This window comes from Anaeroplasma bactoclasticum, assembly GCF_003550015.1.
GTDB classification, from domain to species: domain Bacteria; phylum Bacillota_I; class Bacilli_A; order Acholeplasmatales; family Anaeroplasmataceae; genus Anaeroplasma; species Anaeroplasma bactoclasticum.
Genome location: NZ_QXEV01000013.1, coordinates 1 through 51,414, shown reverse-complemented (window position 1 = coordinate 51,414; position 51,414 = coordinate 1). Strand labels below are relative to the sequence as shown.

At 30.1% G+C, this 51,414-nt stretch carries 51 protein-coding genes, 1 pseudogene and 1 other annotated feature; of the genes and pseudogenes, 47 read left to right on the top strand and 5 right to left on the bottom strand.

Features of this window, described 5'->3' with window-relative positions:
- Window positions 1-295: 295 nt before the first annotated feature.
- The 13 genes from EI71_RS06310 (at window position 296) to EI71_RS06250 (ending at window position 16,631) form a co-directional block, all read left to right on the top strand.
- Window positions 296-448: a hypothetical protein gene (locus tag EI71_RS06310; protein ID WP_162849832.1), complete on the top strand. Its 153-nt coding sequence runs from the start codon at window positions 296-298 to the stop codon at window positions 446-448.
- Window positions 445-1,167, top strand: a complete 723-nt coding sequence (locus EI71_RS06305; RefSeq protein ID WP_119016409.1) for a hypothetical protein — start codon at window positions 445-447, stop codon at window positions 1,165-1,167. The genes EI71_RS06310 and EI71_RS06305 overlap by 4 nt, the downstream gene beginning before the upstream one ends.
- Before the next feature lie 365 nt (window positions 1,168-1,532).
- Window positions 1,533-2,876, top strand: a complete 1,344-nt coding sequence (locus EI71_RS06300) for an IS200/IS605 family accessory protein TnpB-related protein (RefSeq protein WP_162849831.1) — start codon at window positions 1,533-1,535, stop codon at window positions 2,874-2,876.
- A 275-nt stretch (window positions 2,877-3,151) separates the two neighbouring features.
- Window positions 3,152-4,186 carry a hypothetical protein gene (locus tag EI71_RS06295; RefSeq protein WP_119016407.1) on the top strand — a complete coding sequence of 345 codons (1,035 nt, stop codon included), beginning with the start codon at window positions 3,152-3,154 and terminating at the stop codon, window positions 4,184-4,186.
- Window positions 4,187-4,211: 25 nt separating this feature from the next.
- Window positions 4,212-5,243: a hypothetical protein gene (locus EI71_RS06290; RefSeq protein WP_119016406.1), complete on the top strand. Its 1,032-nt coding sequence runs from the start codon at window positions 4,212-4,214 to the stop codon at window positions 5,241-5,243.
- Between the two features lie 163 nt (window positions 5,244-5,406).
- The gene (locus EI71_RS06285) at window positions 5,407-5,733 is read left to right on the top strand and encodes a helix-turn-helix domain-containing protein (RefSeq protein WP_162849830.1); all 327 of its coding nucleotides are present in this window, start codon (window positions 5,407-5,409) and stop codon (window positions 5,731-5,733) included.
- On the top strand, window positions 5,730-7,034 hold the full coding sequence (locus tag EI71_RS06280; protein ID WP_119016404.1) for a type II toxin-antitoxin system HipA family toxin: 1,305 nt from the start codon (window positions 5,730-5,732) through the stop codon (window positions 7,032-7,034). The genes EI71_RS06285 and EI71_RS06280 overlap by 4 nt, the downstream gene beginning before the upstream one ends.
- Window positions 7,035-7,638: 604 nt before the next feature.
- Window positions 7,639-8,466, top strand: a complete 828-nt coding sequence (locus tag EI71_RS06275; RefSeq protein ID WP_119016403.1) for a Cof-type HAD-IIB family hydrolase — start codon at window positions 7,639-7,641, stop codon at window positions 8,464-8,466.
- 101 nt (window positions 8,467-8,567) lie between these two features.
- Window positions 8,568-9,086 (top strand): GNAT family N-acetyltransferase, encoded by a 519-nt coding sequence (locus tag EI71_RS06270; protein ID WP_119016402.1) that lies wholly within the window; start codon window positions 8,568-8,570, stop codon window positions 9,084-9,086.
- Between the two features lie 228 nt (window positions 9,087-9,314).
- Complete coding sequence (locus EI71_RS06265; protein WP_119016401.1) at window positions 9,315-14,252, top strand: autotransporter outer membrane beta-barrel domain-containing protein; 4,938 nt, start codon at window positions 9,315-9,317, stop codon at window positions 14,250-14,252.
- A 278-nt stretch (window positions 14,253-14,530) separates the two neighbouring features.
- Complete coding sequence (locus tag EI71_RS06260; RefSeq protein ID WP_119016400.1) at window positions 14,531-14,860, top strand: hypothetical protein; 330 nt, start codon at window positions 14,531-14,533, stop codon at window positions 14,858-14,860.
- A 45-nt stretch (window positions 14,861-14,905) separates the two neighbouring features.
- On the top strand, window positions 14,906-16,069 hold the full coding sequence (locus EI71_RS06255) for an iron-containing alcohol dehydrogenase (RefSeq protein ID WP_119016399.1): 1,164 nt from the start codon (window positions 14,906-14,908) through the stop codon (window positions 16,067-16,069).
- Window positions 16,053-16,631: an HAD-IA family hydrolase gene (locus EI71_RS06250; protein WP_119016398.1), complete on the top strand. Its 579-nt coding sequence runs from the start codon at window positions 16,053-16,055 to the stop codon at window positions 16,629-16,631. Before EI71_RS06255 ends, EI71_RS06250 begins: the two co-directional genes overlap by 17 nt.
- Window positions 16,632-16,668: 37 nt before the next feature.
- Here EI71_RS06250 and EI71_RS06245 read toward each other — a convergent pair whose 3' ends face one another.
- Complete coding sequence (locus EI71_RS06245) at window positions 16,669-17,568, bottom strand: nucleotidyltransferase family protein (RefSeq protein ID WP_119016397.1); 900 nt, start codon at window positions 17,566-17,568, stop codon at window positions 16,669-16,671.
- Between the two features lie 195 nt (window positions 17,569-17,763).
- Here EI71_RS06245 and EI71_RS06240 point away from each other — a divergent pair, with 195 nt between their 5' ends.
- Both EI71_RS06240 and EI71_RS06235 read left to right on the top strand, forming a co-directional pair.
- Complete coding sequence (locus EI71_RS06240; RefSeq protein WP_162849829.1) at window positions 17,764-19,260, top strand: polysaccharide biosynthesis tyrosine autokinase; 1,497 nt, start codon at window positions 17,764-17,766, stop codon at window positions 19,258-19,260.
- 39 nt (window positions 19,261-19,299) lie between these two features.
- Entirely contained in the window at window positions 19,300-19,962 is a 663-nt protein-coding gene (locus tag EI71_RS06235; protein ID WP_119016395.1) for a tyrosine-protein phosphatase, read from the top strand.
- 30 nt (window positions 19,963-19,992) lie between these two features.
- Here the strand turns inward: EI71_RS06235 and EI71_RS06230 are convergent, their stop codons facing one another.
- Window positions 19,993-21,045 carry a trypsin-like peptidase domain-containing protein gene (locus EI71_RS06230; protein ID WP_162849828.1) on the bottom strand — a complete coding sequence of 351 codons (1,053 nt, stop codon included), beginning with the start codon at window positions 21,043-21,045 and terminating at the stop codon, window positions 19,993-19,995.
- A 175-nt stretch (window positions 21,046-21,220) separates the two neighbouring features.
- Here EI71_RS06230 and EI71_RS06225 point away from each other — a divergent pair, with 175 nt between their 5' ends.
- From EI71_RS06225 to EI71_RS10480, 13 genes are all read left to right on the top strand, one after another.
- Entirely contained in the window at window positions 21,221-22,417 is a 1,197-nt protein-coding gene (locus tag EI71_RS06225; protein ID WP_119016393.1) for an ATP phosphoribosyltransferase regulatory subunit, read from the top strand.
- The gene (gene hisG, locus EI71_RS06220) at window positions 22,411-23,037 is read left to right on the top strand and encodes an ATP phosphoribosyltransferase (RefSeq protein WP_245951359.1); all 627 of its coding nucleotides are present in this window, start codon (window positions 22,411-22,413) and stop codon (window positions 23,035-23,037) included. Before EI71_RS06225 ends, hisG begins: the two co-directional genes overlap by 7 nt.
- A gap of 5 nt (window positions 23,038-23,042) precedes the next feature.
- Window positions 23,043-24,329, top strand: a complete 1,287-nt coding sequence (gene hisD, locus EI71_RS06215; protein ID WP_119016391.1) for a histidinol dehydrogenase — start codon at window positions 23,043-23,045, stop codon at window positions 24,327-24,329.
- 4 nt (window positions 24,330-24,333) lie between these two features.
- The gene (gene hisC, locus EI71_RS06210) at window positions 24,334-25,350 is read left to right on the top strand and encodes a histidinol-phosphate transaminase (RefSeq protein ID WP_119016390.1); all 1,017 of its coding nucleotides are present in this window, start codon (window positions 24,334-24,336) and stop codon (window positions 25,348-25,350) included.
- Window positions 25,350-25,934: an imidazoleglycerol-phosphate dehydratase HisB gene (gene hisB / locus EI71_RS06205; RefSeq protein ID WP_119016389.1), complete on the top strand. Its 585-nt coding sequence runs from the start codon at window positions 25,350-25,352 to the stop codon at window positions 25,932-25,934. The genes hisC and hisB overlap by 1 nt, the downstream gene beginning before the upstream one ends.
- Window positions 25,934-26,548, top strand: coding sequence for an imidazole glycerol phosphate synthase subunit HisH (gene hisH, locus EI71_RS06200; protein ID WP_162849827.1), 615 nt, complete (start codon window positions 25,934-25,936; stop codon window positions 26,546-26,548). Before hisB ends, hisH begins: the two co-directional genes overlap by 1 nt.
- Window positions 26,545-27,258, top strand: a complete 714-nt coding sequence (gene hisA / locus EI71_RS06195; RefSeq protein WP_119016387.1) for a 1-(5-phosphoribosyl)-5-[(5-phosphoribosylamino)methylideneamino]imidazole-4-carboxamide isomerase — start codon at window positions 26,545-26,547, stop codon at window positions 27,256-27,258. The genes hisH and hisA overlap by 4 nt, the downstream gene beginning before the upstream one ends.
- 2 nt (window positions 27,259-27,260) lie before the next feature.
- Complete coding sequence (gene hisF / locus EI71_RS06190; protein WP_162849826.1) at window positions 27,261-28,016, top strand: imidazole glycerol phosphate synthase subunit HisF; 756 nt, start codon at window positions 27,261-27,263, stop codon at window positions 28,014-28,016.
- Window positions 28,013-28,660: a bifunctional phosphoribosyl-AMP cyclohydrolase/phosphoribosyl-ATP diphosphatase HisIE gene (hisIE, locus tag EI71_RS06185; RefSeq protein WP_119016385.1), complete on the top strand. Its 648-nt coding sequence runs from the start codon at window positions 28,013-28,015 to the stop codon at window positions 28,658-28,660. Before hisF ends, hisIE begins: the two co-directional genes overlap by 4 nt.
- A 29-nt stretch (window positions 28,661-28,689) precedes the next feature.
- Window positions 28,690-28,995 (top strand): hypothetical protein, encoded by a 306-nt coding sequence (locus tag EI71_RS06180; protein WP_119016384.1) that lies wholly within the window; start codon window positions 28,690-28,692, stop codon window positions 28,993-28,995.
- Between the two features lie 127 nt (window positions 28,996-29,122).
- Window positions 29,123-29,944, top strand: a complete 822-nt coding sequence (locus EI71_RS06175) for a hypothetical protein (RefSeq protein WP_119016383.1) — start codon at window positions 29,123-29,125, stop codon at window positions 29,942-29,944.
- Between the two features lie 169 nt (window positions 29,945-30,113).
- Window positions 30,114-31,796 carry an Ig-like domain-containing protein gene (locus EI71_RS06170; protein WP_119016382.1) on the top strand — a complete coding sequence of 561 codons (1,683 nt, stop codon included), beginning with the start codon at window positions 30,114-30,116 and terminating at the stop codon, window positions 31,794-31,796.
- Window positions 31,797-31,810: 14 nt separating this feature from the next.
- Window positions 31,811-31,936: a hypothetical protein gene (locus tag EI71_RS10480; protein WP_281268648.1), complete on the top strand. Its 126-nt coding sequence runs from the start codon at window positions 31,811-31,813 to the stop codon at window positions 31,934-31,936.
- 56 nt (window positions 31,937-31,992) lie between these two features.
- On the opposite strand, the gene EI71_RS06165 is transcribed toward EI71_RS10480, so the two are convergent.
- Complete coding sequence (locus EI71_RS06165; RefSeq protein ID WP_119016381.1) at window positions 31,993-32,730, bottom strand: InlB B-repeat-containing protein; 738 nt, start codon at window positions 32,728-32,730, stop codon at window positions 31,993-31,995.
- A gap of 143 nt (window positions 32,731-32,873) precedes the next feature.
- Here EI71_RS06165 and EI71_RS06160 point away from each other — a divergent pair, with 143 nt between their 5' ends.
- The 18 genes and pseudogenes from EI71_RS06160 to EI71_RS06075 all read left to right on the top strand — a co-directional run bounded on the left by EI71_RS06160 (window position 32,874) and on the right by EI71_RS06075 (window position 49,572).
- The gene (locus EI71_RS06160) at window positions 32,874-34,340 is read left to right on the top strand and encodes a leucine-rich repeat domain-containing protein (protein ID WP_119016380.1); all 1,467 of its coding nucleotides are present in this window, start codon (window positions 32,874-32,876) and stop codon (window positions 34,338-34,340) included.
- A gap of 292 nt (window positions 34,341-34,632) precedes the next feature.
- Window positions 34,633-35,112, top strand: a complete 480-nt coding sequence (locus EI71_RS06155) for a nucleotidyltransferase domain-containing protein (RefSeq protein ID WP_119016379.1) — start codon at window positions 34,633-34,635, stop codon at window positions 35,110-35,112.
- A gap of 52 nt (window positions 35,113-35,164) precedes the next feature.
- Window positions 35,165-35,428 (top strand): annotated as a pseudogene (locus tag EI71_RS10565) (HepT-like ribonuclease domain-containing protein); the annotation flags it as partial.
- A 191-nt stretch (window positions 35,429-35,619) separates the two neighbouring features.
- On the top strand, window positions 35,620-37,056 hold the full coding sequence (locus EI71_RS06145; protein WP_119016377.1) for a leucine-rich repeat domain-containing protein: 1,437 nt from the start codon (window positions 35,620-35,622) through the stop codon (window positions 37,054-37,056).
- A gap of 15 nt (window positions 37,057-37,071) precedes the next feature.
- Complete coding sequence (locus EI71_RS06140; protein ID WP_162849825.1) at window positions 37,072-37,938, top strand: HAD family hydrolase; 867 nt, start codon at window positions 37,072-37,074, stop codon at window positions 37,936-37,938.
- Entirely contained in the window at window positions 37,935-38,363 is a 429-nt protein-coding gene (ybeY, locus tag EI71_RS06135) for an rRNA maturation RNase YbeY (protein ID WP_162849824.1), read from the top strand. Before EI71_RS06140 ends, ybeY begins: the two co-directional genes overlap by 4 nt.
- A complete protein-coding gene (gene cdd / locus EI71_RS06130) occupies window positions 38,360-38,767 on the top strand; it encodes a cytidine deaminase (RefSeq protein WP_162849823.1) in 408 nt (135 codons plus the stop codon). Before ybeY ends, cdd begins: the two co-directional genes overlap by 4 nt.
- Window positions 38,764-39,678, top strand: coding sequence for a GTPase Era (era, locus tag EI71_RS06125; protein WP_119016373.1), 915 nt, complete (start codon window positions 38,764-38,766; stop codon window positions 39,676-39,678). The genes cdd and era overlap by 4 nt, the downstream gene beginning before the upstream one ends.
- Window positions 39,678-40,358, top strand: coding sequence for a DNA repair protein RecO (gene recO / locus EI71_RS06120; protein ID WP_119016372.1), 681 nt, complete (start codon window positions 39,678-39,680; stop codon window positions 40,356-40,358). The genes era and recO overlap by 1 nt, the downstream gene beginning before the upstream one ends.
- Window positions 40,359-40,391: 33 nt before the next feature.
- Window positions 40,392-41,270: an ABC transporter ATP-binding protein gene (locus EI71_RS06115; RefSeq protein ID WP_162849822.1), complete on the top strand. Its 879-nt coding sequence runs from the start codon at window positions 40,392-40,394 to the stop codon at window positions 41,268-41,270.
- Window positions 41,267-42,292: a hypothetical protein gene (locus EI71_RS06110; RefSeq protein ID WP_162849821.1), complete on the top strand. Its 1,026-nt coding sequence runs from the start codon at window positions 41,267-41,269 to the stop codon at window positions 42,290-42,292. Before EI71_RS06115 ends, EI71_RS06110 begins: the two co-directional genes overlap by 4 nt.
- 25 nt (window positions 42,293-42,317) lie before the next feature.
- Window positions 42,318-42,530: a binding site (T-box leader), on the top strand.
- 27 nt (window positions 42,531-42,557) lie between these two features.
- Window positions 42,558-43,121 (top strand): GNAT family N-acetyltransferase, encoded by a 564-nt coding sequence (locus EI71_RS06105; protein WP_162849820.1) that lies wholly within the window; start codon window positions 42,558-42,560, stop codon window positions 43,119-43,121.
- Window positions 43,093-45,708, top strand: a complete 2,616-nt coding sequence (locus EI71_RS06100; RefSeq protein WP_119016368.1) for a valine--tRNA ligase — start codon at window positions 43,093-43,095, stop codon at window positions 45,706-45,708. The genes EI71_RS06105 and EI71_RS06100 overlap by 29 nt, the downstream gene beginning before the upstream one ends.
- A complete protein-coding gene (locus EI71_RS06095) occupies window positions 45,701-46,963 on the top strand; it encodes a bifunctional folylpolyglutamate synthase/dihydrofolate synthase (RefSeq protein ID WP_119016367.1) in 1,263 nt (420 codons plus the stop codon). Before EI71_RS06100 ends, EI71_RS06095 begins: the two co-directional genes overlap by 8 nt.
- A 173-nt stretch (window positions 46,964-47,136) precedes the next feature.
- Entirely contained in the window at window positions 47,137-47,805 is a 669-nt protein-coding gene (locus tag EI71_RS06090; protein WP_119016366.1) for a JAB domain-containing protein, read from the top strand.
- Window positions 47,806-47,847: 42 nt separating this feature from the next.
- Window positions 47,848-48,852 carry a DUF368 domain-containing protein gene (locus EI71_RS06085; RefSeq protein WP_119016365.1) on the top strand — a complete coding sequence of 335 codons (1,005 nt, stop codon included), beginning with the start codon at window positions 47,848-47,850 and terminating at the stop codon, window positions 48,850-48,852.
- Between the two features lie 97 nt (window positions 48,853-48,949).
- On the top strand, window positions 48,950-49,213 hold the full coding sequence (locus EI71_RS06080) for a hypothetical protein (protein WP_119016364.1): 264 nt from the start codon (window positions 48,950-48,952) through the stop codon (window positions 49,211-49,213).
- Between the two features lie 47 nt (window positions 49,214-49,260).
- Window positions 49,261-49,572 carry a hypothetical protein gene (locus EI71_RS06075; RefSeq protein WP_119016363.1) on the top strand — a complete coding sequence of 104 codons (312 nt, stop codon included), beginning with the start codon at window positions 49,261-49,263 and terminating at the stop codon, window positions 49,570-49,572.
- A gap of 29 nt (window positions 49,573-49,601) precedes the next feature.
- Here EI71_RS06075 and EI71_RS06070 read toward each other — a convergent pair whose 3' ends face one another.
- Window positions 49,602-49,946 carry a YneF family protein gene (locus EI71_RS06070; protein ID WP_211321059.1) on the bottom strand — a complete coding sequence of 115 codons (345 nt, stop codon included), beginning with the start codon at window positions 49,944-49,946 and terminating at the stop codon, window positions 49,602-49,604.
- 152 nt (window positions 49,947-50,098) lie between these two features.
- On the opposite strand from EI71_RS06070, the gene EI71_RS06065 reads away from it, so the two are divergent.
- Complete coding sequence (locus tag EI71_RS06065; RefSeq protein ID WP_119016362.1) at window positions 50,099-50,269, top strand: DUF362 domain-containing protein; 171 nt, start codon at window positions 50,099-50,101, stop codon at window positions 50,267-50,269.
- 64 nt (window positions 50,270-50,333) lie between these two features.
- Here EI71_RS06065 and EI71_RS06060 read toward each other — a convergent pair whose 3' ends face one another.
- Entirely contained in the window at window positions 50,334-51,110 is a 777-nt protein-coding gene (locus tag EI71_RS06060; RefSeq protein WP_119016361.1) for a hypothetical protein, read from the bottom strand.
- Between the last annotated feature and the right edge of the window lie 304 nt (window positions 51,111-51,414).

Here is a 51,414-nt window from a genome sequence, read left to right as displayed (position 1 = left end):
CTTTTGTAATATCCTTTATATAATTAACAATTTCATCTTTTAAAATATCGTTTAAAGTGCTATAATTTTTCATGGAAAAAGTCCTCTGGTATTTAGTTATTTTTGCCAATTTAATTATACCATTTTTGAGGTCTTTTTTCACTTATATAAGACACAAAACCCAGGTATTTCTACCTGGATATTTTTTTATCATTTTTACCCTTTATTAAAAAATGGGGAAACACAAAGTAATAAAGAATATAAAGCATTACTAGCTGTAAGACAAAAGGATAGTGTAAAAGAGGATAAGGAGCATATGAAGCTCATTTGGTTTACAGGAGAATTAAATTCAATGGAAGAAGCTAAAGCCATTATGGAAGAAAACTATCCTTCCTGGTGCAAGAATTTTAATTTTACTGCAATACCACTAAATAGCCATAAGGAATTCTTAGAGGTTATTAAAAAATGAAAAATAGGCATATATTATATATTGCATTCATAATAGAAGCATTATTAATGCTTGGTATAATTCTTTTAATATCCTTAAGAATTAAAGATGGTCTATATGTAGATAGATCATATAATGATCCTATAGAAATAACATTCACAACACTTAAAATATCCTCTGTAGTTTTATATTTCATCTTTGGATTATATTTCTATATAAGAAATAATAAAAATAAAATAATAGCCAAAAATGGACTTATTATTATCTATTTTTTTACTATTATTATTGCAGATATATTCTTTTCTATATTAAAAATATCCTTAGGTGGTATTATTACATTTTTAATAGCTTATTCTTTAATAATGATATTTTTATATAAGCATTATATAGAAATAATTATAAGAGTAGTATTATTTGCAGTAGGAACTATTTTATTATTCATATTAAATAAATTTACATTCCAATCCTTTATAACTATAACTTTAGCAGAAGTATTAATAGTAAATATGGTTATTTCTTGGATTAGATATAGTAAAGATAAAAATATATCTAATCTATTCTTATCACTAGCAGTAACACTAGCATTTATCTCAGATACATTCATTGGAATAAGAAGTACTATAAAAGAGCCTAAAGTAATTAATGATATATCATCATTTATTATTTGGCCAACCTACATGATGGCAAATTTTATGTTATTATGCTTTATACATAATAAAAAGAATATAAATAGTAATTAATATATTTAAGCAACCCAGGGAGGGGTTGCTTTTTATTATGTCTAAAAATAAAAAAAATTTAATTTGGCCATCTTATATTCATTTTAATCCAAACTTGCGGTTTATTTTAATCCAAACTTGCGGTTGGTGAAAGAATATATTGATAAATTATTTGATACAATAGGGCCGCACACTCGTTAATTAATTTACGAGTTAGGCTCTTATTCGTTGTATTGGTTTTGAGAAAAAGAACCTAAAAAAGTTAAATAATACTACATAAATTTTCCTATTTTTCCCAAGCCGGATTTAGCCTATAATATGGTATAATAGTGGTGGAGAATTATTATGGTTTTTAAAGCTTAATCGCACTAAAAATGGAGGGTATTATGGCAGTTGTTAGCTACAATGTTGAAGTTATAAATAATACAAATAAATTAAGACATATAGTAGCTAATACATTATCTTTATATAATTCTGCATTAAATTATGTATGTGATGTAGTGCTCATGCATTATGATGAAATAAAAGAATTAAATAATTTAGAAAGAAGAATGTATTTAGAACATTTAATACATAACACAAAGAATAATATTGCAAAATATGATTTTGATTCAATGTATTATAAGCTTCCATGTTATTTATTAAGAGATATAGAATCAAAAGCTATTGGACATATTGTTTCATATAAATCTAATTTAGATAATTATAAAAAAGAAAGATATAATAAAATATCAAATGGGAAGAAATTTAAAAAAAGAGAACCAAGCTTATCTAAATGTAATATGCTACCATCATTTTATAAAGATAATATGTATAAAGTAATATCTGATAATAAAATAGCATTAAAGATATATGAAGATAATACTTGGAAATATGAAGAATTTAAATTAAAGAAAAATGATTTAAAATATATAAATAAAATAAATGGAAAAAGATATAATCCTGAAATAAAGATTATAGGAAAAAAGATATATATAAAATTCTCATTTGAAATTGAAGATGTAAAGCTTCAAGATAAAGAATTAAATAAAAGAATAATATGTGGAGTAGACTTAGGTGTAAATAATGATGCCACAATAAGTATAATGAATTATGAAGGCACTATTTTAGGAAGACATTTTATTAATACTAATAACAAAGACCTAATGAATCATTTACTTAATAAGAAAAGAAAAATACAAAGGAATAGTGGCAATTATAAATATTTAAGGAATCTACATATTAATAATAAAATAAATTCAATTAATGAAAATATAGTTAATCATACTGTAAATCAAATTATAAAAATATGCTTATCATATGGAGTAGATGTAATAGTATTTGAGAATTTAAGACATAAATTCAAAAGAGCAAAAAGATCTTTTAGAGCAAGATTACATCGTTGGAGAAAGATAGCAATATATAATAAAGCATATGAAATGGCACATAGAAATGGAATAAGAGTATCAACAGTTAATCCAAATGGGACAAGCAGATATGCATATGATGGATCTGGAGAGGTAGAAAGAGATAATGATAATTATTCTATATGCAAATTTGTAAGCGGAAAGATATATAATTGTGATTTAAGTGCATCATATAATATCGCAGCAAGATATTATATAAGAGAGACATTAAAACCCTTGGATGAAAGTTCAAGGTCAAAGCTAGAGACAAAAGCTTCTTTAGCTTTGAGTGGAACAAAATTAACATATAATACATTTAAAGTATTATTAAATGTTATTAACTAATAGTCTAATATGTTAGGTAGATATAATGTGTCTTCTAGACAGGATTTAGGCAACTTTATCAGCATTATATCTATGCCGCTAAAGTCTCTTTAGCGTTATTAGAAGTTAGAATCTTATGATTTTAATCATGAGAGGTTCAAGTGAGAAAACGTGCTTTAAGGAGTGTTAAATTATGGAAGAGAACTCTGTTATTATTTATATAAATTAATAATTGACAATTGAATACTTAGGTATTATTATAAATTTGCATTTAAAAATGCAAGAGGGAGAATATTATGAAAAAGAAATTTATTGGTTTATTTGGTATTGTAGTAACAGGTATCGCTTTAGCATCTTGCTCTAGTCAAGATAGTATTTTAAGTACATCTATGGATTTTGATTTGCCGTTAAGAGATACTTGGGATTCTAATGCGAAATTATTAACAGAAGAAGAAAAAGCACAAATTTATGAAAATTATAAATCCTATACAGTAGATTCAAATAAAGTAAAAGATTATATGGATAATTATTCTTCTATTGTAATGGTTGGTAAGAGACGTTTTACTACTAAAGAAGAGTCTTTAGAGTACTTGAGTAAATTCATTTTAGATTATAAGAATAATACTTATTGGTATTATGAGAAAGAAATTAAAACAGTAAATGAAGAGAAGAACATTAGTGAAATTGAAACAAAGCTTGTTTTAAAGGATAATAAATATATTGCAAAAACATGTCTTAATTTAAACAATTATAGATACTGGGAATGTAAAGAAGATGATTTTGGTTATACAAAGGAAAATACCTATAAGGTAAATGGTAAGGCGGAATTTTATACTACCCTTTCTAAAAGCTTCACTGAAGATATTCTACTTGCTAAAGTAACGAATTTAAATCAAAGCTTTTATTATTATTCCGAAGGAAATAGATTTATAAACTATGAAAGTGCAGATGTATATACCTTAAATAATTATACTTATTGTATTTCAAATGGAAATTCCAATATGGACATTCTAATTACTGATAATGAATATATATATGATTATACTAAATATGAAAACAGTGATTATAATTATGATACAAAGGAATACGATAAGAATACAAATGAGTATTTTAGTGAATATTATTTAGTGAAGGATAATCTATTAGATGATTCATTAAATCTATCTGATATCAAAGAATATGCATATGATTATACTGAGTATTATAAACAAAAAATGCTACCATTTCTAAATACAGCAACTAGCTCAACAGCTTTTATTTCAAGTGGTGTTGTAAATTCTATTCCAAGGGAAGTATATGAATCTAATTTTACAGTTACAAAAGTAGAATAATTTAAAAATATGAGGAGAGAGAAAAATGAAAAAGAAATTATTATTAACTTTAAGTGTAGCTTCAGTTGCTACAATTGCACTTGCATCCTGTGGTGATGCAAAATCAAATTTAAATACAAATAAGGATTTTACTATTACAGCACCAGAAGCAGATTCTGATGCAAAACTATTGAAGGCTGAAGAAAAACAGGAATACTTTGATAATATTTGTGTAGATCAAGCAACATCTGATGAAGAATTAAAGGATTATAAAGAAAATTATAATTCTTTAGTTATGTTATCACAGTATAATAATGTATTTACTTCAGATACAAATAATGGGGAATATTATGTATATTCTAAAACTGTTTATGATTATAATTCTAATATTGGTTGGCATTATGAAAAAGCAGTTATTAAATATAATGATGATAATGGAAAACCATTAAATTTTGTTAATGAAATAGAAACAAAATTTGTTTTGAAGGATAACTACTATATAGTAAAAACTGATTTTAAGCTAGATAGATTAATTGTACATAATTCTAATATAGATGCCGGTGATTGGTCTAGTTATGCTTTAGCAAATAAATGTGTATCAGGTTCTGCAAAGCTTTATACAAAGGTTAATCCACAGGAATCTAATGCATATCTAGATTCAAAAGAAAACCTATCTTCTTTTACTAGCTTAGTAAAAGATGGCTATCGGGTTAATAACTACCTAAATAGTTCATGTGAGGTCTATGTTAAAGATAATTATATATATGATATAGTTAATTCTGGAAGTTCAAAATATCAGTATAAGAGTATTCGAGTTAAAAAGCCATTATTTGCTGCATATTATTTGATTAGTGAATCAAAATCACAAAAGCGTGAACAATTCTATGAATTATATTTATCTAAAGATAGCATTTTAGATGATTCTATGTACTTAGATGGATATACAGAATATGAAGTAGAACAAGAATTTTCTTATGATGAGCCTCTTCCATTCTATTCAAACCATGAAGCTTTATTTGCTGATTCAGAGGTAAATGATCCTAATAATATATATGATAAATATTTTACAGTTGAATAAGCTATATTCAAATACTAAGGCGATTCCATCGCCTTTTTATTTTATCCCGTATTTTCCATATAAAATGTAAAATATTGCATATTATAGTTATAGTATTTACATTATAAGCAAGATATTGCATATTATATTAAAATGATGTAAAATATATACGAAGGTGATAGCTATGAGAATAGATGGTTTATATAATATGGATCTAGTTTTACAAGAAATCGGAAAAAGAATAAGAGAATATAGAATAGGACTTTCCATTACACAAAATGAATTTGCAAAAAAGGTAGGAGTTTCATTAAGGACAATTAGTAATATTGAAAATGGCTCTGATAGTAGTTTTTCTAATATAATAAGAATTTTGGATGGACTAAATCTAATTACGAATCTTAATGTATTAATTCCTGAAAAGGAAAATATAATTCTTCGTGAGCCTATTGAGCGAAAAAGGTATAAAAAATCAAATAAAGAATCTGAATGGGTATGGGGGGAAGATAAATGATAAAAGCAATTGTTAAAATGTGGAATACAAAAATAGGTGAAGTAATAGAGCTAGATGATGGATATTGTAAATTTATTTATGATGAAAAATTTTTAAAATCCAATATTCAAATATCACCTATATTCATGCCATTATCTGAAAATGAATATATTTTTAGAGATTTATCATATAAAACTTTTTTGGGCTTGCCAGGTATGCTAGCAGATTCCCTTCCTGATAAATTTGGAACATCCATCTTAGCGGATTGGTTAGCTACCCAAGGTAAAACAATTGATGATTTTGGACCTGTTGAAAGATTATTATATATTGGACAAAGAGGATTAGGGGCACTTGAATATTATCCATCCTATATAAGTAAAGAAACAAGTACAAATATATATCTAGATAAAATTGTTGATTTGTGTAATGAAGTATTAAATTCTAAAAACCATCTTGGAACAAAAGAATTGGATTTAAGAAATTTAATAAAGGTTGGAACATCTGCAGGTGGCGCAAGAGCAAAGGCGATTGTTGCATATAATAGGAGTATAGATAAATTTAAATCTGGTCAAATAGATGCTGGAACCGGGTACGATTATTATATTATAAAGTTTGATGGAATTACTAAGAATAAGGATAAGGATAGAATAGATTCTATTTATTCAACTAGAATAGAATATGCATACTATTTAATGGCTATAAATGCTGGAATTAATATGTCTAATTCAGAACTATTAATTCGAGATAATAAGTATCATTTCATGACAAAAAGATTTGATAGATATATCGATGAAAACGGAAGTATGAAAAAAATCCATATGCAATCTCTTTGCGCAATTAATCATTTACCATTTGATAAAACAAGAATATTTGGATATGAACAAACTGTTCAAGTTATGAAGAAAATGAATATTGGCGCCCAAGACATTGAACAGTTTTTTAGGAGAATGGTGTTTAATGTAATGGCAAGAAATCAGGATGATCACGTTAAAAATATTTCATTTTTAATGAATAAAAATGGAAAATGGACACTTTCTCCTGCATATGATATTACCTATATGTATGATCCTTTAGGCAAATGGACAAATGAGCATCAAATGTTAGTTAATGGTAAAAGCTCTAATATCACTTTAGAGGATATTATTTCTGCAGGTAAAAATATGAATATTAGTGAGCTAAAAATAAAAAGAATAATTGAAGAGGTAAGAAGTGCAGTAAAACAGTTTGAAAAGTATGCTTATGAAGCATTTTTACCGAAGGATATCATTGAAGAAATAGAAAATAACTTTGTATTACTAAATGAAAATAAATCTACAAAATAGAATTTTGAAAACATTAGTTTTATCATACATTTTCGTAAATTTACGAAAATATTTCTGATTGATAGTTAGGTATCTCTCAATATGTAACAAATTTTATGAACATGTATATGTATTCCATAATTTGTCAAACAGTAATTTAGTTATTATCTATTAATTCTATTAATATTAAATAGTTATATTTAGTTGTTAAGTGTCTATTTTATATTAAATTTTCGAACATATGTCTAAAATAATAGTGTTTTTTAATAAAAAAATTCGAATTTGAAAAAGTGTTTCAATCATATTGAAATGTGTTTATATAAAGCGTATATTAATTCTAGGTGGCCTAGCTGCTCTAGGGTCATCTCAAATCCTATAAGGCTTATGCCTTAACCAAAAGAAGAAACTATTGATACTACATGTTAGTATTCCATAGCTTTTTCCATCCTTTCTATATAAAGCCTAGGAAGCCCCCTAGGCTTTTTAATTCATATAAATTCTATTTATAGAATGTATTATGCTTATAAATTTCATTTATATAGTAAAAATGTTATATTATATATAACTTTCTTTTTTAGATTACTTTTGTTATACTTATAAGGAAACAAAACAAGGGGCTGATTTTATGAGTAAATATTTAGTATTATCGGATTTAGATGATACCTTATTAACATGGGATAAAAAAATAACAGAAGAGACAAAAGTATTCTTAAATGAATTTACAAATAAGGGAAATGTATTTGCGATTTGTACAGGGCGCCCCTATACAGGCGCATTAGCTATTTTTAAAGATTTAGGATTAAATATGCCTATGGTTACAGATAACGGCTGTGCGATTTATAATCTAGATGGTAAAGATAAATTCTTTGAAATACCACTAAATATTTTTAAATCCTTTTTAGAAGAAACTAGGGGTATGGATGCATATATGTATATGACTACAGGTACAAAAAGAGTGTATGCGCATAATTTAAATTTAGTTCCTAATTGGATTGTTCATAATGAGTATAATGATTTAACTATTGTTGATGGAAATCCTTGTGAGGTTGTAATGGATGCACCATTAATTTGTAATTTATGGGTAAAAGCGGAATGCTTTAATGAATTTGAAAAAATTATTAATAAATATCAAGAACATATCTTTTATAGAAATTGGGGTAAGTATTTCCAGGATGATTTAAATATAGATGTTTATTCTATTGAAATTCATTCTAAAAAAGCATCTAAAGGCAATGCCTTAAGATATTTAAAGGAATATTATAAAATTGATAACGATAAAACTTTAGCCTTTGGAGATCAATTAAATGATATTTCTATGATAGAAGAAGCTCATTATGGGGTTGCAATGATCAATGCTGTAGGTGAGCTTAAAAGCGTAACAGAATACATGACAGATTATGATTTTAATAATAATGGAGTAATTGAATTCATAAAAAAGCATAATTTATATTAAATCATAATAAAATATACGAAATTTTTAAAAATAATACTTTAATTTTTCGGAAAATTTTAGTAAAATATATAATGCAAACGTTTTTATAAGGCGGTGGAGTTATGATTAAACATATTAAGCTTAACCAAGATAATTTAGCTTTTGCTATCGAAGTTCAAAGGGAAATTTTCCCATATGATGATGCTACTAAAAAGTATACAGAAATGGTTAATGGGGAAAATGATAATAACTATTTTTTAGTATATAATGGGGATGAATGTATCGGTGTATCTGGACTAGCTCATTATGGAGCAGATGTTGAAGATGGCTTCTTAGGTTGGTTTGGTATATTACCTAAATATAGAAGATTAGGATTAGGTTCTGAAGCATTAAGATTATTAGATGAAACAGCTAGAGACTTAGGCTATAGAAGAATGAGAGTAATCTTCAATACAGAAACAGGCTTCCCTGGCGCTAAAACATTCTTAAAAGTAAATGGCTATACAGCTGAATCCTACCAATGCCCTAGAGACAGAGTTTCATTATCTGGTAATTATGCTATATTATCTAGATCTTTATATAATGAACCATGTGAACCATGGAATAATAGAAATTTACATTTAACTGAAGAAGAAAAATAATAAATGGTCAAATTGACCATTTTTTTTTATAAACATATATACATTAAGAAACAAAAACTATGATATTATATAAATTTAAACATTTTATTGACTATTGTTCTTTTATTTATTATAATTACACCGTTGTTGCATTATTGGGAGTCAATGCAGTTTAGGTGGCACAACTACATTTTTGTTTTTCAAGGGTGTAGCAACACTGCTAAATAAAATTGGAGAGAGGAGAACAATATGATTAAAAAGATTTTTTTTAGCGCAACTAGTGTTTTCTTTGCGTTTTTTTTATTTGTATTTTTAGGCATGGTTGTATATGCCGATGGTGCAAGTGAAGATAGTGAAGAACTAGTTATTGAAGATGGTAAATATTACCAAGATTATACTTCATCAATATATTATGATGAGGGAAAAACAATTGATCAGTATTTAAGAACTGGTTATGCAAAAAATGTAGAGTATAAGACTTTAATGGCAAACTTTGTTAGAGAAAGCTTTATGACCATTAATGGCGATGATGACATTGTAAAAATTATTCCAAAGGAATTATTTTATAATGAATGTTCAGAATTATATATTGGAGATGAATATGGTTTTTATATTTGTTCACAATACTATAATGATGAAAATACTTTAACTAATGATGTTACTGTTTTTAGAACAAGTACTAAATTAGCAAACTTTAGTACTACAGGTACAGTTTATAATGGCTTAGAGCAAGAAATTGAAATTGTATTTAGTAAAAGCTATTATACATTAACTGATTTGGCATTCGAAACAATTACACATACCTGCATGGATTACTATTATTTTACAAATTTAAGTACAGATTGGCCTACTTTCCTTATGCCAGGACAAGCAAAAGGTTGTTTTTATGCGATTAACAAATCTACTGATAATACTGTAGTAGTTCCACGCGTACAATCCTTTTTTACATCTAAAGATTTTGAAGAACAAATACTAACAGTTGGAGGAACTTTAGCTCCAGTTATTGGTGAGAATTTTACTGACGGTTCTGGTTTTCAGTATTATGATACTAATATTATATTTAATAATATCACATTCAATTCTGTTTTAATTGCCTTAGATTCTCTAAATGCATATGATAATGAATATAATGTTACAAAGGATACTAACGTTTGCTTTACTGGAGTAACATACGATTTATATTGTGCAAATATGTATTTTGATGATGAAGCATTTGGAAAAATATATATGCGAATTGTAGCTGACAATTCTATAGGAAATATTCCTTATGTTGGTATAGCATACAGTGTTATTATGGGCGCGTATGATTTATGTACAGGAGCTATAGATGCACTTAAACTAGATATTACTAATCAAGAGAATGCATTAGTTTACGAAGGCGGAACAAATGACCAAATGCGTTTCCGCGATGAACTTGTTAGAAATATTGCTATTATGACAAGTGAAAATCATTCTTTAAGTACAGATTTATGCGGTAATTATGCGAAAGCAAATTACTTATTAGATAATGTATATAATAATGAGGGAAAATTAAACCCATTTATCGCTTTATCATTGTATGATATTCAATCCGTTTCTGTCAATGGAGAAGAGCTGGCTCTTACAACTCATTATGATTTTAAAGTATTAAATACTTTAGACGAAGGAGCTGTAATTGAGCCAACTGCTATAAAGGATCATGAGTCAACCACAATTACTGTTTCTAAGGGCCAGGCAAAGAATATGACATTCACACCTAGTCATACTGGATATTATGATTTTACTTTAGATGAAAATGAAGTTGATTTAAAAATCAAAGGTGTTGAAAAGACAGCAAATGGATATTATTTAACAAAAGGAACTAAATATAATGTTGTTTTACCTGCAAGCTTAAGCCGCTCAGGTTATATGGAAATAAAGCCTTATTTATCTTATGGAATTGATATAGACAATTTCTATTCTAATTTAAATACTTCTTGTTATTTCTATGTTCCAAATTATCAATCAGGTTACTATGTTGTTGATTCATCTAAGGTTTCAAATTTAAGAATTTATGATGCTAATTTCGTAGAAATAGCTCCAAATGTCAATGGAAATTTTGCGGTTTACTATTTAAATTCTGGAAAGTATTATCTTGATGTTGCATCTAATGTAACATTAAATATTCATAAAATGGATGAAGCATCTTTCGGAAATTATTTAGATTTAAACCAAACATTTACATTTACTGGATCAATAGCTCAATTTAAAGCTAATGGTAGATTACTTACTATTCCAAGTAATTATGTAATTTATGATGAAAATTTCAATGTTTATGATTCAAAAGTTTCTAACGGTAAAGCAAACTATCGTTTATCATTAGGTGCTACTTATTATATTGTTTCTACCGCTGCAGTTAATTATGAATCTAATTTAAGTCATGAAGTATCTTCAAAAGCTACAGTTACTAATATGAATTCTGATGTTGAACTACAGGCCGGAGTTATATATGGATATTTGATTTCTGAAAGTGATGATTATGGTATTTCTTTCAGTGGAATTAAAACAACAGAAGACTTTATCTTTGCAGACTATGGATATTCAGCAAGTGTAGATGGAAATGTATACCATTGTAATTATTATGAAGAGAACCAATATGTATATTTTATGGTTACAAAGAATGCAAAGCCAATTGTAACTACTGATTTAGTTACTTATAAGCTTGTTGATCTAAATGGTAAAGAAGTTGAAAAAATCAATGATATGTATTCTTTAAAAAGAGGTGGTTCATATAAGGTTGCTATTTCAAATAGTGATTCATTTAATGTATATGATATTACCTTTGACGATAATAGTGATGAGGTAAATAATCCAAAACAAGTAATTGTGGTTCCAAATGATCAGCCATTTGGAGGTACAACCTTAACAATTATTTGTAATCCTATTGGAAGAAATGATAAGGTTAAGATTCCTACTAAGGTATTTATTAATGCAAAGGAATCTGGAGTGTCATACTCACTTTCTGCTAATTACAATGAAGATCTTGATAAAGTAATAGTTAATTTAAATGCGACAGGATTAAAGCAAAATGATGTTATCTATGTGACAATTAGACCAATTAATTGTACAAGTCCTAAAGAATTTACATTAGCTTACCCTAAAAAAACTGGAAATACTACATCACATCCCTTTGATTTAATTGAGTTAAAGGGAACTACTAACCTTAAGGCATTCATGGAAAATCAAAGTAAATTTGAAATTGTAAAAGTTGAGGTAAAAACAAATATTGATGGTCTTACTTCTGGTGAAGAGTTATCTTTTAAACCAACTACTATAGATTCTATTAAAATTGATTGGTTCTTTGGAAAGACAATAGTTAATAATGGAAAATCATTCCATCACATATATAATGAAAAGCAATTCATTAATATGTTCTATATCTTAAAGAATTATCCTGAATACAATAAGAATAATCATGTTTTTGTTATTGAAAATGATATTACTCTTAGTAGATTTCATACAAGTTCAACATTAAATAATATTTGTTTTAATGCGTCAATTAAATCTGGGGATGATTTAAGTAAAAAAATAACAAATTTATATTTTGATGAATATCCTTTATTTAACCAAATAAAAGGTTCCATCGATAGATTATATTTCGCAAACTGTATTAAAACTAATAATTATAAAATTACTCAAAATGGACTTATTTGCAATACATTAGAATCAAGTGGAACATTAAGTAATATCAATATTTTAGATACAATTACTTTAAATGTTGGTAGTTCTCGTTTTGGAACAATTGCTGGTTTAAACTATGGAATGTTAATGTATATTGATGTACATACAAGCATTAAAGCAACAATCAGTGGAAATGGACAGTACTTTATAGGTGGTATTGTCGGTGATAATAGATGTGCCGTAAAAACTGCATATTTCTATGGAAACATTAATATTACTGCATCTACTGCAACAGGATATGTAGGTGGTATTGCTGGACAATTAGTTGGAGCAAGTGCATATATTGATGATGGTAGAATTAAAGGTAATGCATTAAATACTATTAAAGCGACTGGAAATTCATATATAGGTGGTATTACAGGATCGATGAAATACACTGATAATCCTGGTCAAAATGGATATAGTTATCCTATTGTTACAAGCTGTATTTTAGATTCTGTTGGAGTTGAAGGACACTACGCTGGTGGTATGGTAGGTCAACAATATAGTGGAGAAATCAAGGGTTCATCAATATGGTATTCACCTCAAAGTCAATCATATGTAAAAGGTGACTATTATGCTGGTGGTGTTGCTGGCTATGGATGGAAAATAAGAGAGTGTAGCGTTGAAATTGAAGTTAGCACTTCCTCTTCAAATACTTTTAGTTATGCTGGTGGTATTTGTGGAAATTTATTAAAAAATGGTTCTCTTACTAAAAATAAATCAGTTAAAAATATAGTTAATAATTGTTCAAAAGGATATGCAGGTGGTATTGTAGGATATGCCGAGTATGCTTCAATAACAAATAATGAAGCACAAGGAACTGTTTCAGGAAATTATTATGTTGGTGGAATCATTGCATATAGTGCAAACTCAACAATTACTAATAATACAAGAACTAATAGCACTACTAATATTTATAGTTCAAGCAGTTATACAGATGCATATGTTGGTGGAATTTGCGGTTATGCCAATGGAGGATCAGTTTCATTAAATAATGTAAATGGTGGAACAATCACAGGTGAAGTTAAGAATGGCTCTAAAGCATTTACTGGTGGATTTATCGGCTATGCCAAAGGTACTAAATCAGAAAGTAATAGAACAAATGGTTATACATTAAGTATATCAGGAAACGGATCAGTTGGTGGCGGATATGGATTTACAGTTAATTGTAGGATTAATTCTAACCAGGTAAGAGCAAATGTATCATTCTATCAGGTTTCTATCGTTACAACTGATGGCCATAAATATAAATGTAATGCTGGTGGACTAATGGGTGTAGCAATCAACACATCTATGTATAGCAATACTGTTGGTGGTTACTTAAGTCAAAAGTCTGTATCCGATTATGCATGGATTGGAAGCCTTGCAGGATTTGCATCTGGAGTTGCTTATTCAGGTAATTCAGTATCAGGAGTTTCTTCCAATGCAATAGATGTATGGAGCTGGGGTAATCATAAAGTACACTATAACGCTAGTGAAAGTGTATTCGGAGAAAAGGTTGCTTAATTATAAGCTTTAGGATGCAAGGCAATATGCTATTGCATCCTTTTTCTCTTACTCATTCAATTAAGTAACAAAAGTTAATAAAAATGTATCTAAACCATATTGACATTTTTGATTAATCATTGTAATTTATATTTGAAGAGTTGTTTTTCTTATAGAAAAGAAAAAAGAAAAAAGGGTAAACCCAAGATAGAGAGGATACATAATTATCCTCTTTATTTTTTTCTTGCTGATTTATCATAATTGTTATACAATTATTTTGTAGAAAAGAGGGAATAAAAATGAAATTTGATATTCATGCATTTAACACTGTAGTCAGTGAACCAAAATATGAAGGATATGATACATATCTAATTAATGATAATAATGAAATGGTAGATTACCATATCTATTTATTCATTGTAGAATCCAGTAATGTTGCAGCTATCATTTGTGAGAAGCTTCCAGTAAAGGAAGGTTCTACAGAAAACTATGAAATCTATGAATTTAATGGTAATAAGCTCTTAGATCATAAGGTTGTAAGAATTAAGCCATTAGATAAGAATTCAGAAAAGTTCAAGAAGATGGTTGATAATTACGTAAATCATAAATATTCTTTCCAAACAAAGTAAATTTAAATCCTGGAAATACCAGGATTTTTTAAATAAAGGAGTCTTATGAGCAATTTATATTATGCACCAACAAAACTATATATCGGTAGTGAAGAAGAAAGAGTAGGAGAAATCATAAAAGAGATGGGATATAAAAATATCCTATTTGTTTATGGTAAATCCTCTATTAAGAAAAATGGATTATATGATAAGGTAGTAAAATCATTAAAAGATAATGATTTAAATTTTATAGAAGAATCTGGAGTAGAACCAAACCCTAAGGTTGAATTTGTAAGAAATGTATTATCTAAAAATTATGATATAGATTTCATACTTGCTGTAGGTGGAGGTTCTGTAATAGATACTGCAAAAAGTATTGCAGTAAGCTATAATACTAATTTTGACCCATGGGATTTTAATTCCAAAAAAGAAACTCCCAATACTGCCCTACCTATAGGTGTAATATTAACTATTGCAGCGGCAGGATCTGAAATGAGTAATTCCTGTGTTATATCTAATTTAAGTATCGAAGCCAAAAATGGCTTTAATTCGGATTTAGTAAGACCTAAATTTGCAATTATGAATCCAGTTAATACATATACCCTACCTAAATACCAAACTGCATGTGGTATTGTAGATATAATGATGCATACTTTAGAGCGCTTTATTACTCCATATGAGAGTGATTTAGCTGATAATTTTTGTATTGCATTATTAAAAACAGTATATAAATGGGGTCTTGTTGCATATAATGAACCTAAAAACTTTCAAGCAAGAAGAGAAATCATGCTTGCATCATCATTCAGCCACAATGGCTTAATGGAGCTTGCGCGCCCTATGTGCTTTAGAGCACATCAGTTTGAGCATGTATTAAGTGCAGTTCATGATAATATCGCTCATGGTGCAGGGCTTGCTGTTGTATGGATTGCATATGCGAAATATATTTATAAAAATGAAATTGCATTTAAAAGATTCTTAAGATTAGCCTATGAAGTATTTAATATAGAAAAGACTGATAATAAAGAAGAAGATTGCTATAACGGTATATTAAAATTACAGGAATTTTTTAAGGATTTAGGAATGCCTCAAAATATGGCTGATTTAGGTGTATCTAAAGATGAGCTTGAGGATTTATCCTTAAGAGTATCTTGGAATAAAACAAGAGTAATAGAAGATGTTATTCCTTTAACTTATAAGGAAATGAGGGAAATCTATGAGCTTATGTTCTAATAGATTAATTCTATTTGATTTTTATGGTGTAATTTCATCTGAAATTGCACCGAAATGGTTTAATAACCATATTAAGGATTCTACATATGCAGCTATATTAAAAAATAAATATTTTGAGCCTGCGGATTTAGGCATATTTACATTTAAAGAAACCATTCATAATATGGCTATAGATTTAGGATTTAATGAAGAAGAAATACTTACTGAAATGAAATCCTATGCCAAATTAAATATACCTTTATTAGATAAGATTAAAGAATTAAAAAAGAGAAATACTATAGGATTATTATCTAATGCTGCAATTGGTATATTTGATATATTATTTCCTTCCTTAGATTTTAATTTATATTTTGATAAATGCTTTATATCCTGTGATTATAAAATAAAAAAGCCAGATTTAAAATTTTATAATCTGGCAGTAGAAGGATTTAATCAAAATTTTGATGAAATTTATTTTATTGATGATAATATATCCAATATTAAAGTATTAGAGAATACTAAAATTAAAGGTATTCTATATAAGAATAATGAAGAATTATTTAAAATAATAAATAAATTCTAAAGAAAAGGCTAACTTGCGACCAAGTTAGCCTCTATTCTTACCATAAGCCTTTTTTATATTTACCATCCTTCATAAGCTTTGAAATGGATTCAACTACAGAAGGCTTATCTTCTTTATAAGTGATTCCATACCAAACTGCAGGAGATGGTACAATTTCAACAGTAACTTCATTTTCTTGAATTAAATCAGAAACTACTGTAGGTAATAGGTATTCACAATTCATTAGATTATTCTTATTCTCATCTAAGAATTTAGGGAATCTATCCCACATATAATCCATAATAGAAGAGGAGAAGCAGAACATATTCATAGATACTAATGTATCACTAGGGATTTCAAATGGCTTCTTTGCTTCATCTAGTGGAGTTGCGATAACCTTACCATTAACTTTTTCTACCTTAGATTCTTCAATATGAGTTAATAGATTATTCTTATCCATACTTAATACACCACGCTTAACAGAACCATTTTCTGTCATTGTGTTTGTAACTAAATATGCAACATTACCATAAGCCTTATCCTTACAAGAATTCTTTAAGAAATTTGCTGCTGCAAAGAAGGATTCTTTGCCATAGAAATCATCTGCATTAATAATCGCAAAGCGATTAGAGATTTTATCCTTTGCAGCTAAAATAGCTTGAGCTGTACCTAAAGGCTTTACTCTATCCTTTGGGATAGAATAGCCCTCTGGTAATAAGGATAATTTTTGGAATACATATTCCACTTTAATTTTATCTTCAATTCTTTTTCCTATTGTTTCTTTAAATATTTCATAATTTTCTTCTTTGATAATGAAAATAACCTTATCAAAGCCAGCTTCAATTGCATCATATACGGAATAATCAATAATGAAATTACCATATTCATCAATTGGCTCAATTTGCTTTAGTCCTCCAAATCGGCTACCCATACCAGCCGCTAGAATTACTAATTCCATAAATTAACACCTCTTTTCGTAACACCATTATAAGTTATTCTTCTAAAAAAGTCAAAAAATTGCAATATTTTTCATACAATTGTATGATTTTAAATCGAATTTTGATTTAAGTTTGATTTATAATACTATCTATAGTATAATAACAATACTATTGTAAAAAAAATAGGGATTATGCATGAAGGGAGTATTAAAGCCATGCAAGAAAAAGAAAAATCAATTACACTTGGTGATATTTTCCATGTATTATGGAAGAATATCATTTTGTTAGCAGTAATTACAGGATGTGTATTTGTAATAGGTGCAATCTACACATTCGCAATTGCTAAGCCAACATATAAATCAAATGCTGCAATAACTGTTGCTATTGATTATGTATCTGAAAGTACACATCAAACAACATACGATTACACAAATTCTATTCGTGCAGTTGTAACTGTTGCAGACACTATCAAAAACAATTCGATTATCGATCCAGTTGTTGAAAGATATAATGAAGATTTAAAGGATGGAAATAATACACTTGTATTACCTTCCTATAAATTAAAATATCCTTTAGATGAATCTAAATGGCAAACTGTTTCATCCACTGGATTAAAAGAAATGACTTCTAAGTCACTTTCTGAAATGGTTAGTGTATCCTATACTACAAACTCTATGATGGTTACTATTACAGTAGCTGCCAAAAACCCAATCGTGAGTGAATATTTTGCAGATGCTATTCAAACAAAATGCATTGAAGAGGCTACAAAGGCAAAAGAAGATGGTACAAAGGGAGTTTTCTTCTTTGCTGATGGAAATATGGTTGCATCTTCAGAGGCAAAAGAAGGAGAATATGCATCTCCAAATAAGAAGCTTTATATTATTATTGCCTTCTTAATTGGTTTAGTTTTAGGTGTTATTGTTATTTTTGTTAAGGAATTCATGTCTAACAAATTTAAAACAAAGGCTGAAATTGAAGCATCTTTCGACGAAAAGATTGTTGGTGTATTCCCAGATAGAAGACTTAAGAAGGAACAAAAGGATAATAAGGATGTATTCTTAGTAGATGCTTCCATTAGAAGCTTTGAGCCATATAATAAGCTATTAAGCAATATTAAGTATTCTAATTTAGAAAATCCTTACAAGGTTATTGAATTTACATCAACATTACCAGATGAATTAAAATCCACAACAGCTGCTAATTTAGCATTCTGTATGGCAAATAATAAAAATAAGGTAATTATTGTTGATTTAGATATTCGTAAGGCAGTATTACATAAAACATTCAAGGTTTCTAAAGAAGCTGGTATTGTAGATTATATTGCTGGAGATATTACGAAAGAAGAATTAATTAAGCATACAGAATCTGGTGTAGATATTATTACTGTAGGTAAGGATGTAATTAATCCTGTTGCAGTACTTGAAACTTCAAAGATTAAAGAATTAATTGAAGAATTAAGAAATGAATATGATTATGTAATTATTGATACTCCACCATGCCTTGCATGTAGTGATGCTCAAATTGTTGCACAATATGCAGATGGTATTATCTTCTCCTTAGCCTTAAATCAGGCAAAGAAGAAGGATATTTTAGATTGCTTAAATGCCTTAAAGGGAGTAGATGCATCTATTATTGGTATTTCTATTACTAAGGCTGAAAGCAATAAGCATGATTCATATTACTATTATTATGGAAATAATGAAGATAAATAATTAAAAGCCCTTCTTGGGCTTTTTTCTCGAGGTGATAATATGCTTGATATGCATACCCATATATTACCAAATGTAGATGATGGATCAAAATCTTTAGATATATCTAGGAGGTTATTATTACAAGAAATAAATCAAGGTATTACTAAAGTAATATTAACTCCTCATCAAAATAAGAATAATTTGGATAAGAATGGCTTAATTGAAAAATTTAATTCCTTTAAGGATGATGTTAAGGATTTAAATATCCTATTAGCCTTAGGCTGTGAGATCTATTATTATCCTGAATTAAAAAATGATTTATTAAATGATAAAATCTTAACTATGGATAATTCAAAATATGTATTAATCGAGTTTTCAACTCGCATTGAAGAAAACATATCGGATATCTTATATGATTTATCCTTAACTGGCTATAAAATCATATTAGCTCATATTGAAAGATATTCTTATTTAAAGCTTTCTGATTATGATGAAATCCATAAATATGCCAAAATACAGGTAAATTCAAAATCTATATTGAATAAAGAATATAAGAAGCAAATGAAATATTTATTAAAAAACAATTTAATTGATTTTATTGCTTCGGATTGTCATGATTTAGATAGAAGAAATGTAGAATTTATGGATGCACTTAAATATTTAGAGAAGAAATATAAAGATACTTATTTAAGAGTTACAAAGGATTTTAACTTTAATAATTAAAAATATCCCAGCGATGCTGGGATTATTTTTTTATATGTCAAAGCTTAAATGAGAATTAATAAATTCTCTTACTCTATTTTCAGGTATTGTATAGGAATATTTAAATTGATTTGTTTCTTGATCTATAGCACTTGCAAAATTAATTCCAACTAAATTTAGGTTTGAATCAATTAACGCACCACCAGAAGAACCAGAATCAATTGGGGCAGAGGACATATATACACTAAATGTTACATTAGACATAGCAATTGTTGCCTCATCAGGAGTAAATACTTTACTACCTAAGGAATAACCCATAGAAACTGTGTTAGATAGTCCATTAGGCTCTCCCATCGCAAATACTAGCTCATTCTTTTCTAAACCATATTTTGCCAAATTTAATACCGTAAGCTCATTGGACTTTCTAAAACGAATAATTGATAAATCATATTGGCTATCTTTTGCTACAATATCAAATTCATATTTTTCCTCATATGCATCCTCTAAGGTTAAATCCTGATAAGTCGTTGTAGTATATACTACATGATTATTTGTTAGGGCATAATAATATGCACCATATTCATAGAATATGACTCCGCTACCTAAGGCAGTAGAAGCATTTCTTATAGTAGCCATAGGGCCATAGCCTGTTTTATCATAATTTGTTATAAAGATTCTTACATTTGCTTTAATTGTATCTGTTGAAACCTGATTAACTAAAGAAACTAAATCGATATCCCATTTTGCATAAAGAATAGTATCCTCATGAACAGCCTTTGAAAAATCAAAAAGGTTGGTAAGCTCCTTATCTATATACCATCCCTTAAATGTTGCACAAGTTTTGGTTGGAGTATCTGGTTCTAATATTTTATTTTGAGCAGTTGTTATGGATGTATAGGTATATCCATTATTGCATACATAGCTTACCTTATAATCCCCTTTAGTTTCTGGATTTGGTATTGTATAGTCTGCTGTAGTGTTTTCAATGATGGATGTAGTTACAACTGGATTTTCCTCTTTAGCCAATAAATTAATATTACAGCTTGTTAGGCTTAAAAAACCTAAGGCTAATATAGCTGTAAGTAATTTTCTTTTATGCCTCATTATATCACTTCCCATTAAAGATATTATATCACAAATAATCATAAAAAATATGTGAAATTGTCTACACACGAAAGCGTTTTAATGGTGCACCTTTAAACAAAAGTGCCACTTTTGGTGGAATTTTAGTTTTACCTATGGTAAAATATTTAAAATATTTTTTATATGGAGTGATAACATGAAAAATTACAAGTTGCATGTTTCCGAAGGATTTAAGGACACCTACGGAAACGAAATGTTAGTCAAAAAGGATATAGAGATGAAGGTATTAAATGTATTTTCATCCTTTGGCTATGAGCTTATTAAAACTCCAACATTAGAATATATTGATGTTTATTCTAAAAATGGAATGCAAAAGCCAGATCTTTATAACCTTATCAATCGTCAGGGAGAGGTATTAGCGCTATGTAACGATATGACTGCGTCTATCGCTCGTTTCGTATGCTCTAATAATTCACTTCCTAATGGTCCTAAGAAGTATTGCTATATCGCAGATACCTTCCGTTACCCAAGATTATACCAGGGTAAGAACCATCAGTTCTTACAGGCTGGTGTTGAATTCATTGGTAAGGGTGGAATTGAGGCGGATGTAGCTATTATTGCGCTTGCTAACTTAACTATGCGACATTGTAACGTTCATGATTTCACTATCCATTTAGGCTCATCTGAGTTTTTAAATAGGTTATTTTCTGATTTTGGAATTGAAAAGGATATCCAAAAGAAGATTTATTCTTTAATTGATTCTAAAGATTATGTAACCCTAAGAAGCTTACTGGAAGAGACTTTAAATGAGGAAAAAGCTTCCTTCTTAATTGATTTAATGCTTAAGGGTGGAAGATTAAGATATATGGATAAATTAATCTCTGATCTTAAGGGAACAAAGGCTTTAGAGGAATTATTATATCTTAAGAAGGTATATGAAACTCTAAATGAACTAGGGATTTCGAATATTGTATTTGATTTTTCCATTTATTCTTATGCAGAATACTATACAGGAATTATCTTTAATGTATATGTTGAAGGTGCAAGAAAGAGTGTAATTTCTGGTGGTAGATGCGATAAGCTATTCAAAGAATATGGTAAGGATTTAGAAGACATTGGCTTTGGTTTAGATATTGATGTTTTAGCAAGCTACTGTCTTGAAAAGAATTTAATTAATGTAAACAGAAAAAAATATATTTCTATATTTGATAAGGAGTCTATGGTTTATGCATATAAGGAAAATGAAGTATTAAGAAATAATGGAATTATTGTTTCTGATATTTGTTTTGATTCTAAAGATAAAGCATTAGAATATGCTAAGGATAATGGATTTGATGCAGTTATAGAATATAAAAATAATGTTAAAACTATATGGGAGGTAGAAAAATGCTAACCTTCGCATTATCTAAAGGAAGACTTGCAGATAAAATCTTTAAGATGCTAAAGGAATTAAATTTAGTAGATATTACTATCGATGAAGAAGATAGAAGATTAATTATTGAGCAAGGTGAATTTCGTTTCTTTTTAGCAAAGCCATCTGATGTACCTACATTTGTAGATAATGGTGTTGCGGATTTAGGTGTAGTTGGTAAAGATACCATTATAGAAGAGCATAGAGATATTGCTGAATTATTAGATTTAGGATTTGGTAAATGTCGTATGTGTGTTTGTGCACCAAAGGAAGATGGAGATTCTTATAAGAATATTGTAAATTTAAGGGTTGCTACAAAGTATCCAAATATCGCTAAGGCGTATTTTGATTCTATGGGTCAAAATACAACAATCATCAAATTAAATGGTAGTGTTGAGCTTGCCCCAATCACTGGTTTATCCGATTGTATTGTTGATATTGTTGAATCTGGTAGAACCTTAAGAGAAAACGGCTTACAGGATGTAACAACAATCCATGATTTATCTGCAAGATTGGTTGCTAATCCTGCATCACTTAAAACAAAATATGATGAAATTTCTGCCGTTGTAGAAGGCTTTAGAGCCATTTTAAAGGAGAAATAAGATAAATGATAGAGATTATTAAAGAAAAGAAGGATATTGAAGAATACTTCCAAGTCCTTAAAAAAAGAGGAGCTGTCAATTCTGGAGAATTTTCAAATGTAGTTAAAGAAATTGTTTCAGATATAGCAGAATATGGCGATTTGGCATTAGAAAAATATACTAAAAAATTTGATGATGCTAATTTTGATATTAAAAATATAGAAATTTCTAAAGAAGAACAAAGATTGGCCTTTGATTCCTTAGATGAAAGATTAAAAAATGTATTACTAAAGAGTAAAGATAGAATTTATTCTTATCATATGCACCAAAAAAGAGAAACCTGGGAATATACAGATTCTATTGGAGCGAAGCTTGGTCAAAAGATTACTCCACTTAAAAGTGTCGGTGTATATGTACCTGGTGGAAAGGCTGCATACCCATCTAGTGTATTAATGAATGTACTTCCTGCTAAGGTTGCAGGAGTAAAGAATATTATTATGGTTACTCCAGCTCCAAAAGGATATATTAACCCACTTGTACTTGCTGCAGCATATGTATGTGAAGTGGATCATGTATATAAGGTTGGTGGAGCCCAGGCTATTGCAAGCTTAGCTTATGGTACAAATAGTATTCCTAAAGTAGATAAAATTGTTGGTCCTGGTAATATCTTTGTTGCCCTAGCAAAAAGAGAAGTATATGGTTTAGTTGGAATTGATTCTATTGCAGGCCCATCTGAAATTGCAATTATTGCAGATTCTACTTGCAAAACAAATTATGTTGCTGCTGACCTTTTAGGTCAAGCTGAGCATGATGAGCAAGCATCATCTACTCTATTTATTACAGATGAAGCTAAAGCAAAAGAGATTAAAGAGCAATTAAACAAATATTATAATGAATCTCCAAGAAGAGAAATTTTAACAAAATCTTTAACAAATTGCTCTAAAATTATTGTTGTAAATGACTTAAAGGAAGCAATAGATTATACAAATAGACTTGCTCCTGAGCACTTAGAGCTTGCACTTGATAATGCAAGAAGTATTGTAAAGGATATTGATAATGCAGGGGCAATATTTATTGGTCACTATGCTGCAGAAGCTCTAGGTGATTATATGGCAGGACCTAACCATGTCTTACCTACTGTAGGTACAGCTAGATTCTTTTCACCTTTAGGTGTAGATGATTTCATTAAAAAATCATCCTTATTAGAATTCAGCTTTGAAGCCTGTCAAGAGTTAATTGATGATGTTGATTGCTTCGCAGAGGCTGAAGGCTTAGGTATGCATGCCTTATCTGCAAGAGTAAGAAAGGAGTAATCCTATGAAGTATATGAAAAAGAGCTTTGCGAATATGGAACCATACCACTCTGGCTTAATTCCAGAGGGGATTATCCTAAACGCAAACGAATCTCCTATTGCACCACCAAAGTGCTTAGTTGATGAATTTAAAAAGGCAGTAAACAAAATAGAATTTAACCGCTACCCTGATATGGATGAGGTAAAGCTAAATGAGGCTATTGCTAAGCATTATGGTATAAATCCTAATAATGTATCCTGTGGTGTTGGTTCTGATGAATTATTAGATGTAATGTTTCGTGCAACCCTAGAGGTTAATGATAAAGTATTAGGATTTTCCCCATCATTTTCTATGTATCAGGTATTTACAGAGCTTGTAGGAGCGAAATATATTCCTGTATATGGGGATAGTAATATGATATTTCATGTAGATGATATGATTAAGGCTATTAAGGAATACAATCCTAAATTAGTTTTAATTTGTACCCCAAATAACCCAACAGGTCAGTATTTATCTAAAAGTGATGTAAGAAGAATCATTGAATCTACAGATGCATTAATTGGTCTTGATTTAGCCTATATTGATTTTGCAAAGGAAGATTATACAAAAATTGCTTTAGAATATGATAATGTAATTGCATTTAAAACATTCTCTAAAGCTATGGCATTACCATCTATTCGATTAGGCTATGCCATTTCAAATAAGGATAATATTGATATGTTAAATGCAATTAAAGCACCATATAGTGTAACTACATTTACACAGATGGTTGGTGAAATTGCGATTAATCATTTTGAATTATATAAAAATCAAATTGAAGAAATAAAAAGAGAAAGAGAAAGAATTTATCATACATTAAAAGAAAGAGGATATAACATATATCCATCAGAGGCTAATTTCTTATATGTATTAATGGATGATAGTAAAAATGAATTATTAATTAAAAATAAGATTTATATTCGTAAATTTAAAAGTGGTGTTTATAGAATTACTGTAGGCACAAAGAGTGAAAATGATTCCTTATTGGAGGTATTAAAATAATGAGAGAAGCTACTGTTAAAAGAAAAACAAAAGAAACAGATATTTCTTGCACCCTTACTTTAGATGGTGAAGGTATTGCTAAGCTTGAAACTGGAATTGGTTTTTTTGATCATATGCTAAATACCTTAGCTAAGCATGGTGGATTTAATTTAGATTTCACTTGTAAGGGTGATTTAAATGTAGACACACATCATTCTGTTGAAGATTCTGGAATTGTTTTAGGTGATGCCTTTAATAAAGCATTAGTATCTAAAGATGGTATTCAAAGATATGCAAATTTCGTTATGCCAATGGATGATGCACTTGTACTTTGTGCAGTTGATTTATGTGGTAGAGCATATTATGAATCTAATGCTACATTTAATGTAGATAAGGTTGGCGATTTTGAAACTGAAACTGTAGATGAATTCTTTAGATCATTTGCTGATAATGCAAAAATTAATCTACATTTTGTAATATTAAGAGGTGAAAATTCTCACCATATCATAGAAGCAATGTTTAAATCCTTAGCTAAATGCTTGCGCGATGCAATTAAGATTAATTCCGATATCAAGGGAAGCCTATCTACAAAGGGTGTGATTTAATGATTGCTATAATGAATTATGGAATAGGAAATCTAGGTAGTGTTAAAAATGCACTAGATTACTTAGGTTTTGATTCTATTATTACATCAGATAAGGAAGTAATATTATCTTCTGATAAAGTAATCTTACCTGGAGTTGGAGCATTTAATGATGCCATAGAAACATTTAAATCCTATGGATTTATAGAAGTAGTAAATGAACTAATAAAGAAAAATACACCTATTTTAGGTATATGTGTTGGTATGCAATTATTATTTGAAGAATCTGAAGAATATGGTATCCATAAGGGACTTGGATTACTTAAGGGTAGAATTGTTAAATTTCCTCAAGAAAAAGATAATATAACTTATAAGATTCCTCAAATTGGTTGGAATCAAATTAAGGTTATGAATGACAATAAGCTATTAAATGGACTAGATAATAAGGAAGTGTACTTTGTACATTCTTATTATTTAGATAATCCAGATAAGGAAGATGTCATTGCAACTACAGAATATGCCGGCATTACATATGCTAGTGCCGTAAGAAAGGGAAATCTTTATGCAACTCAGTTTCACCCTGAAAAAAGTGGTGAGGTTGGTCTTGCTATATTAAAGAATTTCTGTTGCCTATGAGAATATATCCTGCAATAGATTTACATGATGGACAGGCTGTCCGTCTATATAAAGGAGATTATAACCAAGTAACTGGTTATGGAGATCCTGTGGAGGTTGCTTTAAAGTGGAAAGAAGCTGGTGCTAAATTTTTACATTTAGTGGATCTAGATGGAGCTAAGGAAGGACATTCTTTAAACTTAGAAGCTGTTAAAGCAATTATTAAAAATGCCAATATCGATTGTGAACTTGGTGGAGGTATTAGAACACTTGCTCAAATAGAAGAATTATTAAATATTGGTGTAAAAAGAGTTATCTTAGGTTCTATTGCCTTAAATTTAGATTTTGTAAAGGAAGCAATAGATAAATTTGGTCCTGAAAAAATAGTTATTGGAATTGATTGTAAAAATATGAAGGTATCTACTCATGGATGGTTAGATACTACAGATATTGATGCAGTTGATTTTGCCTTAAAGCTTAAAGCTTTAGGCATTAAAACTATAATATTTACTGATATTGCTAAAGATGGAACCTTAGAAGGTATTAATGTAGCACAAACAAAGAAAATGATAGATTCTACTGGCTTAGATATTGTAGCCTCTGGTGGAGCTAAATCTATGAATGATATTAAAAATGCTAAAGAGATTGGCTCTTTTGGTATCATTTTAGGTAAATCTATATATTCTGGTGCTATAGATTTAAAAAAAGCTATAGAAGAATATGAGGTATAATTATGCTTTGTAAAAGAATAATCCCTTGCTTAGATATAAAGGAAGGAAGAGTAGTAAAAGGCGTAAACTTCATAAATTTAGTAGATGCAGGTGATCCTGTAGAAATTGCAGAAGGCTACTCTAGGCTTGGTGCGGATGAGGTTGTATTTTTAGATATAACTGCATCCTATGAAAAGCGTGGTATCATTTTAGATGTCGTAAAGAAAACTGCAGAAAAAGTCTTTATTCCACTTACTGTAGGTGGAGGAATTAGAACTTTAGAGGATATCCATAATATCTTAATGGCAGGAGCTGATAAGGTATCTATTAATTCTACTGCAGTAACCAATAAAGAATTAATCCGTGAGGGTGCAAAAAAATATGGCAACCAGTGTATCGTTGTCGCAATTGACGCCAAATGGAATGGCAAGTTCTATGAGGTTTATATCCATGGTGGAAGAACTGCAACAGGACTAGATGCAATTAAATGGGCCAAGGAAGTTGAATCCTTAGGTGCAGGTGAAATCCTACTTACATCAATGGATGCCGATGGCACAAAAAAAGGCTTCGAGCTAAATTTAACTTTCCTTGTTTCAAGTGCAGTTAATATTCCAGTCATTGCATCCGGTGGTGCAGGATCTAAGGAAGATTTTTATGATGTATTTACGAAAGGCTTTGCCGATGCAGCCTTGGCTGCAAGTCTATTCCATTATAAAGAGCTTGAAATTAAGGATTTAAAGGAATATTTAAGAAGTAAAGGAGTCAATGTAAGACTATGACAAAAAAAGAAATTTTAGAGGCTGTAAAATTCGATGACAAGGGTCTTGTATGCTGTGTCATCCAAGATTACCATGCCAAAAAGGTAAGAATGGTTGCCTATATGAATAAAGAAGCCCTAGAAAAAACATTAGAAACAAAGCAAATGACTTATTGGTCAAGATCTAGAGGAGAGCTTTGGGTTAAGGGTGAAACCTCTGGCTATTATCAGTATATGAAGGGCTTATCTATCGATTGTGATGGAGATGCACTTTTATTCCAAGTAGAGCAAGTTGGTGGCATTTCCTGTCATACAGGTCATGCAACTTGCTTCTATAGAGATTTAGAAGAGGATATTGATGTCATTGTAAACCGTACTAAGGTTTCTAAATCCGATATTGAATTATTCAATTTAGAGGCTACAATAAATGATCGTATTAAAAATCCAGTAGAAGGCTCATATACTAATTATTTAATTGAAAAAGGCGAAAATAAGATTCTTAAAAAAGTAGGAGAAGAAGCTACTGAAACAGTCATCGCATGTAAAGATGGAGATAAACAAGCAATTGTTGGTGAAATTGCTGATTTAATCTATCATTTAACAGTAGAAATGGGCGTAAAAGAGATTTCTTGGAGCGATGTCTTTGAAGAACTAAAGAAGCGTTAAAATAAATCCATTTGAAAGGGAGTGCTATTATGATAACTGAAGCTGAAAAGAAAGCAATGCGAAGAGAATCCATAAGACTAGCTGAATTAGATAGAATATCTGAACTAGAAGTTGCCGAACGAAAAGGTAGAAATAAGGGAATTGAAGAAGGCAAAGGAATAGGTATTGAACTTGGAAAAGAGCTTGGTATTGAGGAAGGCAAAGAACTAGGCAAAGAACTAGGCAAAGAAGAAAGCATAAAAGTTATGCACTCAAATGGATTTGACGCAGATTTCATTTCAAAAGCTTTATCCTTAGATTTAGAGTATGTTAAGCATGTTTTAGAGAACAATTAATTGTACTTAATGGACATGTTAGACGAGCAAAAAATGCTCGTCTTTTCTTTTTTTAAAATTTTTGTAAGATTATTTTTAATTTTTTTGTCTTTTCCTCCTATTTATTTAATGAAAGGGGGTGGAGCCAATGCATGAAATAGGTCTTACAGACTATTACTTTAAAGAACTACTCGAAAATAATAAAGATTATTTATTAGTTTTAGTAAATGGAATATGTGGTTTAAATCTAAAAGAAGAAGATATTGAAATAACCAATACTGAAGAAAGAGATTCTATTACATACAAAACAATTAATTATGATATTAAGCTTGTATGTAAGAATATGAGAATCGATTTTGAGGCACAAAAGGAAATAGTGGATTCTACGAAGAATCAATATGGAGAATATGAATATGATATTAATAGAGCAATCTATTACGCCTCAGCATTACATTCTTCAAGCTATGGTTATAAGGAAAAAGGATACGATAATAGAAAATCAGTTGTTGTATTCTTATATAATTATGACATTCCAGGCACAAACTATATTCAGCTTTTAAAATTCTATAATAAAGAGCTTATGGCTGAATATGACAATATTATGATCTTTAGAGTCTCACTTGTAAAAATTCCTGAAAATGGTAAAATGGAATTAGATAGAGCGTTAAAGTTATTAATACAACCAAATGTTGAAACATACTTTAACGACAAATCCGATACCATAAGGAGGGCAGCGATTATGTTAAATGAATATGATAAATCTGAAAAAGCAGCTATGTTAAGAGAAGCAAGAAGAAAAGCTGAATTAGATAGAATATCTGAACTAGAAGTTGCCGAACGAAAAGGTAGAAATAAGGAGCAAATTGAAGTAATAAAAACTATGCATTCAAATGGATTTGACGCAGATTTCATTTCAAAAGCATTATCCTTAGATTTAGAGTATGTTAAGCATGTTTTAGAGAACAATTAATTGTACTTAATAGACATGTTAGACGAGCAATCAATTGCTCGTCTTTTCTTTTGAAATAACAATTATGTCAACTGTGATAAAAAGCAACATTTTTGAGTTAAATCATATTGAATTAAACACTGTGTTATTATAAAATAATAAAGGAGTTTATAAAAGGAGTTATAGTTTTATGAAAAAAGCAAAAAAATTAATAGCGTTTTTCGCAATGGTAATGCTTGGATTATTTGTATTCGCATTTACAAGCACTACATCAGTTTATGCTGCAGATAATATAGTGACTTATACAGTTACTAGCACTTCAGCGGTTTCACAATCTGGAACAGTTCCAACTGGCACAACATACGTATATGCATCAACATATACTTCAAAATGTCAGTTAACTAAGGACCATAGCATGACACTAACTTTGAAAGGGTGGAATGGATATATTATCACTGGAATTACTCTTTCAATGAAATCAAACAAATCATCAGGTGCAGGAACATTAAGTGTAGTTGCAGGTTCAACAACGATTGCTTCAATTGAGGAATCAACATTTAGTTCTAGTAATTGGCATGGTAGTTGGTCAACAGAGTACGTTGATGTTACCCCAACAATGACCAAAAATGACTATTCTATTAAAGAAAATGAAGATGTTGTAATTACAATAGCTGCAACTGCAAATTCATTATATTGCGAAAGCTTTTCAATCACATATGTTAGTGATATTCTTCCAAGTAGTGTTAATATTAATAAGTCTTCATTGAATTTAACTGCTGGAACATCAGAAACACTAGTTGCAACTGTTTTACCAACTGATACTCGTTATTCCAATGTTACTTGGTCTACAAGTGATGATTCAGTTGCCACTGTAGACTCAACAGGTAAAGTTACTGCTGTAGCTGAGGGCAATGCGACAATCACTGCTACATCAGCATATGATAGTTCACTTACTGCAGAGTGTGAAGTTTCAGTATCAGCAGCAATAACAGAAGTACTTGATTTTGGAACTTTAGATTTACAAGAACAATTATCATTCCATTATGAATATGCTCATTCCTTTGAGCCTATTTCTTCAGTATCATACGATACTACATTTTATATTGGAAACATTTATGATAATTTCCCTTGTGTAGTTTCTGATAGTAATTTTAATACTTCAGATCTTTCAACTAATTCTGTAGTATTTACACTTATACCAAGTAGTGATGATAATCAATATTTTAATATTAAAATGGGAGATTATTATTTAGGAAGTATTAGCAAAACAAACATCGCAAAAGAAACAACAATTCCTTCTGGAAGCGAAGATAACTTTTTATGGACATTTGATTCCACTAATGGATCAATCAACAATAAAATTACAAATCGATATTTTGGATACACTGATTCAACACATAGTCAAATTAAAGCATATGCACATCAAAATTTAAACACAAATCTTCCCGCTACTTTTATCCCTACTGATGGTGATGTAACATATACTGATGCTAATGGTAATGAGAATAAGGTAACTATGAGAATTGGTTATACAATCTCTAAGGAATTATATAATTCATTACAGGAATTAGGTACTACAGTTACATTTGGTGTTCGTTTAAATAATTCAACTAGTGTTGCTTGTGAAGCAGTAGAAGTTGATTCTAATACATATAGAATTTGTGTTTCTGTTAACAACATTCCTCTTACAAGCATTGAAACTGTAATTACTGCAGTTGGATATGTTAGTGTAGATGGACATGAATACTATACAAACGAAGTTAATGGATATTCTGTTAAGTCATTAGCTCAAGAGTATTTAGCTAATCATTCTAGCGAAGAAGCAGTACAGGCTGCAAGCTACGCTTTAACATATTTAGCATATTATGCCTAGGGAGGGGAATAAATATGAAAGAATATAATAAACCAATTATTGAAGAAGAAGTTTTAGAATTAGAAGACATTTGTGTTACATCTGGTACATTCAATTCCACTAATGGAGATACAGGTGTAGATTTTGGAAACATATTCTAATAACCTTTTGGGACACTTTGGTGTCCCTTTTCTTTTAAAAAGAAAAAAGAGCGCAATTAAGCGCTCTTAGTAGCTGTCCATCCAGCATATAGCTTAGTTTCACTTCTTATTACGAAGCCTTCGCTATCATATTGCTTCTTAGGTAAGATTTCATTATCAAAATCAAATAAGTTTATACATTCAGGCTCCTTATACCACCCAGTAAAGGTATATCCTGGATTATATGGTGTTGGAGGTATAACCTCAACCTTTGTACCATCAATATCATCAGAGAAGAAGGTATTATCTGTTCCATCATTTAGGTAATAAACTAAATTAGAAAATCCTACATTATATAAATCCTTATCCAAAGAATTATTCTTTAATGTTTGGAATGGAAAATACATCGTTGATTTTATACTTGTATTAATTTCTCCACCCATATAGATATTGTAATTATCCTTGCTTGAATAAATAATATGACCTGAGTATTCTCGTATAATACTTTTTACTTGTGAATGAATATAAAGCTTAGAATAAGAACCATAAAATGAGCCTTGATAAAGTGGACTACCAAAGACTCTTGGCTGTTCATATCCGATAGTTGTAACTTTACGATTTTCAATTGTTGTAGGAACTACAATGACATCCTTTTTTTCGCCTTCTTTAGTAAATCCCATTAAATAAACTGTATTTGTATCGGAATCGATTTTATATAGAAAATCCCCATAAGATCTAGCCCCGATTTTTTTATTACAGCTAGTTAATGCAAATGGAAGTATTACTAAAGGAATTAGCATTATTTTTTTATTCATAACTATTTCTCCCCTCAGAGTTTAATCTCCTATTTATGTAATCTACACGCATTCAGCGCTTTTGTCAAGTTTTGCTGTAATTTGCTTTTTTTACTAATTTGGATTATCATATAAGCGTTATTTTGTAATCTGGGAGGGATTATATGAATAAATTATTAAAAAAAGGAATAGCCATTTTATCCTTAGCGGTTACTACAATTAGCTTATCTGGCTGTTCAAATTTTTCCTTTGCCATGTTAAAGTCAAATGAAACAATTGAAATGGGTGAATTCATTATTGGAAAAAATGAATATGGAGATGCTTATATAACTCAAAAGCTTATGATAGATACGGATAAAGTAACAAGTGTTACTATTCCAGATGGAGTAAAGATGATTCGTTATGAGGCATTTGCACGATGTAAAAATTTAAAATCTGTAACTATTCCAGATAGTGTAACTGAAATAGAAAGAGGTGCATTTGCAGGATGCGAATCCTTAGAAGAAATAAAGCTACCTAAGAATTTAAAAAGAATTGAAGATCATGCCTTTTTAGGCTGTACAAGCTTAAAATCCATAATTATTCCAAATGACATAGAATATGTAGGAAAAAGAGTTTTTTCTGAATGTGAATCCTTAAATGTGAATAAATATTTAGATTTATCCTACGTTGGTAATGAAACAAATCCATATTTAATTTGTATGGATATACCAAACAATATATCTACTCTTACTATGCATGATGATTCTAAATTCTTAACCGCTACTTTAGAGGATAATCTAAATATAGTAACTGCACATTTATCCGATAAGATAAAAATAATTAATCAAGAAACATTTGAAAATTGCATTAATTTATCTAGTGTAAATATTCCAAGTTCTTGTATAGAAATAGAGTCACAAGCATTTAAAAATACTAGTATTTCAAGCATTACATTACCAAGTACTTTAAAAATAATAAGGTATGGTGTCTTTGAAAATACCAATTTAAAAACGATTACTATTCCAGAATCCGTTAATATCATGGATACAAGTGTTTTTGAAGATTGTGAATACCTAGAAAGTGTAATAATAGAAGCAAAAATCGATGGAATTTCTTATGATACATTTAAAAACTGCATAAATTTAACAAATGTATCATTATCAAATACAGTTACTGGAATAGGACATTCCGCTTTTGAAAATACAAATATAAGTCAAATTGATTTATCCAATGTTACAGAGATAAATGAAAGTGCATTTATGGGATGTAGAAATCTTTTAAATGTAACAATATCTAAGGATCTAAATTATATTGGACCATACGCATTTAAAGGTAGTGGAATAGAAAAAATAGATTTACCAAATAATCTATCTAAAATAGAATATAACGCATTTGAAAACTGTAGAAATTTAAAAAGTATTGTGCTTCCAAAGGCATTAAGATATATTGATAATGAACTATTCAAGGGTAGTGGACTTGAAGAAATCACTATTAAAGATAATACCTATGGTATTTTTGAAAATGCATTCTATGATACGAATCTTACAACCGTTCATTATATGGGAAATGGTCCATATACAGATAACATTATCTATATTGGGGACGGTAATAAAAAATTAACAAATGCAAACTGGATATACCAGGAATAAGATTATAGAAAGGGATGGCTTCATCCCTTTTTACATTTTAGAGATATTAAAATAGTGGGATAAATCAGTAGAAGTAATTCAAAAGATAATTCCTATAATTATTTAATCAACCCCAACAAAAAAGAAATATTTGAATTACTAAAATAGAAGAATTGCTTAAATTTTGCACCTTCTCACACTTATAAAAGTGCATTTTTTGCACTATTTTGATTTTAAAAAGTGCATTTTTTGCAACTCTATATTGATTTAAAAGTGCAAATTGTGTGAAATATAAGTGCGAGATGATTCAAAAATGACACTTAAAGAATTACGTTTACTGAAAAGAATAACTCAAGCCCAAGCTGCTCAAATAGTGGGAATATCATTACGTTCATACAAAGAATATGAAAATGACGATAAAAAGAAAAAAACTATTAAGTATAACTATATTTTTAATGAATTAAGCAAAATAGGCTATATTGATGAGGAACATGGAATATTATCATTAGAAACAATAAGAGATGTAGTTTCACATGTATTATCAACTTTTGATGTAGAATATTGTTATTTATTTGGCAGCTATTCAAAGAATAAAGCAAGTGAAATGAGTGATGTTGATTTATTAGTATCGACTAAAATAACAGGAATGTCATTTTTTGGATTAGCTGAAAAACTAAGAGAAGCATTGCATAAGAAGGTAGAGTTATTAAACATAGAACAATTGAACAATAATCAAGAATTACTAAATGAGATATTACTGGATGGAATTAAAATATATGATAAAAGACAATAATTACTATACCAAAAACTTTAAATGAAATTAACATTGTTCTAGATTATTCAAAAATATAAAGATAAATGATTTAATTGAAACTCCCGTTATATTAGATGGGATTGTTTTTAGACTGATACAAATGTCTGAACATATGAATAATATTTCTCAAGATTTTAAACTATCACATTCGAATATTGATTGGATAAGCATAAAAGGTTTTAGAAATAGATTGGTTCATGATTATGGTGGAGTTAATCTTCAATTCGTTTATAATGCGATAACTGTAGATATTCCGAATTTAAAGATTGAGTTGATGAACATTATTACAAAATAGAGCTTTATTTGGACACTGGACAGTGTCCTTTTTTAGTCAAAAATTATGTTTTTGAATATATAATATTCATTAGTTTTACGAAAATTTAAGTAATTATAGTGTAATAATTGTTTAATACCTTGTATTAAAAGTTAAAAAAAGGTAAAATATATTATAAACTAACGATTTTTCGCATCCAGGAGGTATATATTATGATACGTTATGAATTTCAAGGAAAAATTGCTGTAATCACAGGTGCAAGTAAGGATGAGGTTGAAATTGAAATCCCAACTGAGCTTGAAGGAAAGCCTGTTGCTAAAATTGAAGCACAAGCATTAACTGATATGCCATCACTTAAAAAGGTAGTAATTCCAAAGTCTGTTAGAGTTATTGGATCATATGCATTTGCAAACTGCCCTTTATTAAGTGAGGTAGTATTTGAAGAAGGATTAGAGACAATTGAGGACTGGGCTTTTATTTCTTGTAACCTAGAATCTGTTGAGCTTCCAAAATCCATTAAGAATATTGGTACAAATGCATTCTTAGGAAATATGTGTAAGGGTCAAATCGAAGAATTCCTAAAAGAAAGAGATGAGCATAAGATTTTAGGTCACTCCAATGGACACTGTGCTGCATTCCCAATTGAGCTAATGGAAGCAAGAGAATCCATCAATAGTGAAATTGTTGCATCTCGTGCAAGATATGTCGATGAACAATTTGATAAGATTACCGTTGGTGAATTAACAACTAAGGAATTAGATATCCCAATTTATTTTGATGGTGATGAATTCATGGTTGCAGTATGGCATAAAAAGGAAATGCCAAATATCACATTTGAGGTTGCAGGTGAATCTAAACCATTAATTGGTATGTATTCTGAAAATGATCCAGACTTCTTAGTTTTAAAGATCAATGTACTTGCAAATAAGAACTTAGTTTCTACATTCTCAATTAAAACACCATACCTGGAGGGTGTAATGATTGAAAATAAGGGCGTTGAAACAATTGTAAAGGATGGCTTAAATTACTGCTTCGTAAAAGCTCAAATATTAGAAGCTAATTACGGAAATGGTAATTATGATAGAGAATTTGCAATTAACCAATTTAGTGAGCTTGCAGCTAAATTTGAAACACAGTTTAAGAATAAGCTAATCACGGAAGATCAGCATGATGAAATCAGAGATGCAATCGATGCTGCTGTAATCTCTGTAACACAAGGCTTCCTATCTCAAATTGATGGATGTCCAAAATGGACCTTCTTAATCAATTTAAAGCGTAAGATGGAAGATGATCCAACCATTGATCAGGTAAAGCTTAGCCAATATATATTTGAACAAACACTTAAGGATTATAATGAGCTTGGAAGTGTATACTCTTTAATTGATATCATCTGGGAGCATCTAGATGAGCATATTGCTAAGGCAGAAGAGCTTGCAGGAGTATCTATTGATGAGCTTGCAAAGCGTTATGATGTAGAAATGCTTAACGCAAACCTAGAGCCAATCACTGAAGAAGAGGCACAAGCATATAAACCAAATTTCATGACGCTAGAGTCTAATTATAATCTTCATGGTGATTTCTTAATCTATATTTACAAGGAAATGCAAAAGCTTTCCAATAAATTTGGTTTATTTGCATTCCAAGCTTAAAAGAGGTAATCAATTATGTCAAAACCAATTGTTGCCCTTCTATACGATTTTGATAAGACATTATCTACAACAGATATGCAAGAATATGATTTCATCAAGAATTTAGGAATGTCACCGAAAGAATTCTGGGATGAATGTGCTAAATTAAAATTACAAAATGGCATGGATGGTATTTTAGCATACATGTATGTAATGGTTGAGCAATGTAAAAAGAAGGGAATTGAACTTACAAGAGAATACTTAAACCATTGTGGAGAATCTGTACTTTTATATAAGGGTGTATCCTCTTGGTTCGATAGAATCAATAAATTCGGTGAAGAAAATGGAGTAACTGTAGAGCACTACATTATCTCTAGTGGAATCACAGAAATTATTGAAGGTACAGAAATTGCAAAATTCTTTAAGGCAGTTTATGGATGCTCCTTCCTATATGATGATGAAGGACATGCCATTTGGCCTGCCATTGCAATTAACTTCACACAAAAGACACAATATATATTTAGAGTCTCTAAGGGTGTATTATCTGTTACAGATGATAAAAACCTAAATAAGGCAACTTCGAAAAAGGAAAGAAGAATCCCTTATGAGAATATGATTTATATTGGTGATGGAATTACAGATATTCCATGTATGACCCTAATTCGTGAAAAGGGTGGTAAAGCTATTGCAATATACCCTAGTGGAGCAAAAACTAAGGCTGCAGAGCAATTAGTAAAAGAAGAAAGAATCGACTTTGTAACAGTCGCAAATTACCAAGAGGATTCTACTTTAACAAAAACTATTAAGCTTTATATCGAATCTATGGCCGTTATGGCAAATCTAAAAGAAAAGGAAGAAAAACAGCTTGCTGCATACTTAAAGGCAAGTGAAGAAGAAAAATGAGAGTAAATTTCTTTAATGAGTCTGATTGTAAGGTTAGACAATATGAGAAAATAATTAAAAATGTATTTAAAACTATTGGCGGAAAGAAAGAATTCAATGTCATCTTTGTAAATAAGGATGAGATTCAAAGAATCAACAAAGAATATCGTAAGCTAGATAAGGTTACTGATGTAATTTCTTTTGCAAATTGTGATGATCCCACTTGGGATAAAAAATCTAGGGAGCTAGGTGACATATTCATTTGTATTGAAAGAGCAAAGGAACAAGCAAAGGAATATGGCCATTCTGAGGTAAGAGAATTTGCATTCTTAGCCGTTCATGGTTACTTACACTTATGTGGCTTTGACCACATGACAAAAGAGGATGAGGAGATCATGTTTAAAAAACAAGATGATATCCTTTTAAAGGCAGGTATTAAAAGATGAATTTCGATCAAGATAAACTAATTGATATGGCACTTGCAGCTAGAAGCAATGCCTATACACCCTACTCCAAATTCAAGGTTGGAGCATCCATTCTATTGAAGGATGGTACATATATTACAGGATGTAATGTAGAAAACTCAAGCTATGGACTATGCATTTGCGCAGAGCGTAATGCATTATTCCAAATGATTGCAAAAGGCTATACAAAAGAGGATGCAGTTGCATTTTGTATTGTAGGCCAAACAGATGAACCAATTTCTCCATGTGGTGCATGCCGTCAGGTAATGGAAGAATTATTAAAGCCAAATACTCCAGTTGTTTTAACTAATCTAGAAAGAAAGGTTAAAGTTATGACTGTTGCAGAATTACTTCCATATTCCTTCTCTGGAGACTCTTTAAAATGATGAATATAGATACATATAAATCTGGCTTTGTTGCGATTATTGGTAGACCAAATGTAGGAAAATCTACCTTCTTAAATAAGATGGTAGGTAAAAAGGTGGCTATCATGAGTGATAAGCCTCAAACAACAAGAAATAAAATTTTAGGTATCGTTACAACAGGTGAATACCAAATTGCATTTACAGATACCCCAGGTATCCATAAGCCAACTACTGAGCTTCAAAGAAGAATGGTTAACGCATCCTATGATGCAACGCAAGGTGTAGATGCAATCATATTTATGACTACTCCAGTTAAGCATGTCTTACCAGGAGATCAAATCATATTAGATAATATTAAGAAAACTAAAGTTCCAGTATTCTTAGTTATCAATAAGGTAGATCAGTTAAAGGAATTCAATGATATTGACTTAACGATTGCCCTATATATGAATTTATTCCCATTCCAAGGAATATTTCCTATATCTGTATTAGAAGATAAAAATATTGACCATTTAATGGATGCTATTAAGGGCTGCCTTCCATTTGGACCTAAATTCTTCCCAGATGATATGAAAAGTGATCACTCCGATCGTTTCTTAGTATCTGAGTTAATTCGAGAAAAGATTTTAGTTGCCACAAAAGAAGAAATCCCTCATAGTGTTGCCGTTGTTGTAGATTCTATGAAAGAATCTGAAGAAGAAGATGCCCTAGAGATTTACGCAACAATATTTGTTGAACGTGATTCTCAAAAGAAAATCATTATTGGTCATAATGGAGAAATGATTAAAAAGGTAAAGCAATTTGCTTTAAAGGATATAAAGAAGCTTTTGGACCGCAAGGTTCATTTGGATTTATGGGTTAAGGTAAAGAAGGATTGGAAGGATAGACCGGATGACCTTAGAGCCTTAGGCTATTCTACAGATAATTTCTAATGAAAAGTGAAGGAATTATACTTAATACCATAGATTATAAGGAATCCTCCAAAATAGTACATTTATATACTCCATTCGGTAGAATTAGTGTAAAAGCCCTAGGTGCAAATAAGCCCAAGAATGGGCTTTTAGGCTTTACTACGATAGGAAATACAGTTTCCTTTGTCTCAACAGATAGTGAGCTTCCTACATTAATGGAGTATAATGTAGAATCTAGTATATATAAGATTAGTGAGGATTTAGATAGAGTTAAGGTATTTATGATTATGCTAGATGTCATAAATCATATACCAGAGGATAATAATCATTATCCAATCTATAATACATTTAAAAAGGTATTAAATGATTTATTAACTGAAAATCCAAAAAAGCTTTTATGCATTTTTTTAGTAAAGATGCTATATGCCTTTGGTATAGCCCCCAATTTAAAAACATGTGTTTCCTGTGGTAGTAGTGATATTTCATTTATCGATTTAGATAAGGGTGGAGCATTATGCAAGAATTGCTCTAATCTAGCAAATAGTGATGAGCTATATATATGGAAGGAATACTACTTTGGTAAAAAGGAAATCGAAGACTTTACTGCTTGTAATTATGATGCAATGCTAAAGGAAATAAGAAATTATTACCAAAGATATGCAAGCATAAGTTTAAAAATACATGAATTAATGAATAAGTAATATTGTGCTTAGGCACACCTAGGAGGTATATCCATGATTGAAATACGTGGAATATCAAAATCCTTCAAGGACCATGAGGTCCTAAAGGATATTAATTTAAAAATTCCAGATAAAAAGATATTAGGCTTAATTGGTATTAATGGTGCAGGTAAATCTACACTATTAAGAGTAATATCTGGAATATACTCTGCAGATGATGGAGTAGTATTAGTTGATGGTGAAAATGCCTTTGATAATGAGAATGTCAAAAAGAAGATGTTCTTTTTATCAGATGATCCCTTCTATACTGCAAGAACTACTCCTGCAAGCTTACTTACTCTAATGAATACATTCTACCCAGTAAATGAGGTAACCTATTTTGAAACATTAGATAAATTCAAAATACCTATCCATAAGAGAATGGATAAATTCTCTAAGGGTATGAAGCGTCAAGTGTTTGTATCTTTAGCATTTGCGATACGTCCAAAATATATGCTACTAGATGAAGCATTTGATGGACTTGACCCACTTGCTAGAGTAGAATTTAAAAATCAAATCAAGGATATGGTAGATAAGCTTGGTACAACAGTAATTATATCAAGTCACTCCTTAAAGGAATTAGAGGATTTATGTGATGCATTTGCTATATTAAATAATACAAAAATAGCAGCCTCAGGATCTATAGAGGAATCTATTGGAGTATTACATAAATACCAAATTGCATTTAAAGAAGATATTGATATTCATTTCTTCCCAAGAATATATAAGCATATCGAAAAGGATGGAAGAGTTGTAAGATTAATATCAGAGCTTAATTTAAAGGATATTGAAGAAAAGCTAAAGGATATGAAGCCAGTCTTCATCGATGAGCTTCCAATTGAATTCGAAGAGGTATTTACCGCAATCGTAGAAAATGGAGGTAAAATGGTATGAAAAAGGTATTCTTATATTACTTTAGAAGAAGAATCCCAGCAATTTTAATTTTGATGGTAGCCTTATCTATAATGACTATAATCATTCAAGCACAATCTTCTTTTATATCTTATTCCCAAACTCAAGAAGTTTCCCAAAGAACTGAAATTCATGGACAAACCAATCCATTTATTTATTTATCCGTATTAGCTTGTGTGATTGTATCTGTAATACCAATACTTGAATTTTCATTTAAAATGAAAAGAAGAAGTGTAGATTTATATTATTCCTTACCAATAAAAAGAATTAAATTCTACATTGTTAAATATTGTGTAGGACTTGCTGAATTTGCAATTTTATTTATCCCCCAGTGGTTAATATCCTTTATATGGCTTGCAACTACACCATCGGTAACTACAGTTTATGATATGAGCTATTATCTATATTACCTACTTGCTGCAATAGGCTTTGGTATTATGGTATTTAGCTTTGAAACTTTCTTCTTTACCATGGGAAATGCATTAGTTGATGGTATTATATTTATGGTATTAGCATCCTGCTTCTTACCAACCTTAATGAATGTAATGTATTCTTTAATTTTAAAGGCAGATACCTCAGATAGAACCTTATACATGAGATGGTTTTTCATGTATTCTCCATTCTTTGATTTATCTGTAAATTTCTATTCCAAAATGGTAAGTACTACATCATCCTCTATTAATGTATTAGGATTAGTATTAAATTTAGCCCTTGCAAGCTTAGCAATTTTAGCATTCTTCTTTATTAATAGTGAAAGGAATAATGCAGAGCTTGTTGGTGATGAGTCTGATTCCGTATTTGGATATAAGGTATTAATACCTTTATATATGGTTACATCATTTAAGCTCATCTCATCGTCTATATCTGCCCTATGGGTAGTTATTGGTCTTGCAGGCTATTTATTCTACTGTGTATATAGAAAAAGCTTTAGAATAAAAAGACATGATATAATATCTTTAGGTGTTTCTATAATAATTGGAGTATTAATCGCAATATTCATTTGACAATTTTAATAAATAATACTAAAATAAAATAGCGTTGAAATGAAGGAGTAAATAGAAGCTTTTTAAAGAGAGAGCATGGTTGGTGTGAATGCTTAAAAGTTATATTGAAGGTAGTCATGGAGCTCTTTGGTGAGAAATCGAAATTAGCCAAAGCGTCCCCCTCGTTACGGGTAAATGGAGTGTCATATATTTTGTAATATATGGAACTAAGGTGGTACCGCGATAATTCGTCCTTAGGAATTTATATTCCTGAGGACTTTTTTTTATGAGATTAATATGTAAAAGAGTAATTATCCGTGATTTAAGCTTTAAGGATTTTGATGATTATTATGAATATGCAGTAAGGGATACTATAGGTCCTATGGCGGGTTGGAAGCCAATCCCAAATGAAGAGGTAGGGCGCCGAGTCTTCTCATCCATGATTTTACAAAAGGATGTATTTGCAATCGAGCTTATTGAAAATCATAAAATGATCGGAACCATTTCAATTTATAATTACGGAATCAGAAAATATAAATATGTTAAGCAGCTTGGGTTCTCCTTAAATGACCAATATTGGAACAAGGGAATCATGACAGAGGTCGTTTTAAATGTCATTGATTACATCTTCCATAAAACAGATTGTGAAGTCATTGAGGTAGGACACCACTCCGATAACTTTGCATCAAAGCGAGTCATCGAGAAGTGCGGATTCCTATATGATGGAAGATTATGTAAATATAAGGAGCTATATGATGGAAGAATCATAGATGCTGACTTTTATTCAATGACAAAAGAGGATTACGAAAGGAAAGTTAAATATGAGCAAGGAATTAAAACCAAAATATGATTTTAAAGAAGTAGAAGCTGGAAAATATGATTTTTGGCTTAAGGGTGGATTCTTCACTGCAGGTGATAAATCCAAAGAACCATTTACTATTGTGATTCCACCACCAAATGTAACTGGTAAATTACATTTAGGACATTCTTGGGATACAACATTACAAGATATTATTATAAGAAGAAAAAGAATGCAGGGCTATGATGCATTATGGCTTCCTGGTATGGACCATGCTGGTATTGCAACACAGGCTAAGGTTGATGCAAAATTAAAGGAACAAGGTATTTCAAGATATGATCTTGGAAGAGAAAAATTCTTAGAGGTTGCATGGCAGTGGAAGCATGAATATGCAGGCTTCATTAGAAGCCAGTGGGCAGCACTAGGCTTATCCTTAGATTATACAAAGGAAAGATTTACATTAGATGAGGGCTTAAATAAGGCAGTAAACCATGTATTTATTACTCTATATAATAAGGGCTTATTATATCAGGGTGAAAGAATCATTAACTGGGACTGCCAGGCTAAAACTGCACTATCGAATATTGAGGTTGAGCATACCGATGATGAGGGTGCATTCTATCATTATAATTACCCTCTAACGGATGGATCTGGCTATGTTACAATTGCTACAACAAGACCAGAAACTATGTTTGCTGACCAAGCAGTTATGGTTCATCCTGAGGATGAAAGATATAAAAATATTATTGGTAAGAAGGTAAGAATCCCTCTTACAAATATTGAAATTCCAGTTATTGCAGATTCTTATGTAGATAAGGATTTTGGTACAGGCTGTGTTAAGGTTACTCCAGCTCATGACCCTAACGACTTTGAGGTTGGTAAGCGTCATAACCTACCAATGCCTTTATGTATGAATGATGATGGTACAATGAATTCTATGGCTGGTAAATATGAAGGTATGGACCGCTTTGAATGTAGAAAACATATCATTGAAGATTTACAAAAGGAAGGTCTATATGTTAAAACAGAGCCAATCGTTCACTCTGTTGGACATAGTGAAAGAACTGGTGTTGTTGTTGAACCAAGATTATCTAAACAGTGGTTCGTTAAGATGGATGTCCTTGCTAAGCAAGTATTAGAAAATGATGAATATCGTTTCGTACCTCAAAGATTTAAACAGACTCTAGAGCACTGGTTAGACCCTGAATCTATTCAGGATTGGTGTGTATCTCGTCAATTATGGTGGGGTCATAGAATTCCTGCATGGTATAAGGATAATGAAGTAAAAGTACAAGTTGAATGTCCAGGTGAGGGCTGGGTTCAGGATGAAGATGTACTTGATACTTGGTTTTCAAGTGCACTATGGCCATTCTCAACACTTGGCTGGCCAGAAAAAACTGACCTACTTGAAAGATATTACCCAACGAACGTATTAGTTACAGGATATGATATTATTTTCTTCTGGGTAGCAAGAATGCTATTCCAGGGTGTTGAATTTACTCATCATGCACCATTTAAAGATATTTTAATCCATGGCTTAATTCGTGATAGCCAAGGAAGAAAAATGTCTAAATCCTTAGGTAATGGTGTTGACCCATTTGATGTTATTGCAAAATACGGTACAGACTCCTTAAGATATTTCTTAACTACAAATAGTGCCCCAGGCTTAGACTTAAGATTTGATGAAACAAAGATTGAATCTAGCTGGAATTATTTAAATAAGATTTGGAATATTTCAAGATATGTACTTATGAATTTAGGTACAGGCTATAAGGAAACTTCAATTGAGGTATCTAAGCTAAACCTACCATCTAAGTGGATCTTATCTAAATTAAATAAGGTTATTGAAAATGTTGATTACAACATGGAAAAATATGAATTTGGTGAAGCTGCAAGAACTCTATATTCCTTCGTTTGGGATGATTTTGCATCTTGGTATGTTGAATTATCCAAGGTTGATTTACAAAGCGAGGATAAAGAAGAGCAGCAGATGACTAAGAATGTATTAGTATATGTTCTAAGAGCTATCGTAAAGCTTTTACACCCATTCATTCCATTCATCACAGAAGAAATTTACCAGGCACTACCTCACAAAGAGGCATCCATTACTATTTCTAAATGGCCTACAGTAAAAGAAGAATTCAAGGATGAGCTTGATAAAGAAGCTATCGATGATATGATTGAAATCATTACTGCAGTAAGAAATGAGCGTAGTAAAGCAAATAAAGCTCCAAAGGAGCCTATTGCCTTAACTATTGTTGCTAAGGATAATGCAGTATCTAAAACAATCGCATCTACAACAAAATATTTATTCAAGTTTACTAACCCTAAGAAGCTAGAATTCTTAACAAGCGATGAGGGCTTAGATAGTAAGCGTTATGTAATTGTTGTACTTCCAATGTGCAAAATTTTTATTCCAACAGAGGACTTAGTTAACCTAGAAGAAGCCATCAAGAAGCTAGAAGCTACAAAGGCTAAGCTTGAAGCTGAGCTAGCTAGAAGTGAGAAAATGCTTTCTAATGAATCCTTTATTTCTAAAGCCCCACAGGCTAAGATTGATGCTGAAAAAGCAAAACAAAAGGAATATAAGGAACAATATGAGGAAGTATTAAAGTCCTTAGCTAATTTAAATGCCTAAAATGTTTACTACAATCGACGAAGTGTATTCTTGGTTATTTAACCAAAGAAAAGCTCAAAAAAGAGAAAATTTAGATAGAATTAAACAAGCATCTAAAATGCTTGGGCTAGATAAACCAAATTATAAAATCATTCATGTAGCCGGAACCAATGGAAAAGGCTCTACAGCTGTAATGATACAAAAAATGCTTGCCTTAACTGGCAAGCATGTCGGTTTATTTGTATCCCCTTATGTTATAAGCTTTAATGAAAGAATAGAAATCAATGATAGATATATATCAAATGCTGAAATCATGCATTATGGAAATATATTATATGATTTTTCAAAAAAATATGAAGAAGAATATAAAGATATCATTCCATTCTTTGAATTAACATTATTAATGGCTTTAATGTATTATAAGGATCGTAATATTGATATCTTAGTAATGGAAGCAGGACTAGGTGGACTTTTAGATGCAACAAACTTTTTAGATAAGGATTTAGCAATTATTACCAATATAGGCTATGACCATATGGCTCAGCTTGGAAATACCTTAGAAGAAATAGCATACCATAAGCTTGGTATTGCAAAAGAAAATGGTACATTACTTACTGCAGTAGATCAAAGCTTAATTCCTTATTTTAAATCCTATTTAGATAAAATAAATTGTAAAATGATTTATGTAAATCCATTTATTAAGGATATTAAATCCTCTAGTGTAACTACATTTACTTATAAGGATAATACATATTCCGTATCCTTAAGAGGAGATTATCAAGCCTATAATGCAAGCCTAGCAATTGAGGCAGTAAAATTTATAGATAAGGATTATCCAAAGGATTTTATTGATTTTGCGTTATCCAAAATATTTTGGCCAGGAAGAATGGAAGTAGTATCAGATAATCCTAAAATCATTATTGATGGAGGCCATAATATCCATGCCATTAAAGCATCCACTAATGCTTTAGAGAAGCTTAAGGGGAAAAATAAGGTAAAGGTATTATTTACAGCATTATATGATAAGGATTATAAAGCTATGATTTCAAGCCTAAATCATATCGCAAGTTATTATTATTTTTGTGGTCTAGATGACCTAAGAGCTACAGACCCTAAGGAATTTATTAAATATACTATGGTACCATATGATATAAGTCGTGATTTCACTGAAGCCTTAGATAAAGCAATTCCTAATCTAAAAAGTGATGAAATTTTATTCATTACAGGCTCCTTACATTTTATATCACAGGTAAGAGAAAAATATTTTAATAAATAATTTTATAACTATTAAGACTATATTTTCTAAAAGGTGAGATGAAAACATCTCACTTTTTCTTATTTATTATACATGTATGATTACATATAGTAAATGTTTCAAAAAATGAAATTTTAGGCAATTTGAAAAGATAAATTTATTCCTTTATAATACCAAAAAAAGGAGTATTTTTTATGAATAAACTACCAAGAGAAAAACTAATAGAGGATGGAATAGATAAATTAACAGATGATGAATTACTAGCAATAATGCTTGGAGTTGGAACTAAAAATGAAGATGTATTTACTATGAGTAAAAGACTAATTAAGGATTATGGATTTTCCCATCTTTTACGAATGGATTATCTAGAACTATCTAAAATACCAGGTATAAAAGAAGCTAAAGCAACAAAGCTCATATCTGTTTTTGAAATCGCAAGAAGAGTCATGAAGGAAGAATCAAATCAAAAGCCATTAGAGGATGCTAAAGCCTTATTTGAATATGTATATCCTACCTATTATGGACAGAAAAAAGAAATCATGATTTTAATTGGAGTAGATTCTAAGTTAAGAATTACAAGTGAAAAGAAATATACAAGCCATTCCTACCATGAAATATCTGTACCTATTAAAGATGTAATAAAGGATATTATTCATATGAACCCTTATGGTATATTTTTAATTCATAATCATCCTGGTGGAAATTTAAAGCCATCCGAGGCAGATTTAAAATATACCTATGAGCTTGGTAAAATGCTAACAAATTTAGATATTATACTTTTAGATCATCTAATAATATCAGAGGATAAGTATTATTCATTTTCAGATACACATGTACTAAGGAATTTCCATATTGATTTATAATTCCAATACCATTATAATTGAATGGGAGTGTTGGTGATTTAAATGAAGCATATATTAACATTTTTAAAGGGTGTACTCTTTGGTGCATCAAATTTAATTCCTGGTATGAGTGGTGGAACGATGCTTGTTATAACAAAGATTTATGATAAGCTTTTGGATTCTATTGCAAATATATTTAAAAAATTTAAGGCTGTAATAATCTTTTTACTAATCTTCGCAGTAGGTGCTATCATTGGTATATTAGGTGGAGGAATCTTCTTAAAACGAGTAATGCTAGAATATATTCCACTACCTACCTATTGTTTTTTTGCAGGTATAATTTTAGGGTCTGTACCTATGCTTGCAAAGCCAGTAATTAAAAAGATTAATTGGAAATATGTAATATCCTTTATTTTAGGTGCTTTAGCAGTAATAGGACTAATGTTTTTAGGTTTAGCATTCAATAAGGATTCAAGTGTACCTATTGGAGATGTTACACTTGAATTTAAGGATTATGCATTACTCTTTGTATCTGGCTTTATTGGCTGTTTTGCAATGCTAATACCTGGTGTATCTGGTGTATTAATGCTTGTGGTATTTAATTATTATGGTACATTCATGGATGCGATTGCCCATATTACTAAATTCTCTATGGCAGGATATCATAATGTCATTTTGGTTTTATTACCTGTTGGCTTAGGTATTATTGCAGGATTAATTCCAGCATCTAAATTATTATCTTGGATGTTTAAAAGATTCCCTATTGGTTCTTATTTTGCAATCTTAGGCTTTGTTTTAGCATCTATTCCAGTAATATTTGTTAATTTCTTCCAAGAATATGGAAGTAACCCAAGCACTACAGCTACACTTCAAATCATTTTAGGTTTTATATCCCTTCCTATAGGCTTTGTATTATCTTATTTCTTATCTAAACTTAAAATGAATAATAAAGAAGATAATGAGATAGATGGTAATACTATAGTAGTAGAAGAAAAAGAAATACAACAAGAACAAGTAGAAGAAATAGAAGAAAATAAACCAAATATTATAAAAGATGAACAACCGTAATGGTTGTTTTTCTTCTTGAAAAAAAGACACCTATACAAAAGATATAAAAAGTGTTATAATAACTTTAAGATAAACTAAAATGTTTGGAGGTAATGATATGAGAAAGAAAGAAGCATCCTATCTTGATACAAAGAAAAGAACAAATCCTTTACTTGTTCTTGCAATTATTGCAGCTATCATTTTAGTATTTGGTATTATTCATTATGCTAGAAATTATAATGAATTAGAAGAAAGACGTCATAGAACAATCGAAGATGTTTTAGAAGCAGTAGAGCATCCAACCAATTTAGATGATGAGGAAGAAACCAAAACATCTGGTGTTGAAACAACAACAGAGGTTGAAACTACTACAGAAGAATAGTAAATTTCCCTTAAGATAACCTTAAGGGATTTCTTTTAGGAGAAATCATGACAAAAGAAGAAATGAAAATATATGCAGATAAATATAGAAAAACAATGAAAAAACTATCTATCGGCTTAAGTATATTTATCTTTATTATAGCTGCTATATTATTTAGTGTTGCAATTATATTCTTTATATATGGTAATGATAAAATTATGTATATTTTAGGTGGTATCATGGCTACACTTGGAGCAGTAGATATTTTAGGTGGAATTAAGCTAATTTCTTATTCAAAGAAGAAGTTTACTAATATGAAGGATTTAGATTGTGCCATTCACTATTGTAAAATTCATGGCTTTGATTCCAAAATGGAATAGAAAAAAAAGGGATTTTTAGAAATCCCTTTTTAATTTGCTTCCTTTTTTTTAGCTTCCTTTTCAGCTTTCTTTGCTGCACGCTTAGCCTCAAGTTCAGCTTTTTCTTTTTTCTTTGCCTCTTCCTTTTCGTTAGCATCGTTCATAGACTTCATAACGGCTCTAACCTGCTTTTCTGATGGAGTTCTACCCATCTGCTGGAACATTGCACGAATCATTGCCTCACTTACAGGAGGGTTTTTCTTTAATTCCTTCTCAAATAGCTTTCTAACTAAGAAGAATGTTGCAATTGCAGTAGCAAGTAAAACAAAGACAACAATTAAAACAAACTGCCAAATGGCTAAGTCCATATGTCCTGATTCAACTTCTAAAAACATAAACTATGACTCCTTTACTTTCTAGTTTATTTTACACTTTAAGGAAGCAATTTTCAACTATTATTTTTTAAGATAGAAAAATAATGGTTATGCTAGACAAACTAGGCTTTAAATACTATAATTAAAGTAGAATAATGAAAGGGGAAATGAATATGCCAAGAGTTGTTGTAGAAGATAACTGTATCGCTTGCGGTGCATGTGCACCTGAGTGTCCTGTTAGTGCTATCACAGTTGAGGATGTTTCCCGCATCGATGCTGATGCATGTATTGATTGCGGTGCATGCCAGGGTGTTTGCCCAGTTGACGCTATCGTTGAAGGATAAAAACATTTTATAGATTTAAGGGCTTAGGCCCTTTTTTCTTTTTTATAAAAAGAATAGGGACGAATTAAAACTCGTCCCATAATCCTCTTTTTCTACGTTCTTTTTTCTTTTGCTCTAAAATAGCCTTTTGTCTATTAATTTCAGCTTTCTCTTCCATACGAAGTACATCTGTTAAATTCTCATAAATATAGAATTCAAGCTTAGAGAATGTCTTTTTAGCAAGCTCCTCTGTCATTAAGCCTGTAGTTAATAAAACATGATAATTATTATATCTACTCTTATTTAAGCGGTAGCTTTCCTTATTTACTCGAATCTTAGTATATTTATTCTTAATACCATCAATATCAATTCCCATATCAGGGAAGATATATCTCCAGTGGAAATCGGATGTATATTTATGAATCAATCTATTCTTATCATCATATTCACATCTTTCCCAAAATCCAGAAGAATTCGTGTAATAAGATTGTGCTCCAAAGGAAGTATAGGAATATTCTTCCCATCTACCAGTAGAAGACATATGCTTAACTAATTGATCTTCTTTATCATAAAAGTAATCATCCCATTCTCCATTAGAAGATTCTGAATGAGTTAAATTACCATTTTTATCATATCTTTTTTTCTTCCAAATTCTCTTTTGACCAGATTCAGTTTTATCTTCTTCGAAGATACTTTTATATTTAGCATTGAATACTAAATATCTTTCCGGATAAATTTCAACCGTCATCCCGACAGGATTATTCATATAAATCATGTTTGTATCATCCTTTAGGATTTGAATATTAAATCCTCTTTGTACAAACTCCTGAATGATCTTTTTTTGAAATTCATTCGTTTCCATGAAATCACTCCAATCAATTATTCAAAAAGTAATTCTAATTAAAATTATAAGTTAAATTTCATACTCTATCAAGTACTTAAAACTTAAATTTTAAAAATGATACAAAAGATAAAAAAATGGGTAGAAAAGAAAACTGCAGAATTAATTTTCTGCAGCATTTTCATTATTATTTTCAGTATCATCTTCAACAGTTGCCTCAATTGGGTCAACCTTTTTCTTTTTAAATGAATTTTCAGTTCCATTAGCTAATCTCTTATAATTTGGTATATGCTTATAAATAATTATTACACCAGGAACTAAAATA

What these genes read in the sequence shown, in the direction of transcription:
- EI71_RS06310 (WP_162849832.1), top strand. Translation starts at nt 296, where the DNA reads ATGAAGCTCATTTGGTTTACAGGAGAATTAAATTCAATGGAAGAAGCT.
- EI71_RS06305 (WP_119016409.1), top strand. Translation starts at nt 445, where the DNA reads ATGAAAAATAGGCATATATTATATATTGCATTCATAATAGAAGCATTA.
- EI71_RS06300 (WP_162849831.1), top strand. Translation starts at nt 1,533, where the DNA reads ATGGCAGTTGTTAGCTACAATGTTGAAGTTATAAATAATACAAATAAA.
- EI71_RS06295 (WP_119016407.1), top strand. Translation starts at nt 3,152, where the DNA reads ATGAAAAAGAAATTTATTGGTTTATTTGGTATTGTAGTAACAGGTATC.
- EI71_RS06290 (WP_119016406.1), top strand. Translation starts at nt 4,212, where the DNA reads ATGAAAAAGAAATTATTATTAACTTTAAGTGTAGCTTCAGTTGCTACA.
- EI71_RS06285 (WP_162849830.1), top strand. Translation starts at nt 5,407, where the DNA reads ATGAGAATAGATGGTTTATATAATATGGATCTAGTTTTACAAGAAATC.
- EI71_RS06280 (WP_119016404.1), top strand. Translation starts at nt 5,730, where the DNA reads ATGATAAAAGCAATTGTTAAAATGTGGAATACAAAAATAGGTGAAGTA.
- EI71_RS06275 (WP_119016403.1), top strand. Translation starts at nt 7,639, where the DNA reads ATGAGTAAATATTTAGTATTATCGGATTTAGATGATACCTTATTAACA.
- EI71_RS06270 (WP_119016402.1), top strand. Translation starts at nt 8,568, where the DNA reads ATGATTAAACATATTAAGCTTAACCAAGATAATTTAGCTTTTGCTATC.
- EI71_RS06265 (WP_119016401.1), top strand. Translation starts at nt 9,315, where the DNA reads ATGATTAAAAAGATTTTTTTTAGCGCAACTAGTGTTTTCTTTGCGTTT.
- EI71_RS06260 (WP_119016400.1), top strand. Translation starts at nt 14,531, where the DNA reads ATGAAATTTGATATTCATGCATTTAACACTGTAGTCAGTGAACCAAAA.
- EI71_RS06255 (WP_119016399.1), top strand. Translation starts at nt 14,906, where the DNA reads ATGAGCAATTTATATTATGCACCAACAAAACTATATATCGGTAGTGAA.
- EI71_RS06250 (WP_119016398.1), top strand. Translation starts at nt 16,053, where the DNA reads ATGAGCTTATGTTCTAATAGATTAATTCTATTTGATTTTTATGGTGTA.
- EI71_RS06245 (WP_119016397.1), bottom strand. Translation starts at nt 17,568, where the DNA reads ATGGAATTAGTAATTCTAGCGGCTGGTATGGGTAGCCGATTTGGAGGA.
- EI71_RS06240 (WP_162849829.1), top strand. Translation starts at nt 17,764, where the DNA reads ATGCAAGAAAAAGAAAAATCAATTACACTTGGTGATATTTTCCATGTA.
- EI71_RS06235 (WP_119016395.1), top strand. Translation starts at nt 19,300, where the DNA reads ATGCTTGATATGCATACCCATATATTACCAAATGTAGATGATGGATCA.
- EI71_RS06230 (WP_162849828.1), bottom strand. Translation starts at nt 21,045, where the DNA reads ATGAGGCATAAAAGAAAATTACTTACAGCTATATTAGCCTTAGGTTTT.
- EI71_RS06225 (WP_119016393.1), top strand. Translation starts at nt 21,221, where the DNA reads ATGAAAAATTACAAGTTGCATGTTTCCGAAGGATTTAAGGACACCTAC.
- hisG (WP_245951359.1), top strand. Translation starts at nt 22,411, where the DNA reads ATGCTAACCTTCGCATTATCTAAAGGAAGACTTGCAGATAAAATCTTT.
- hisD (WP_119016391.1), top strand. Translation starts at nt 23,043, where the DNA reads ATGATAGAGATTATTAAAGAAAAGAAGGATATTGAAGAATACTTCCAA.
- hisC (WP_119016390.1), top strand. Translation starts at nt 24,334, where the DNA reads ATGAAGTATATGAAAAAGAGCTTTGCGAATATGGAACCATACCACTCT.
- hisB (WP_119016389.1), top strand. Translation starts at nt 25,350, where the DNA reads ATGAGAGAAGCTACTGTTAAAAGAAAAACAAAAGAAACAGATATTTCT.
- hisH (WP_162849827.1), top strand. Translation starts at nt 25,934, where the DNA reads ATGATTGCTATAATGAATTATGGAATAGGAAATCTAGGTAGTGTTAAA.
- hisA (WP_119016387.1), top strand. Translation starts at nt 26,545, where the DNA reads ATGAGAATATATCCTGCAATAGATTTACATGATGGACAGGCTGTCCGT.
- hisF (WP_162849826.1), top strand. Translation starts at nt 27,261, where the DNA reads ATGCTTTGTAAAAGAATAATCCCTTGCTTAGATATAAAGGAAGGAAGA.
- hisIE (WP_119016385.1), top strand. Translation starts at nt 28,013, where the DNA reads ATGACAAAAAAAGAAATTTTAGAGGCTGTAAAATTCGATGACAAGGGT.
- EI71_RS06180 (WP_119016384.1), top strand. Translation starts at nt 28,690, where the DNA reads ATGATAACTGAAGCTGAAAAGAAAGCAATGCGAAGAGAATCCATAAGA.
- EI71_RS06175 (WP_119016383.1), top strand. Translation starts at nt 29,123, where the DNA reads ATGCATGAAATAGGTCTTACAGACTATTACTTTAAAGAACTACTCGAA.
- EI71_RS06170 (WP_119016382.1), top strand. Translation starts at nt 30,114, where the DNA reads ATGAAAAAAGCAAAAAAATTAATAGCGTTTTTCGCAATGGTAATGCTT.
- EI71_RS10480 (WP_281268648.1), top strand. Translation starts at nt 31,811, where the DNA reads ATGAAAGAATATAATAAACCAATTATTGAAGAAGAAGTTTTAGAATTA.
- EI71_RS06165 (WP_119016381.1), bottom strand. Translation starts at nt 32,730, where the DNA reads ATGAATAAAAAAATAATGCTAATTCCTTTAGTAATACTTCCATTTGCA.
- EI71_RS06160 (WP_119016380.1), top strand. Translation starts at nt 32,874, where the DNA reads ATGAATAAATTATTAAAAAAAGGAATAGCCATTTTATCCTTAGCGGTT.
- EI71_RS06155 (WP_119016379.1), top strand. Translation starts at nt 34,633, where the DNA reads ATGACACTTAAAGAATTACGTTTACTGAAAAGAATAACTCAAGCCCAA.
- EI71_RS06145 (WP_119016377.1), top strand. Translation starts at nt 35,620, where the DNA reads ATGATACGTTATGAATTTCAAGGAAAAATTGCTGTAATCACAGGTGCA.
- EI71_RS06140 (WP_162849825.1), top strand. Translation starts at nt 37,072, where the DNA reads ATGTCAAAACCAATTGTTGCCCTTCTATACGATTTTGATAAGACATTA.
- ybeY (WP_162849824.1), top strand. Translation starts at nt 37,935, where the DNA reads ATGAGAGTAAATTTCTTTAATGAGTCTGATTGTAAGGTTAGACAATAT.
- cdd (WP_162849823.1), top strand. Translation starts at nt 38,360, where the DNA reads ATGAATTTCGATCAAGATAAACTAATTGATATGGCACTTGCAGCTAGA.
- era (WP_119016373.1), top strand. Translation starts at nt 38,764, where the DNA reads ATGATGAATATAGATACATATAAATCTGGCTTTGTTGCGATTATTGGT.
- recO (WP_119016372.1), top strand. Translation starts at nt 39,678, where the DNA reads ATGAAAAGTGAAGGAATTATACTTAATACCATAGATTATAAGGAATCC.
- EI71_RS06115 (WP_162849822.1), top strand. Translation starts at nt 40,392, where the DNA reads ATGATTGAAATACGTGGAATATCAAAATCCTTCAAGGACCATGAGGTC.
- EI71_RS06110 (WP_162849821.1), top strand. Translation starts at nt 41,267, where the DNA reads ATGAAAAAGGTATTCTTATATTACTTTAGAAGAAGAATCCCAGCAATT.
- EI71_RS06105 (WP_162849820.1), top strand. Translation starts at nt 42,558, where the DNA reads ATGAGATTAATATGTAAAAGAGTAATTATCCGTGATTTAAGCTTTAAG.
- EI71_RS06100 (WP_119016368.1), top strand. Translation starts at nt 43,093, where the DNA reads ATGAGCAAGGAATTAAAACCAAAATATGATTTTAAAGAAGTAGAAGCT.
- EI71_RS06095 (WP_119016367.1), top strand. Translation starts at nt 45,701, where the DNA reads ATGCCTAAAATGTTTACTACAATCGACGAAGTGTATTCTTGGTTATTT.
- EI71_RS06090 (WP_119016366.1), top strand. Translation starts at nt 47,137, where the DNA reads ATGAATAAACTACCAAGAGAAAAACTAATAGAGGATGGAATAGATAAA.
- EI71_RS06085 (WP_119016365.1), top strand. Translation starts at nt 47,848, where the DNA reads ATGAAGCATATATTAACATTTTTAAAGGGTGTACTCTTTGGTGCATCA.
- EI71_RS06080 (WP_119016364.1), top strand. Translation starts at nt 48,950, where the DNA reads ATGAGAAAGAAAGAAGCATCCTATCTTGATACAAAGAAAAGAACAAAT.
- EI71_RS06075 (WP_119016363.1), top strand. Translation starts at nt 49,261, where the DNA reads ATGACAAAAGAAGAAATGAAAATATATGCAGATAAATATAGAAAAACA.
- EI71_RS06070 (WP_211321059.1), bottom strand. Translation starts at nt 49,946, where the DNA reads ATGTTTTTAGAAGTTGAATCAGGACATATGGACTTAGCCATTTGGCAG.
- EI71_RS06065 (WP_119016362.1), top strand. Translation starts at nt 50,099, where the DNA reads ATGCCAAGAGTTGTTGTAGAAGATAACTGTATCGCTTGCGGTGCATGT.
- EI71_RS06060 (WP_119016361.1), bottom strand. Translation starts at nt 51,110, where the DNA reads ATGGAAACGAATGAATTTCAAAAAAAGATCATTCAGGAGTTTGTACAA.